Source organism: uncultured Aquimarina sp. (genome assembly GCF_947496855.1).
Classification (GTDB): Bacteria; Bacteroidota; Bacteroidia; order Flavobacteriales; family Flavobacteriaceae; genus Aquimarina.
In genome coordinates, this window is the sequence record NZ_CANMED010000005.1 from 519,045 (window position 1) to 576,715 (window position 57,671).

General features: G+C 31.3%; 54 protein-coding genes (1 of these 54 only partly in view). 4 read left to right on the plus strand and 50 right to left on the minus strand.

Annotated features, from left to right (window positions below; translation table 11 throughout):
* Positions 1-769: the 3' portion of a ferredoxin--NADP reductase gene (locus tag Q0921_RS17140; RefSeq protein WP_299259017.1), read on the plus strand. It extends 284 nt beyond the left edge of the window; the window shows 769 of its 1,053 coding nt (coding positions 285-1,053); its start codon lies off the left edge, out of view; it ends in the stop codon at positions 767-769.
* A 119-nt stretch (positions 770-888) separates the two neighbouring features.
* Here Q0921_RS17140 and Q0921_RS17145 read toward each other — a convergent pair whose 3' ends face one another.
* From Q0921_RS17145 to Q0921_RS17165, 5 genes are all read right to left on the minus strand, one after another.
* Positions 889-1,140 carry a hypothetical protein gene (locus tag Q0921_RS17145; RefSeq protein WP_299259019.1) on the minus strand — a complete coding sequence of 84 codons (252 nt, stop codon included), beginning with the start codon at positions 1,138-1,140 and terminating at the stop codon, positions 889-891.
* Positions 1,141-1,346: 206 nt separating this feature from the next.
* The gene (locus Q0921_RS17150; RefSeq protein WP_367183347.1) at positions 1,347-2,423 is read right to left on the minus strand and encodes a glycosyltransferase family 9 protein; all 1,077 of its coding nucleotides are present in this window, start codon (positions 2,421-2,423) and stop codon (positions 1,347-1,349) included.
* Between the two features lie 9 nt (positions 2,424-2,432).
* A complete protein-coding gene (locus Q0921_RS17155; protein WP_299259021.1) occupies positions 2,433-3,041 on the minus strand; it encodes a DUF4254 domain-containing protein in 609 nt (202 codons plus the stop codon).
* Between the two features lie 5 nt (positions 3,042-3,046).
* Complete coding sequence (locus Q0921_RS17160) at positions 3,047-4,042, minus strand: DNA adenine methylase (RefSeq protein ID WP_299259022.1); 996 nt, start codon at positions 4,040-4,042, stop codon at positions 3,047-3,049.
* A gap of 410 nt (positions 4,043-4,452) precedes the next feature.
* A complete protein-coding gene (locus Q0921_RS17165) occupies positions 4,453-5,373 on the minus strand; it encodes a DUF6427 family protein (RefSeq protein WP_299259024.1) in 921 nt (306 codons plus the stop codon).
* Positions 5,374-5,486: 113 nt separating this feature from the next.
* Here Q0921_RS17165 and Q0921_RS17170 point away from each other — a divergent pair, with 113 nt between their 5' ends.
* On the plus strand, positions 5,487-5,720 hold the full coding sequence (locus Q0921_RS17170) for a uracil phosphoribosyltransferase (protein WP_299259025.1): 234 nt from the start codon (positions 5,487-5,489) through the stop codon (positions 5,718-5,720).
* Positions 5,721-5,800: 80 nt separating this feature from the next.
* Here the strand turns inward: Q0921_RS17170 and purD are convergent, their stop codons facing one another.
* The 43 genes from purD to Q0921_RS17385 all read right to left on the minus strand — a co-directional run bounded on the left by purD (position 5,801) and on the right by Q0921_RS17385 (position 53,109).
* Positions 5,801-7,072 (minus strand): phosphoribosylamine--glycine ligase, encoded by a 1,272-nt coding sequence (purD, locus tag Q0921_RS17175; RefSeq protein ID WP_299259026.1) that lies wholly within the window; start codon positions 7,070-7,072, stop codon positions 5,801-5,803.
* 105 nt (positions 7,073-7,177) lie between these two features.
* The gene (locus tag Q0921_RS17180; protein WP_299259028.1) at positions 7,178-8,482 is read right to left on the minus strand and encodes an O-antigen ligase family protein; all 1,305 of its coding nucleotides are present in this window, start codon (positions 8,480-8,482) and stop codon (positions 7,178-7,180) included.
* 121 nt (positions 8,483-8,603) lie between these two features.
* Entirely contained in the window at positions 8,604-9,956 is a 1,353-nt protein-coding gene (locus Q0921_RS17185) for an exopolysaccharide biosynthesis polyprenyl glycosylphosphotransferase (protein ID WP_299259030.1), read from the minus strand.
* 6 nt (positions 9,957-9,962) lie between these two features.
* Positions 9,963-10,943 (minus strand): UDP-glucuronic acid decarboxylase family protein, encoded by a 981-nt coding sequence (locus tag Q0921_RS17190; protein ID WP_299259032.1) that lies wholly within the window; start codon positions 10,941-10,943, stop codon positions 9,963-9,965.
* 1 nt (position 10,944) lies between these two features.
* Positions 10,945-12,258, minus strand: coding sequence for a UDP-glucose/GDP-mannose dehydrogenase family protein (locus Q0921_RS17195; RefSeq protein WP_299259034.1), 1,314 nt, complete (start codon positions 12,256-12,258; stop codon positions 10,945-10,947).
* A 24-nt stretch (positions 12,259-12,282) separates the two neighbouring features.
* A complete protein-coding gene (locus Q0921_RS17200) occupies positions 12,283-13,623 on the minus strand; it encodes an undecaprenyl-phosphate glucose phosphotransferase (RefSeq protein WP_299259036.1) in 1,341 nt (446 codons plus the stop codon).
* Positions 13,620-14,795 (minus strand): glycosyltransferase family 4 protein, encoded by a 1,176-nt coding sequence (locus tag Q0921_RS17205; RefSeq protein WP_299259038.1) that lies wholly within the window; start codon positions 14,793-14,795, stop codon positions 13,620-13,622. The genes Q0921_RS17200 and Q0921_RS17205 overlap by 4 nt, the downstream gene beginning before the upstream one ends.
* A gap of 187 nt (positions 14,796-14,982) precedes the next feature.
* Entirely contained in the window at positions 14,983-16,221 is a 1,239-nt protein-coding gene (locus tag Q0921_RS17210; RefSeq protein ID WP_299259040.1) for an O-antigen ligase, read from the minus strand.
* The gene (locus tag Q0921_RS17215) at positions 16,218-17,303 is read right to left on the minus strand and encodes a glycosyltransferase family 1 protein (protein WP_299259042.1); all 1,086 of its coding nucleotides are present in this window, start codon (positions 17,301-17,303) and stop codon (positions 16,218-16,220) included. The genes Q0921_RS17210 and Q0921_RS17215 overlap by 4 nt, the downstream gene beginning before the upstream one ends.
* Positions 17,300-18,487, minus strand: a complete 1,188-nt coding sequence (locus Q0921_RS17220; protein ID WP_299259044.1) for an O-antigen ligase — start codon at positions 18,485-18,487, stop codon at positions 17,300-17,302. The genes Q0921_RS17215 and Q0921_RS17220 overlap by 4 nt, the downstream gene beginning before the upstream one ends.
* A 98-nt stretch (positions 18,488-18,585) precedes the next feature.
* Positions 18,586-19,599, minus strand: a complete 1,014-nt coding sequence (locus Q0921_RS17225) for a glycosyltransferase family 2 protein (protein ID WP_299259046.1) — start codon at positions 19,597-19,599, stop codon at positions 18,586-18,588.
* Between the two features lie 18 nt (positions 19,600-19,617).
* Positions 19,618-20,274 carry a class I SAM-dependent methyltransferase gene (locus tag Q0921_RS17230; RefSeq protein ID WP_299259048.1) on the minus strand — a complete coding sequence of 219 codons (657 nt, stop codon included), beginning with the start codon at positions 20,272-20,274 and terminating at the stop codon, positions 19,618-19,620.
* Between the two features lie 360 nt (positions 20,275-20,634).
* Positions 20,635-21,885, minus strand: a complete 1,251-nt coding sequence (locus Q0921_RS17235; protein ID WP_299259050.1) for an oligosaccharide flippase family protein — start codon at positions 21,883-21,885, stop codon at positions 20,635-20,637.
* 59 nt (positions 21,886-21,944) lie between these two features.
* A complete protein-coding gene (locus Q0921_RS17240) occupies positions 21,945-23,105 on the minus strand; it encodes a glycosyltransferase family 4 protein (protein ID WP_299259052.1) in 1,161 nt (386 codons plus the stop codon).
* 134 nt (positions 23,106-23,239) lie between these two features.
* On the minus strand, positions 23,240-23,935 hold the full coding sequence (locus tag Q0921_RS17245; RefSeq protein WP_299259054.1) for a WecB/TagA/CpsF family glycosyltransferase: 696 nt from the start codon (positions 23,933-23,935) through the stop codon (positions 23,240-23,242).
* 35 nt (positions 23,936-23,970) lie between these two features.
* Positions 23,971-25,704, minus strand: coding sequence for an O-antigen ligase (locus tag Q0921_RS17250; RefSeq protein ID WP_299259056.1), 1,734 nt, complete (start codon positions 25,702-25,704; stop codon positions 23,971-23,973).
* Positions 25,705-25,715: 11 nt separating this feature from the next.
* Positions 25,716-26,144 carry a DapH/DapD/GlmU-related protein gene (locus Q0921_RS17255; protein WP_299259058.1) on the minus strand — a complete coding sequence of 143 codons (429 nt, stop codon included), beginning with the start codon at positions 26,142-26,144 and terminating at the stop codon, positions 25,716-25,718.
* 79 nt (positions 26,145-26,223) lie between these two features.
* On the minus strand, positions 26,224-27,264 hold the full coding sequence (locus tag Q0921_RS17260; RefSeq protein ID WP_299259060.1) for a hypothetical protein: 1,041 nt from the start codon (positions 27,262-27,264) through the stop codon (positions 26,224-26,226).
* A 192-nt stretch (positions 27,265-27,456) separates the two neighbouring features.
* Entirely contained in the window at positions 27,457-28,788 is a 1,332-nt protein-coding gene (locus Q0921_RS17265; RefSeq protein ID WP_299259062.1) for a hypothetical protein, read from the minus strand.
* Between the two features lie 3 nt (positions 28,789-28,791).
* On the minus strand, positions 28,792-30,237 hold the full coding sequence (locus Q0921_RS17270; RefSeq protein ID WP_299259064.1) for an oligosaccharide flippase family protein: 1,446 nt from the start codon (positions 30,235-30,237) through the stop codon (positions 28,792-28,794).
* 12 nt (positions 30,238-30,249) lie between these two features.
* Positions 30,250-30,702: a YhcH/YjgK/YiaL family protein gene (locus Q0921_RS17275; protein WP_299259066.1), complete on the minus strand. Its 453-nt coding sequence runs from the start codon at positions 30,700-30,702 to the stop codon at positions 30,250-30,252.
* Entirely contained in the window at positions 30,699-31,532 is an 834-nt protein-coding gene (locus tag Q0921_RS17280; protein WP_299259067.1) for an NTP transferase domain-containing protein, read from the minus strand. Before Q0921_RS17280 ends, Q0921_RS17275 begins: the two co-directional genes overlap by 4 nt.
* On the minus strand, positions 31,529-32,590 hold the full coding sequence (locus Q0921_RS17285; protein ID WP_299259069.1) for an N-acetylneuraminate synthase family protein: 1,062 nt from the start codon (positions 32,588-32,590) through the stop codon (positions 31,529-31,531). Before Q0921_RS17285 ends, Q0921_RS17280 begins: the two co-directional genes overlap by 4 nt.
* Before the next feature lie 2 nt (positions 32,591-32,592).
* Positions 32,593-33,639, minus strand: coding sequence for a nucleotidyltransferase family protein (locus Q0921_RS17290; protein ID WP_299259071.1), 1,047 nt, complete (start codon positions 33,637-33,639; stop codon positions 32,593-32,595).
* A gap of 50 nt (positions 33,640-33,689) precedes the next feature.
* A complete protein-coding gene (locus Q0921_RS17295) occupies positions 33,690-34,361 on the minus strand; it encodes a PIG-L family deacetylase (RefSeq protein ID WP_299259073.1) in 672 nt (223 codons plus the stop codon).
* Entirely contained in the window at positions 34,361-35,515 is a 1,155-nt protein-coding gene (gene neuC, locus Q0921_RS17300) for a UDP-N-acetylglucosamine 2-epimerase (RefSeq protein ID WP_299259075.1), read from the minus strand. Before neuC ends, Q0921_RS17295 begins: the two co-directional genes overlap by 1 nt.
* 1 nt (position 35,516) lies before the next feature.
* Entirely contained in the window at positions 35,517-36,467 is a 951-nt protein-coding gene (locus tag Q0921_RS17305; protein WP_299259077.1) for a GNAT family N-acetyltransferase, read from the minus strand.
* Positions 36,467-37,474: an N-acetylneuraminate synthase gene (gene neuB / locus Q0921_RS17310; RefSeq protein WP_299259079.1), complete on the minus strand. Its 1,008-nt coding sequence runs from the start codon at positions 37,472-37,474 to the stop codon at positions 36,467-36,469. The genes Q0921_RS17305 and neuB overlap by 1 nt, the downstream gene beginning before the upstream one ends.
* Positions 37,474-38,115: a NeuD/PglB/VioB family sugar acetyltransferase gene (locus Q0921_RS17315; RefSeq protein WP_299259081.1), complete on the minus strand. Its 642-nt coding sequence runs from the start codon at positions 38,113-38,115 to the stop codon at positions 37,474-37,476. The genes neuB and Q0921_RS17315 overlap by 1 nt, the downstream gene beginning before the upstream one ends.
* Positions 38,112-39,251: a LegC family aminotransferase gene (locus Q0921_RS17320; RefSeq protein WP_299259083.1), complete on the minus strand. Its 1,140-nt coding sequence runs from the start codon at positions 39,249-39,251 to the stop codon at positions 38,112-38,114. The genes Q0921_RS17315 and Q0921_RS17320 overlap by 4 nt, the downstream gene beginning before the upstream one ends.
* Before the next feature lie 4 nt (positions 39,252-39,255).
* Positions 39,256-40,443: a UDP-N-acetylglucosamine 4,6-dehydratase gene (locus tag Q0921_RS17325; RefSeq protein WP_299259085.1), complete on the minus strand. Its 1,188-nt coding sequence runs from the start codon at positions 40,441-40,443 to the stop codon at positions 39,256-39,258.
* Between the two features lie 44 nt (positions 40,444-40,487).
* Complete coding sequence (locus tag Q0921_RS17330) at positions 40,488-41,054, minus strand: hypothetical protein (RefSeq protein ID WP_299259086.1); 567 nt, start codon at positions 41,052-41,054, stop codon at positions 40,488-40,490.
* Positions 41,055-41,062: 8 nt separating this feature from the next.
* On the minus strand, positions 41,063-42,280 hold the full coding sequence (gene wecC / locus Q0921_RS17335; RefSeq protein ID WP_299259088.1) for a UDP-N-acetyl-D-mannosamine dehydrogenase: 1,218 nt from the start codon (positions 42,278-42,280) through the stop codon (positions 41,063-41,065).
* A gap of 2 nt (positions 42,281-42,282) precedes the next feature.
* Positions 42,283-43,407, minus strand: a complete 1,125-nt coding sequence (gene wecB, locus Q0921_RS17340) for a non-hydrolyzing UDP-N-acetylglucosamine 2-epimerase (protein WP_299259089.1) — start codon at positions 43,405-43,407, stop codon at positions 42,283-42,285.
* Complete coding sequence (gene rfbD / locus Q0921_RS17345) at positions 43,404-44,279, minus strand: dTDP-4-dehydrorhamnose reductase (protein ID WP_299259090.1); 876 nt, start codon at positions 44,277-44,279, stop codon at positions 43,404-43,406. The genes wecB and rfbD overlap by 4 nt, the downstream gene beginning before the upstream one ends.
* Before the next feature lie 54 nt (positions 44,280-44,333).
* The gene (locus tag Q0921_RS17350) at positions 44,334-45,389 is read right to left on the minus strand and encodes a hypothetical protein (protein ID WP_299259092.1); all 1,056 of its coding nucleotides are present in this window, start codon (positions 45,387-45,389) and stop codon (positions 44,334-44,336) included.
* Between the two features lie 72 nt (positions 45,390-45,461).
* Entirely contained in the window at positions 45,462-46,007 is a 546-nt protein-coding gene (gene rfbC / locus Q0921_RS17355; RefSeq protein WP_299259094.1) for a dTDP-4-dehydrorhamnose 3,5-epimerase, read from the minus strand.
* Between the two features lie 72 nt (positions 46,008-46,079).
* Positions 46,080-46,937, minus strand: a complete 858-nt coding sequence (rfbA, locus tag Q0921_RS17360) for a glucose-1-phosphate thymidylyltransferase RfbA (protein WP_299259096.1) — start codon at positions 46,935-46,937, stop codon at positions 46,080-46,082.
* Positions 46,938-46,996: 59 nt separating this feature from the next.
* On the minus strand, positions 46,997-48,010 hold the full coding sequence (gene rfbB, locus Q0921_RS17365) for a dTDP-glucose 4,6-dehydratase (protein WP_299259098.1): 1,014 nt from the start codon (positions 48,008-48,010) through the stop codon (positions 46,997-46,999).
* An 11-nt stretch (positions 48,011-48,021) separates the two neighbouring features.
* Positions 48,022-49,011 carry a hypothetical protein gene (locus tag Q0921_RS17370; RefSeq protein WP_299259100.1) on the minus strand — a complete coding sequence of 330 codons (990 nt, stop codon included), beginning with the start codon at positions 49,009-49,011 and terminating at the stop codon, positions 48,022-48,024.
* Between the two features lie 2 nt (positions 49,012-49,013).
* Positions 49,014-50,705 (minus strand): hypothetical protein, encoded by a 1,692-nt coding sequence (locus Q0921_RS17375; RefSeq protein WP_299259102.1) that lies wholly within the window; start codon positions 50,703-50,705, stop codon positions 49,014-49,016.
* Between the two features lie 25 nt (positions 50,706-50,730).
* Positions 50,731-52,230: a GH3 auxin-responsive promoter family protein gene (locus Q0921_RS17380; RefSeq protein WP_299259104.1), complete on the minus strand. Its 1,500-nt coding sequence runs from the start codon at positions 52,228-52,230 to the stop codon at positions 50,731-50,733.
* Positions 52,231-52,239: 9 nt separating this feature from the next.
* The gene (locus tag Q0921_RS17385; protein WP_299244466.1) at positions 52,240-53,109 is read right to left on the minus strand and encodes a M23 family metallopeptidase; all 870 of its coding nucleotides are present in this window, start codon (positions 53,107-53,109) and stop codon (positions 52,240-52,242) included.
* Between the two features lie 287 nt (positions 53,110-53,396).
* Between Q0921_RS17385 and tatA the strand changes: the two genes are divergently transcribed.
* On the plus strand, positions 53,397-53,588 hold the full coding sequence (gene tatA, locus Q0921_RS17390) for a twin-arginine translocase TatA/TatE family subunit (protein WP_299259106.1): 192 nt from the start codon (positions 53,397-53,399) through the stop codon (positions 53,586-53,588).
* Positions 53,589-53,978: 390 nt separating this feature from the next.
* A complete protein-coding gene (locus Q0921_RS17395) occupies positions 53,979-54,308 on the plus strand; it encodes a hypothetical protein (RefSeq protein WP_299259107.1) in 330 nt (109 codons plus the stop codon).
* Positions 54,309-54,385: 77 nt separating this feature from the next.
* On the opposite strand, the gene Q0921_RS17400 is transcribed toward Q0921_RS17395, so the two are convergent.
* On the minus strand, positions 54,386-56,512 hold the full coding sequence (locus Q0921_RS17400) for a Tex family protein (RefSeq protein ID WP_299259109.1): 2,127 nt from the start codon (positions 56,510-56,512) through the stop codon (positions 54,386-54,388).
* A gap of 90 nt (positions 56,513-56,602) precedes the next feature.
* Positions 56,603-57,586, minus strand: coding sequence for a DUF4837 family protein (locus Q0921_RS17405; RefSeq protein ID WP_299259111.1), 984 nt, complete (start codon positions 57,584-57,586; stop codon positions 56,603-56,605).
* Positions 57,587-57,671 lie beyond the last annotated feature (85 nt).

The following is a 57,671-nucleotide window of genomic DNA, read 5'->3' on the forward strand; positions in this document are numbered from 1 at the left end:
TGTTCATACTCCAGAAGGAAGTTTTTTATTAAAATCAAATACAACTGCAAACAACACTTATGCTGCATTTGTTGCCGGAAGTGGTATTACTCCAGTAATGAGTATGATCAAAACCGTACTCGAGGAAGAACCTAATAGTAAATTTGTTTTAGTATACGGAAATCAAACTCCGACGGAAACTATCTTTTTTAAAGAGCTTCTTTCTTTACAAGCGCAACATCCGGAAAGATTGTTTATAGAGTTTTTCTATAGTAGAAGTCAAGAAGACGGAGCACGTTTTGGTAGAATAGAGAAGTCTACCATTAATTATATCACCAAAAATAAGTTTAAGGACACGACTTTTGAGGCCTTCTACCTTTGCGGACCAGAAGAAATGATTAATACGGTTACTGATGTCTTATTAGAAAATGGTATTTCAAAAGAAGAAGTACATTTCGAACTTTTTACTAGCAGTGCAGAAGCAACTGAAATCGACGCAGATTTAGAAGGAAAAACAAATATTACTATACTAGTTGATGATGAAGAAACTTCTTTTGTGATGGATCAGAAAAAAACCATTCTTGATGCTGCATTAGAGGAAGATATCGACGCTCCATATTCTTGCCAAGGCGGTGTTTGTAGTTCTTGTATTTGTAAAATCACTGAAGGTACGGCAGTAATGGAAAAAAACAGTATTCTTACCGATGGTGAACTTGCTGAAGGTCTGGTACTAGCTTGTCAAGCGCATCCCACTTCATCTAAGATAAAGGTCGATTTTGATGATGTATGATTTAGTGGTTAGTGGTTAGTGGTTAGTGGTTAGTGGTTAGTGGTTAGTGGTTAGTGGTTAGTGGTTAGTGGTTAGTGGTTAGTGAAAAAACAAAATAGTTAGCACTAAATCAATAATAATTACCTTTTTAGTGAATCAAAAAGTTTTGGGAATTCATTTTCTAATCTATTATTATCCGCTTTACCGTCATAATTATTATCTCCATACTCAAGTCCAGCATAGATTAATACTTCTAAACCTTTTAATTCATCTTCACACTGGTTAGACATTAATTCTACAAAATAATCCTCTCCTAACCTATATATGATCTGAGTAATTATATACCCTAAATCATAACAGCCTGCACCACCGCCACACCAAAAATCCTTCAAATCGATGATGGCGTTTTCATCTTTATTTAAAGATTTTATTATCAGTTTTTTAAGCTCTCTGTATTCCTTAAGGGTCTGATGAATAAACAATGTGTGCCCAATAACCACACCATTTACTGTATCTTCTTTACATCCAAATAATACAAGAGTTAAAGCAATAAATATTTAAAATAGTTTTTCATTTTTAAAGCGCTAATAGCTTTATTCTATAGATTGTAAATAGCCTCAATCACAGTTTCCGGTTTGATCGTATGCATTACCTTTTCGTACCCTTCTGGTACTTTGTTTCCGTAGATTGAAGTAGGAATCTGATCGTATTTTGCCAGATTAGGTAAAATAGCACGCTCCATAGGCTGTCCAAAAGGCATAAAACCGGCAAAAGGATGCGTAACTCCCCAAAGTGTTATTGTAGGCACTCCGTACATAGCTGCTAAATGCGCATTTCCGCTATCCATAGATAACATTGTATCAAGATTCCCGATGAGTTTTAGTTCGTCTTCAAAGGATAACTTACCTGCAACATTGATTACGTTTTTATATTTGCTATCAATATTATTGAGAATACCAATTTCTTTTTTTCCACCACCAAAAAGAAGTATCTCGTAAGTACCTTCTTTATCAAGTTGTTCAATAACCTCAACCATTAGTTCTAAAGGATACACCTTGCTCTCATATTGAGCAAAAGGTGCAATTCCTAACCATTTTTTTGTAGAGTTATTAGTTAGTTTAAGGATTTCTGGAGTTAAAGGCGTTTTTTGGGGAAAAGAATGCTTTTCTAAATCAATAGGATATCCTAAAATATCAAAAACATCTGCGTATCGCTGATGTGTCTTTTTTAATTGTTTGAACTCTTTATTTATTGATCTAGTTAATGCTTTTTTCTCTGCTCTTCCTTTGTCAATTTGTATTACTTTAATTCCTCGGAGTGTGAAAAATTTCTTAAGTATATTTGATCGCAATACATTATGCAAATCAGCAACTGCTGTTATACCGAGTCCTCTTAATTCCTTTGACAGTTTTGACAACCCAAAAAAACCTTTATGTTTTCCTTCTACATCTGCGTGGTAAATTTCTAAATTATCAATACCCGAAAATATAGGCTCGAAGAATTTTCTTGTAAGCACGGTTATTTTAACATTAGGATATTGCGCTCTAAAAGTTCGCAATATCGGTGCAGTCATGGCCACATCTCCCATTGCAGATAATCGAATGACCAAAATATGAGCATCAAAGCCCTCAGAAAGGGCTTTGTTATTTTTTACTATGTTTTTGCTCTTACTCAAAAAATATTCTTATTTCTCTCCTCTCAAAACTGGATTTAACTCATCATCGTTATACATTTTCATCTGCTTATAGACTTTCATGTATTTATCACCTTTCTCTATATCCGTTAACAAGGTATCTATTGCAGTAGAAAGATCTACTTGTTGTTCTAGTAAAACATTATATTTCTTTTGACAAGCAGCTTTATGTGTGTCTGATGCACCTTCTCTAATTGTTTCTTCCTGCATATGATACACTTTCAACGCTAATATTGATAATCTATCTACTCCCCAAGCAGGACTTTCTGTATTTATTGTTGCATCTTCTTTAGGGACAACATCCTTATATGTTTCTAAAAAGTAACTATCTATGTATTCCACCATATCTGTGCGATCCTGATTGGATGCATCAATCTGTCTTTTTAGTGTTAATGCCGCTACTGGATCAATTTGTGGATCACGAATAATGTCTTCATAATGCCATTGTACCGTGTCAATCCAACATTTACGATATAATAAATGTTCTATCTGCTGTGATTTACTATCGTATGGATTAGAAAACTCCTGATCTACGCGATCTATCACGTGATACCTGTCTATAACTTCTTTAAAAATCTTGTTTGCTTTATCTGTAAACATTGCTTTTATTTTTCTAAGATGTGTAAATATTCTGTAGTTCTTGTAGCCTTATGATTTCTGTTTTCAGTTTTATCTGCTTTAAATCTTTGATATGCAGTAGTTACCAAATCATATCTTCCATAACGCTTCATAATTCGCCTTATTTCTTTTTCTGGCATTAATCCTTCATTATTATAACTAAGAAAAATGTAGTTGAATTTTGCATTTCTGATTAACTCTTCAAAAACTAATGCTACTTCACCTTTTTTACAATAATTCGATCTTTCATAAGGTCGTAAACCTGTTTTTCCGGCAGGTACAAAGGTATCATATTTTGCAATAGTATTTAGCATATGATAATTGGCTCCATATTGCCTGGCATTATATGGTGGATCGAGATACAAAATATCTCCTTCTATATTCTTAATCAAAGTATTACTATCCTGATTGTAAACTTCATGTTGATTTTCCGTGATTTCGAAATTAGCCGAAATAATCTCTATTTTTTTTTGTGCAGTTTTCTTTAATTCTTTTAGATATGCACCATATACCGAAGCTGTATTGGCAACTTTATCGGCACTTTCTAAGAGTGATGATAGTAAAAAATAATAGACATCTTTATTAACTTCTCCAGATTCCTTCCAGTTTGCAATCTGTATTCTCGCTGCATCTATTTTACGGCCATTATCATTACTAAAATACAAACGTTCAGATGCTCCACCGTTACAGTAATTTTTATAAACGAACCCCTCTTTTCCTTTTATCGCATTTAATTCAGTAATATATTCTGAAGCTTCTATCGGTAGATAGTTACCTATATAATTTCGATTTAAGACGTAACTATAATATTCTAAATCATTAGACATCACTTTTTTTACAGAGGTTTTAAAACTTCTTCCTACAATACCAGTTCCTGCAAAAAGATCACAAAACACTTTGCTTTTAAGTGTTCCACCAACTGTTTCCTTAACAGAAGTTTTAATAAAATCAGAGAGTTTATATTTTGATCCTATATAATTCATTTCCTACACAACCAATATCATTTTATTTTATAGCCCATATTAACCCTGCCTTTGTAATTTTATAGAGTTGTAATCTAAATAATTTTGAGTCGTCAAATGTAGCAACATATGTCGAGATAATATCCTTAAGCCAAGAAATTTGTGCTTTTAACTTCCAATGTTCCCCACTACTTACATACACAACAACAAACATTTTGTTTTCTAAGCTATTTCTCTGTTGTTGGCTTTGATTATTATAAAAACAGTTAATAAGCTCTTTAGGATGATTATGAGCATACTCTAATGACTTTTTAAAACCTTTAGGAAAACACTATAACTATCCCATACGTCATTTTGAATTCTATACCATACCTATTTAGAAGACAACCTATATTAAAGTTCTGATTCTATTGTTTCTAAATAAGGAGTTTTCAAAATAGCAAAATCATAAATGGCAATAAAAGAAATACCCAAAAATTAATTTCTTGTAGAAACTTACCATGATCCATTTCTAAATAGGTTGTTCCTATAATTGCCAAAGGACATGCTATAAAAATCATTTCTGAAGTATCTTTCTCTGGAACGATCATTACCAAAGCCAATGCAACCAATAACTGTGAAATAATTAGCTTTAGAAAAGGTTTTGATTTTGTAGGTTTTCTATTAAACTTTATCAAATATATCGTGAAGAAAAACAATGTACAAATAGTTAAAACTCCAATAGAAAAAACACCTTCTTTGTAGGCATATCCTTCAAAAGAAAATGATATTGGTTCTATATATTCTGCAATTACAAAGAACGAATCATACAACAGTAAAGTAAAACAATTGGATATGATATATACAATCAATAACCCAATAATAGGAATAATCCAGTTTCTATAATTTTTTGGTTCGAAATAAAAAATCCCAAAAAACACAATGACAATGAAACCTATACTCCAAAAATATGCTAACGAAGCGACTCCAATACATAGAGATGCATCAAGAATACGGGATTTAACATACTTACCATTTCTTAAACTTAACACACTTCTCATTCCTAAAATCACAAATAGATTTGATAGTAACATAGCAGCACTGGTTAGAGAATTAGCCAGTATAGTGGTAAGAAAAACAAATAGCATTATTGTATTTGTGCTTTTCTGAGTTAGATCATTCTTCTGGGTTATTAAGTTTACAATAAGCATTGTTAAAACGTATGCTATAAATCCACCTAAAAACATAAGAAGAGTACTATAATCTAAAGTAAAACTTTTTTTATAATATGCGATTGTATAAAGCACAAACATATATAAAGCGACGATTATAAAATTAATCGGTTTTGATTTACTAAAAAAGTTAGATAACACTACTATTTTTTATATTTTTGCATCAAACAATATATCATTGTTTTTAATTATAATATAACTAATTTATAAAAAGTTAAACAAAAACTTTTTATAATGAAAATGAAGATCGTATTATGAAAGATTTTTTTGAAGCTATTGCATCTCTATTTGTAGACGTACTTTTTGCTCCTATGGACGCTCTTAGAGCTTTAGAGTTAGAAAGTTGGGGTGCTGCTAATATTGTTAACTGGTTATTTATGGGTATCGGTTTTGTAGCTTTTTTCTATTGGATGAAGGAGTTGAAAAAATTTAATGACAATAATGAAGAAAACAGAGATCCAAAAGCTCATTCGTTTTTAAAACCATAAAGAAATAGGAAATATATTTATTAAAAAAGCTCAGTGTTTAGTTACACTGAGCTTTTTTTTACTTCCTTTTATTGATATGACTATAAATCAAAACCAAGATCTTTTCGGTAGTACATTTCATCAAAATGTAACTTCTCTATATTATAATAGGACTTTTTTAATGCCTCTCTAAAATCGTCATCAAAAGAAGTCACCGCGATAACGCGTCCTCCATTAGTGACCACTTTATTTTCGTTTAATTTAGTTCCCGCATGGAAAACTATAGAATCTGATATTTGATCTATTCCTTTGATTTCTTTCCCTTTTTCGTATGCTTCAGGGTACCCTCCTGAAACGGTCATTACGGTCGCGGCACTTCTAGGGTCTATTTCAACAGCTATTTGATCCAACGTTTGATTAGACACATGTTTAAATAAAGATACTAAATCCGTTTTTACTCTTGGCAAAACAGCTTCTGTTTCTGGATCTCCCATTCGTACATTGTATTCTATCACCTTAGGATCATCTCCTACTTTAATCAATCCTATAAAAATAAATCCTCTATAATCGATTTTTTCTTTCGCAAGACCCTCTACTGTGGGTTTAATAATTTGTTCTTCAATCTTACTCATAAAAGCTTCATCCGCAAACGGAACTGGTGATATTGCACCCATCCCTCCAGTGTTTAAACCGGTATCTCCTTCTCCAATACGTTTATAGTCTTTTGCTGTTGGCAGGGTTATATAATTTTTACCATCAGTCAGTACAAAAACACTTAATTCGATTCCATCCAGAAACTCTTCAATGACTACTTTTTCGCTGGCAGCTCCGAACTTCTTATTAGTAAGCATATTCTCAAGCTCTGTTTTAGCTTCTTCGATATCCTGAAGGATAAGTACACCTTTTCCTGCAGCAAGACCATCTGCTTTTAATACATAGGGTGCATTCAATGTTTCTAGAAATTTCTTTCCTTCGGTAACAGTATTTTCTGTGAAACTTTGGTATGCCGCAGTAGGGATGTTATGTCTAATCAAAAATTCCTTAGCATATTCTTTACTACCTTCTAATCTAGCTCCTTCTTTTGATGGGCCGATAACTGATATACTTTTTAGGTCATTGTCTTCCGCAAAGAAATCGGTTATTCCTTGTACTAAAGGATCCTCTGGACCCACGACAACCATTTCTATATTTTCCTTTAATACTAGTTCTTTTATGGCAGTAAAATCTGTCACTGATAGCGCCACGTTATTAGCAATATTTGCAGTGCCTGCGTTTCCAGGTGCAACAAATAATTTTTCACATAAATTACTTTGAGCAATCTTAAACGCGAATGTGTGCTCTCTTCCTCCAGATCCTAATACTAAAATGTTCATTTTTTAATGGTTGTTTAATGGCTAATTTTTAAGCATTCAAAAATAGTTCTTTACCCCTTTTCTTACTAATAATTTTGATGCCTATTTCGTTTAATTTAATATCACTTACGGCACAGAAACATTTCGTATGACCCTACTACTTAAAATACTTCTCTTTTTAAGTAATAATGGAATAACAATAGAGAAGAATACAATTCCATTAAATCTTACCAACATGGATTCAAAGATTAGCGATACAAAAAGAATTAAGAAAACGGAAAATTCATTTTTACTTCTTTTCATATGTGTTGCCAACAAAATAAAAATAATAACTAAAACTCCAAATCCTATAACTCCTGTCTGAAGAAATGTCTGAAGAAATTGATTGTGTGCATTATACTTATTTTCATAATTGTAAGTATATCCTAATTCTTCATATTTTTCGATCAAAACATCATTTGCATCTCCAATTCCATATCCTAATAATGGTGCTTCTTTAATTAACTCAACACTGGCCTCCCATGACAAGAACCTTGCTTTTTCTGAGGTAGAATTATCATATTCAATAATATTCCCAAAATCTTTGACTTTCGAATAAAAATCAAAAACTCGAGGATTATTAAGAAAAACGATTAGTCCCAAAAGAAGCATGATCAGCATCGTATGTTTTCTGTTCTTATCCTTAATGTTAAAGGTTAGCAATATTGACATTATTACTAATATCATATAAGCTGCTATCGATGCTAATAAAAACAAATAAAGAAATAAAAGAACAACGATAAACGTCCGTAGTCCTGTATCCAATCTGTTTTTTAGGTAATAACTTAACACTAATAAAATATAAAGTGAAAGATAACTAGGGTTGATTAGTTTAGAAAACTCATCTCCAACAAAGTAATTCCATCCATGAACAAATACATCTAGAAATGCGGTAAAATCGTCCATTGAAATTTCAAATGAAAATCCCCCTTTAATAATGGATGCTGAGTTATAAATAGCTATTGAAAAATTTATGAAAAATGAGATAACTAATCCAAGAAGTAAGAAATCGAATAACTTTCTTACCGTGGACGCGTCTTCTTTAACAAAAAGAAATATTAAAGGAAATAAAAATAATGATAATGATCGCTGTAATATGTTCAATCCGTCGGGAATATTATCTGTATAGAAAAGACTAAAGGACATTATTATAAAATACAATGGAAACAGTAGCACTATTTTGTTCTCTAAATCGAACTTTTTCCTTGATTTAAAAAAATTGATCAAACCAAGAATAATGGAAATCACAAAAAATGGAGTTGGAAGATTAATCCCTAAAGGCAACAATAAAAAGGCTATATAAAGGCTATTCCAGAAAATAGTGAGCACCAAATTATCATCATGCTTATAGAACATTTCGGAAAGCTCGTTTATTTTTTTGTTTACTCTCACTTATTTCAATTTAAGAGATCTAAATTATATTATTCAATATATAAATGGATATATTCTAAAAGTTCAGGATTAATTCAAACCATAATTTTCAATATACTTTCAATTACAAGGTTAAATCTCGTTAATACGCTTTTTCTTCTCCTTTAATTAGATTAATTATCGTGTCTACTATAATTTTTGAATCTAATAATAACGACCAATTTTCAATATAAAAAATATCATATTTAATACGATTAACAATGTCTTCATCATTTTCCACTTCTCCTCTGTATCCTTTTACTTGAGCCATTCCTGTGATTCCAGGTTTTACCGAATGACGGAACACAAAATTATATTTATCAATTCTTTTTCCGTAATCTTTCGTATATGAAATCATATGTGGACGAGGTCCAACTACCGACATATCTCCAAAAAGCACATTAAAAAATTGTGGCAACTCGTCTATACTCGTTCTTCTTATAAAACGCCCAATTTTAGTAACTCTATGATCCTCTTTCTTAACTTGAACAAGATCTGAGAAATTTTCATCTCTCATTGATCTAAATTTATAACAAACAAACTCTTTATAGTTGATTCCATTTCTTCTGTGACTATAAATTAATGGTCCTTTGGATTCTATTTTTATAAGAACATATAATAAAGGGATTAACCAAGAGAGGATAAGGATGATAACTGATAAAGAAAAAACAATATCAAAACCTCTTTTAATTGCTCTATTCGTAGCACTATTTAATGATACATCTGGAATTGATAAAACAGGCAAGTATTCATAATAATCAGTTTGGAGGCGCTTCGAAAAAATACGTTGTGAATTCGGTATAAACTTAAGAATACTATAGTTCTGATCAGCATATTTTACGTATTCATTTACCACCTCATCAGAAATCTCATCTATTGAGCAATATATTTCATCAACGTCTTCCTTCTCTAAAAAATCAAAACTATCTTTTATTTTGTTTGTAAGTTCATCTGAGAAAACTTCTAATACCTTATACCCCAGGTCTTTTCTTTTCGCAAAAAAGGTTTTGAGTTGCTGTGCACTTTTATTGTTTCCAATTATAATCACCCTCCTATTATTTCCACCTAAATAAGAACGATATCTTCTAAGTGCATAATATGTAATAACCTTAATAATTCCTACAGAAGAAATAACAATCAAAATAAAATAAAAAGTGTCCTTTACTGAAAAGAAATTTATCTTAAGTAATCCAAAATAAGCAAATAGAAGAATTAGAATTAGTAACCCTTGCCGGATTAATAAAGAAACAATCGTAATTATTTTGGTAAATCGATATACTTCATAAAAATTCAATAAGTATGAAGATACTAACCAAACAATAGATAGGAATAAGTAAAGCTGATTTGAAACTAAATCATTAATAAAGTAATAAGAAGAAAATAAAAGAATAGCCAGATCAATTACAATGAGTATTGGTCTAATTAAGTATGAATATCCTCCTCTTTTATGGTGCATCCTACATCAAGAATAAGATGAAAAATCCTTGTGCTCACTTCTATATAACTCTTCCTGAGAAAGACCTTTAAAATATTCTAAAGTGCGTCTCATCCCTTCTGATCTATCAATTTCTGGTTGCCATCCTAAAATTTCTCTAGCTCTTGTAATATCAGGCTGCCTTTGCAAAGGATCATTGACGGGAAGTGGTTTATAAATTACTTTTTGATCAGTTCCTGTTAATTTTATGATCTCTTCAGCAAAGTCTTTAATCGTAATTTCGTTAGGGTTACCAACATTTACTGGATACACATAATCACTAAACAATAATCGATAAATTCCTTCTATTAAATCATCCACATAACAAAAAGAACGAGTCTGTAAACCTTCTCCAAAAACGGTAAGATCCTCTCCTCGTAATGCTTGTCCTATAAAAGCAGGCACCACTCTTCCGTCATTCAATCTCATTCTTGGACCATACGTATTAAAAATACGAACAATTCTAGTTTCTACTTTATGATATGTATGATAGGCCATCGTTATAGATTCTTGAAATCGCTTTGCTTCATCATATACTCCTCTTGGTCCAATAGTATTTACATTCCCATAGTAATCCTCTGTTTGTGGATGAACTAATGGATCTCCGTAAACCTCACTTGTAGAAGCTATCAGTATTCTTGCATTTTTTTCTTTTGCTAAACCTAAAAGATTGTGCGTTCCTAAAGATCCAACCTTTAACGTTTGAATTGGAATTTTAAGATAATCAATTGGGCTAGCTGGAGAGGCAAAATGTAATATATAATCTAAACTACCAGGGATGTGAACAAACTTTGAAACATCATGATCATAAAACTCAAAGTTTTTTAATTTAAATAAATGTTCAATATTATTTAAGTCACCAGTAATCAGGTTATCCATCCCGATAACGTGATAGCCTTCTTTAATGAACCGATCGCAAAGATGTGACCCTAAAAAACCTGCTGCTCCTGTAATTAGAACTTTCTTCATGTTATAATTTTATATCCTTTCTTCCAATAGAAAAATAGGAGATTTCTTCTTTTTCCATATCACTAAGATCATATAAGTTTCTTCCGTCAAAAATAACTGGATTTATAAGATCATTCTTTATTTTTTGAAAATCCGGTGTTCTAAAAATACTCCATTCTGTACAGATGATTAATGCATCTGAACCATCTAAAGCTTCATACATAGAACTCGAGAATGTTATTTTATCTGCATATTTCTTAGCAACATTGTCAATTGCTTCGGGATCGAAGGCTTTTATCTTAGCTCCTTTACTTAATAAACTATCAATTATATCAAGTGCAGGCGCTTCTCTAATGTCATCTGTTTCTGGTTTAAAAGCAAGTCCCCAAATTGCAAAAGTCTTTCCTGCAACGTCATTACCAAAATACTTTGTAATCTTTGGGATTAACACTACTTTTTGACAATGATTTACTTCTATTACAGATTCTAAAATTTTAAAGTCATAATTATCATCCTTCCCAGATTTATGTAATGCTTTCACATCTTTAGGGAAACAAGAACCTCCATACCCAATCCCTGGAAACAAAAAACGTTTCCCAATTCTGGAATCAGTCCCCATCCCTCTTCTAACCTTATCTACATCTGCTCCAACCTTTTCGCAATAATTCGCTATTTCATTCATAAAAGTGATTTTAGTAGCTAAAAATGAATTCGCTGCATACTTGGTTAGTTCTGCAGATTTTTCGTCCATTATAATTATCGGGTTACCAGATCTAACATATGGTTTATACAATTTTTCCATGAGTTCAGTAGCTCTGTCTGAAGAAGAACCTATCACAATTCTTTCTGGTTTCAAAAAATCATCTACCGCAAATCCCTCTCTTAAAAATTCTGGATTAGATACGACATCAAAACTACACTTGGCATTCATCGCTATAGCAGCATGAACTTTTTCTGCAGTACCTACGGGTACTGTACTTTTATCAACAATAACTTTATAATCAGAAATAATTTTACCTATTTCATCAGAAACCCCTAAAACATAAGATAGGTCTGCAGATCCATCCTCATCTTCAGGTGTTGGTAAGGCCAAAAAAATAATTTCTCCATGATCAACACCTTCTTTAAGCGAAGTTGTAAATCGCAATCTGTTTGCCTTAATATTTCTCTCAAATAGTACGTCTAAATGTGGCTCATAAATTGGCACTTCACCGTCTCGCATTTTTTGAACTTTTTGTTCATCTATATCAACACAAACAACTTCATTACCTGTTTCTGCCAAACAGGTTCCCGTAACCAAACCAACATAACCTGTACCTATTACTGATATCTTCATGTATTACTTTTCGTATTTTTCAAATTAATATGCTTTGTCTTCTCCTTTAAAAATATTGGCTATAGTTTGTACTATTATATATAAATCCAATAGTATAGACCAATTTTCTATATAGAAAATATCATATTTTGTTCTATTAACTATATCTTCATTACTTTCTATACCGCCTCTGTAACCTTTAACCTGAGCTAAACCTGTTATACCTGGCTTTACCAAATGTCTTACCATATATTTAGAGATTTTTGTCCCATATAGCTCATTTTGTTTCCATAGATGAGGTCTGGGACCTACAACAGACATATCACCAAATAATACATTCAAAAACTGAGGTAATTCATCAATACTCGTTCTTCTTATAAACTCACCTACTTTTGTAATACGCGGATCATTTCTACTAGCAGAATCCTCCGACTTAGAATTCATGTGCATAGATCTAAATTTATAACAAAAGAAGCCTTTTTCTTTTATTCCTGGTCTATTTTGACTAAAAAAAACAGGCCCTCTACTTTCTAATTTAATAATTAATCCCAAAATAGGTATTAACCAAGAAAGAATGGTTAATAACACAAATAAAGCTAACACAAAATCGAAAAATCTTTTACCCCAACTTTTAATAGGGTCATCTAAGGGAATTTCTCTTAATGATAATATCGGTGTTAAATCATAATAATTAAGGTACAAATTCTTTGAAAACAATTCTTTGTTATCTGGTATGAACTTTAAGTTTTTCATATGAATATCACAGAATTCTATAAACCTTTTTAAATCATTATCCTCTAATTCGTCTACAGAGCAATACACTTCATCTATTTCATTTTCTATAATATATTCGAAACTTTGCTCAATACTTCCAAGCTTTTTGTTATCGGATTGATCCGTAAAAAAACCTTCAAACCTATATCCATATCCAGGCATCGTGTTGAAAAAATTAACCAACCTCTTCGTTATGTCATTAGCGCCTATTACAATTACCTTACGATAGTTACTCCCGGTAATAATTCTATATTTTTTAAATACTTCATACAAGAATATTCTCCAAACGTTTAAGGCTAGAAATAACCATAAAAAATACCCTAAAATACTTGTCCAATGAATATTTGACTTAGAAATATACAAATACGCAAATATTAACAATATTAATATAATTATCTGTTTAGACAACAAAGCAATTATCTCTATAATTCTCGTAAAACGATATACTTTGTAAAAGGAGAGAGAAATGGATAAAATTATCCAAAAGAATATAAAAAACACTAAAGCAATAACATTTTTTGTCAAAAAAACAGATGACAAAAAATATATGATCAATAAATCTATAGCAAATAATAGCGGTCTTATATATTTAGAATATCTTCCGGTATTCATACTAATTGACTATTATTTTCTATTTTCCACTGAGAATATAGTTCTTCAACAGTTTCTTGAAATTCTTTCTCGAACCTTTCTTTGCTGAATGATTCAGAATGTTTTCTTATAAGTTCTTTGTCAAAACAATTTTCGTGTTTTTCAAAAAAAGAAATAGCTTCTTGAAGTGACTTGACTGTTTGCTCTTTATAAAAAACGCCTGTAGAATCCATTACCGTGCTTTCTTCTGAAACAAACATTCCTTTAATCGTTTCTAAAACTCCTCCTTTGGCAAATGCAATAACAGGTACTCCACAAGCCTGAGCTTCTACTGGTGCAATTCCGAAGTCTTCTTCTGCAGCAAAAATAAATGCTTTTGATTTTTTTAGTATTTCGTTTTTTTCTTTTGCCTCAAGGTATCCTTTTAGTTCTATATTACCGGAACATAATTTTTTTATCTTTTTATAATCCGGCCCATCTCCAATTACAATTAACTTGGCTTTAATATTAGTAAATGCTTTTACAATTAAATCTACTTTTTTATAAGGTACCATAGAAGAGCAAGTAACATAATAATCGGATGTTTCATCAGAAATTTCAAAAACACTAGTCTCTACTGGTGGATAAATTACCCGAGCATCTTTTCCATATATTTTCTTTATCCTTTTTGCAATATACTGAGAATTAGCAATGTAAAAATTCGGCCTGTTAGCGGAAATTATATCCCAAATTCGAAGTTTATGAAGAAAAAATTTCGCAATTATACCTTTTATCCCCTTTTGTAGACCACTCTCTTTTAAATATTGATGATACAAATCCCAAGCATATCTTACCGGAGAATGCATATACGTAATATGTAATTGATCCTGACGTGTTAATGCTCCTTTTGCTACACAAGAAGAAGATGAAATGATTAATTCATAATCTGAAAGATCAAATTGTTCTATGGCTAGAGGAAATAAAGGTAAATAAGTCCGGTATTTCCTTTTCCCAAAAGGAAGCTTTTCAATAAAAGATGTTTTTACATTATTACCCTTAAATATCTTCTCACAATCCTTATCATTAAGAGTATTAACCAAAGTATAATGATCAAAATCATTCCAAATATTCGTGAAGCTTTCTATACATCTTTCTCCTCCTCTATACTGTGTAGACCAATCGTGAACTAGTGCTTTTTTTATATTTTGTAACATGAACTATATTAAGGGCTTGTCTTTTTCAGATATTTATAAGATTATAAGATCTATAGATCTTACTTTATCAAATATTTTAATAGCGTAAAAATAAACCTTTTTAATAATTTATAATCAAATTTAAATACCTTCTGTATTTCGGCACTAAATCTATGCTTTTCGATTATGCTTACAATTCTTTTGAATATCAATTTTCTTTGTTTTCTGAGAAAAACAGAATCGAATTAAAAAAACTAAAAAAAATGACTCCGTCATGTCTACTCAATATATTCTCAAACACAAGACAAAGAAAAGTTAATAGTAAAAAGGGTATATAGAGTTTTATTAAAGACCATCGAATCCATAAAAAAACCGACAAGAGATATGCCAACAATCCTACTATCCCTGCTGCTAAAAAAACCTGTAGGTACTGACTGTGTGAATTAAAATGAAACCTAGTAAAAAGATCGGTATAACCAAATTCTAAGTCATAACATTGTTGTAATTCAATATTCACATTACCAATTCCATAACCAAATATTGGTTTTTGAATGATTTTTTGTGAAGCGCAATAATAAATAACACTTCTTATGTCTTCATTGGATATTAATGGGTAAGTGTTCTCATATTTTCCTGGCGGGATAGCGTTTTCATAATTTTTAACTTCCTGAATTTTCTCTAAAACTGGCTTCCAAAAAACTAATGACCCCGTAAAAAGCAATAATGAGAATATCAACAAAATATGTTTTCTTGAAACCTTTAATAATGACAGAAGCAGCCACGCAAAGGCAATAGTAGTACCAAATAAAGGCATTCTAGCTCCAAGGATATATAACCAATACAAAAAGTAAATCATCAATAAAACCTTTATTCCTATGATAATTTTACTTTTATTAGTTTTAAACAATAACCAGAGTGTACTCAAAACTGCGAAACTGATCCATAAAGATAAGTAAGTTCCATGTACATCGATAGATTCCTCTATAATACTTCTTATTTCCCAAGAAGTAATTTTAGAATAGTAAATTATTTCAAAAAAAGAGATATGCAAATATGACAGTAATAGAAAATTAACAGCTATATATAGATAAAGTACAATCTTAAGCTTTTGCTTATTCCAATATTGTATATTAAGAAGCAAGAATGAAAAAGGTAAAAGCAAAATTGGGGCAGTACGAACAATCATCTTAGCTCCAGAGTCAAAATTATCCAAATGAAATAAGCTCCCTATATAAATAACACTCAAGGAACCTAAACTTATTAACCGCAATGTTTTTTTAGTAGTCCAAAATTTTCTTCCATTTAATAAAAAATATAATAAAGCTAAGACAGTCACTATAATTATTAATGTACTATGGACACCTCTTGGAAGAATTGGAAAAAATGATAAGGCACAAATTAAAAAAAAATGCAACTTCTCATAATATGATGTAACCTCTATACTCATCCTAGTTTTTTAAGAATCGCTATATGTTTTTTTATAGAAAATTTCCAATCAAAATTTTTAATCTGCTGTAATCCCTTTTGTTTCAGTTCTAATCTTAGCTTATCATCTGATAGCAATCTGATTATTTGTTCTTTTAAGTTAAAGGGATCATTGGGATCAAAATACAGTACAGCGTCTCCTCCTACTTCTGGTAAACTTGCTTTATCAGAACTTAATACTGGTACCTCACAAGCCATTGCTTCCAATAAAGGTAGGCCAAAACCTTCGTACAAGGACGGAAATATAAATAATGTAGCATTTCTATATGCCTCTGAAACCTGATTATCTGGCACATAACCCGTAAAATGGATATTTTCAATTAAATCGTGATCCTCTATATAATTAAAAATCTCTGTATCCTGTGTTATAAAACCATCTTTTCTTCCTAAGATAACAAGCTTATATATTTCCTTTAGTTCTGTTTTGAGTTGATTATATGCTTTTAATAAAATGATAAGGTTTTTATGTGGTTTAACATTACCTACGAACAAAAAATAATTCAAAGGTAAGATCATATCAATTTTACCTGTTTTTTTATTTGCGAAACTTTGATCTACACCACCATAAATAACGTTTATTTTAGAAGAATCTATGGAAAAATGTTTTAGAATTTCTGATTTGGAAAACTCAGAAACAGTACATATTTTATTACTTCGTTTGGCTGCATTTTTATATAGTATTTTAGCCCAAAGCCTCTTTATATAAGAAAAATACCTTGGATTTGATAGGTGATTAACATCATGTATAGTTACCATTTTTTTAACACTTCTTACAGGTAATAAAGGTGCATTAAAATGAGGAACCCAAAACACATCACAAACAGGAATTCGCCTTGGATAAAGCAACTGCTCCGAAATGGAATAAACTTTAGCTCGAAATGGAATAATTTTTACATTTCGACTCCAATTGAACTGACTGATTATATCGGGATCACCTAATACAACAACGTCGTCAAAATAATCTACAATAGAAGGAATAATATTTTTAATATAGGTTCCAATTCCTGAGTTATTAATTAACCTAACATCTATAACCAGTTTCATTGTCCTAATATTTTCAATTTTGAAGAAGGATCGTCCAAAGTGTTCCCATTGGTTTCAGAGATTCCTGTTAAAGCTAACCCAAGTAATATCCAGGGATACATAAAATGGATCTGTACTCCAAATATAAAAAGCAACACAAACCCTATCAATAATACCGTTTTTCCATTCTGTACTCTAATCCTTTTAAAGATAATACCCAGAATACTAAAAAATACTAAAACCCCTAAAACACCATTATCAACTAGTATGTCCACGATACCTCCGTATCCATGGGCATCTAAATTCCTAATTTTTTTTGGTGGTAACGGAAAAATACCACGATACTCTTTATTATTACGGATTAATGGATAATTACCAATTCCTATACCAAAAATTGGATTTTCTTGAATAATTTTAGGTGCTATAAAAAATCCTGGGATTCTACCCAGTACCAGATTAGGATCATTAGGTCTTTCTTTTACAGAAACTTTAATATTATCAAAATGGTCAATGTACATATGACTTATGTTCTTAAACAAAAAGAAAAATCCTATCAAAAATACAATGACCGCTGGAAGTAAAATTGGTTTCAATTTATCTTTTACTAACCCAAAATTTTCTACACCCAACCATACAACACAACAAAGTGTTCCTGCTTTTGATTGCGCCATAAAAACGATTACAATAAATAAAAAAATTCTTCTAATAATTATTCCTTTTCTATCCTTTAATAAGCTGGATAATATAAAAATAAAACTGAGCATCAATCCGTATGGGCCACCCTCTACAAAATACCCTCTAAGTCTGATATCCCAACCATATACTAAGCGCGTATCATTTATGGAGATGATATTAAAGATTACCAAAAGATATATAAAGGCAAATAATACCGTTATTGCTATATTTAAATCAATAAATTTAGATAGATAAAACGTAAATTCTCCTTTCTTTTTTAAAGATTGAAAATATAAAAACACAATATTACATAACATCAAACAGCTAATAATTTCTATATATCTTCCTATTGTGATCCAGTAAGGCCTTTTTAGGAATGACGGTTCCAAATATGTAAAACTTAAGTGACTTGTTACCAATAAAGAAATAAGGACAGCTCCTGTAAAGAAAAATAAGAAATAGCTTACATACTTATTTAATCTACCCAGTAATACGAATGGAGTAACCCCTAAAACCAATAATTCTGTCACCTTAATCAGACCAATTTTTAGATCCGTAAACTGAATGCAAAAGGTCAAAAATAAAAGGACCAGTGTGTTGAATATAATGTTTTTCTTCTCCAAACTTATTAGGTAGTAAATATCAATTTTATAATCTTTGGAATTCGACCAAAGTTACCAGAAAATATCCTTTTCAACACCGTAACGGTTAAGATAAATAATTTTACAGTCCATAAATAGTTTTTAAAATACTTTCGTGAAAACAATATTCTATTACGTAAGGATAATAAATCGATGAATTCCGTTTTTTGCTTCTTATTTTTAGATAATGTTGATTTTCCGTGTTTATGAAATACTCCAAAAACAGGTATTATTGATGTTTTACCTCCAATTTTTTTTGCTCTTTCGACCCAATCTAATTCTTCAAAGAAGAGAAAATATTCTTCATTCATCAATCCCACTTGTCTTAAAAAAGCCATGGAAAATATCATAGAGGCACCAATAGGGTAATCAATTTTGTAATTATCGATTTTAAAATCATCGGTATATGATAAACCCTCTCCTATATGCGATGTAATACCTGATAACCTGTGATACTTTCCTCCAATTGTTTGAATTTTTATGGGTTCGTAATACTCACGTAAGGGTGTTCCAAATAAAGTGCTTTCTATTTCTTCTCTCGAAATTCTTTTTAATTGCTCCTTTATTTGATTCATTGTATCAGAAGCAACAACAGTGTCATTATTAAGTAGCCAGATATAATCATCCGAAGATCCAAATTTTTGTATATAACGAAGTGCAATATTATTTGCAACCGCAAAACCTTTGTTTTCTTTCGCTTTTACAATAAGGAGTTTCTCACCAAAAACCTGTTTTTCCAACTTTTCCTCCTGCAGTGAAATATAATCTATTGGTTTGTTTACTAAGGGTTTTACATACTGAGGGAAATTGGTATCGCTTTCAAAACTCATTTCACCATTAGCCCAAGCCCTCAAGTGATCAAAGTCGTTATCTAAATTACTATTGTCTATAACAATAGTTTGAAAATTTTGGTTTCCTAAGTGATATAAGGATTCGAGACACTCAATTGTATCTTGGTAGCCATTATAGTTAACAATCAGTATGTAGAATTTGTATTTCAATATAATAACAACAAATTATTATCCTTCCTTTTTAATTCTGAACAAAAATTGAGAAGTAAAAAACTGTGTTAGCAAGCCTAACGTAATCTTATTTATGATTGTTGCTTTAGATTTTATAATCTTATTATTTGGCACTATAGCTTTAATCTTTAAATCTTTCTGAGAATTAAATAAAGCAATCATATCGGATTTACAAAAAAATCTAAAATGTGTTCTATCAAAAATACCTTCATCTTCATATTTAAAACTACCTTTTATGAAAATTTTTACAAGAGCAGAATAGTGTCTTATATTCGGTAAACTAACCAAAAAACTTCCGTTATCTACTAAATATTCTTTTAATTTATAAACAACATCTTCTGGCATTTTTAAATGTTCTAAAACATCTGCTAAAATTATAATATCATATTTAGTAAATCCATCTGGGAGATTATTTTCAATATCTAAAATTTTAATGGAGTCGAACTTATCTTTATGTTCCGTGATGTCTACAATATCTATTAAATGGATTTCAGATGCAATTCCTTTTTCTTTAAGGTATAATAATGTATTTCCTTTGCCCCCTCCTATTTCAAGGATTTTTAAATTCTTGCGGTCTTTAATAAAATCAACAATATCCATTCTGACGTTAGAAAAATACTCACGCTCCTTTTCTAAATATACCTCTTCTAACATAAAATAATAAATTTAATAATTTTGTACAAACTACTTAATCAAAACGAATTCTGTAATATTTCACTAATCTAAACTTTACCTTTTTGTTTGGTTTTTGATCAATTTTTTAAACCTCTATTTATTTCTCCTGTAAAAGAATAATAATTGCTTAAATGACCTATTCTATTCCGAACATAATTTCTCTCGTGTTCAATATTTTTCATTGTTTGCTATGGCAAACTTCACAAGTATCTCTTTTCAAACCAAGTCATATTACTTCTATCTCCAACTGAATTGGCGACTGGTAAACAATCTAAAGCCAAAAATATACTTTTTAAACAACATACTTGGTAACGTAATAAGACAAATTGAATTGCCCTCCTACTTCGTGTTTTTAGCGATTCTATAATATAACCACTGAAGAGATATAACGTATAGTAGTTCAACAAATAATACCGTATAGAATACACCCTCTGCGCCATAAAATTTTGCCGCTAGCAAGCAGGTCAACATACCTATCAACGGAATGGATAGAAATGTCCTCATTATTGCTTTTTTCTCATCCATTGCTAACAGCAACAAATAAACAGGACAATTAAAAATTACAATAACTAGACCTAGTAAGGCTAAATGGAGTAAACGTGTTGATAATACCATATAGTCCTCTACAAAATATGCTATTATCGGTTGTTGAAAATTCCATACTAAAAAAAGCGCTATCAGCATGAACAACACCACAAAAAAATAGGTCTTTTTTATGAGCCGAACTGCCTGATGTTTAGATTTCTCTATCATCTCTGAAATCCTAGGAAGCATCAAATTAATATAAATAGAAAAAGGCGCCCGCATTACGTTATATATCTTTTCTACAGCAGCAAAAACTCCTACAATCTCATTGGTAGCAAAAAGACTGAGGATGATAGGGTACAAACTAGTGGATATATATACGCTAATGTTTGACACAAAATAGTGCGCACTTCCTTCGATTTCTATAAGCAATTCGTTAAACGAAAATCCAACCCATCTTAAATTAACCTTTCTCTTAATTAAAAAGAGAGAAATAAAACCACTGATTAGGATACCTGCACCAAAAATAAAGTTGATGTATATATAGTCTTCGGGGTTTTTAATCATAAAAAAAATTCCAAATAGATATATGGTTTTATTTAGTATCGTTACAAAACTTAACCCTTTGATTAATTGAAGTCCTTGCAGCGCCCAGTTAAGGTTTAAAATGGAAGAAAAAGGAATCAAAAGAGACAACAAAAATAATGTAGCGTGTACTCTAAGATAAGGTATCAATGTCATTAGCAATAAAAACAGTAGACTTATACTAAAAAACAAAATAGCTTTGGTATATAATGCTTTTATGATAATAGCACTTTTTTCTGAATCTGTTCTGCTTTTTGACAAGCTATTTACTCCAGAAATTGCATATCCATAATCAATAATCAATGACAAAAAAAAAGTGGTTGAAAATGCTACTACCGACAATCCATAATTACCGAGGCCAATCACTTTAATTAGGTATGGAATAATAATCACGGGGATTACTAAACCATATAAACTACTCACCCCAAGAAAAGCAGATCCCGAAAAGAAGTATTTTAGGTCTTTGGATGAGACATTCATTTATTTTCGTAATATCAGTATTAACAGCAAAAATCAGAAATTAGTATTCCTCATTAACTCTATGATTTTCCTTTATCATTCTTATCAGAGTAGTCTTTTTGTTTTAGGACACCATCTTTTATCCTATCCACTCTCCTTTTAAATAAAATTTTCCTTTTAATATTAGTAAAACTATAATCAAATCGATAAAAAAGATAAGCCATAATTATAACAAAGGTTATAAGAAAAAGAACCAAATAAAAATTATATGATGTACTACCTAAAATTATCATTAATATTACAAAAATCAGGTTAAAGCCACCGATAATAAAACTTGCTTGTCTATGTGATAATTTAAAAGTATCTAAAAGTATATGATGTGTATGGTTCCTATCTGGCGAAAATGGGCTTTTTTTGTTAGCTACTCTTATTGTAAATACCCTAGCAGTATCAAATAACGGAACAATCAGTATGCTAATGGCTATCAAAGGTATATTTTCTAAAAGAAATGGCAAGTTATTATAGGATTCTGGAGATAATGCTAAAAATTTAAGCGTTAAGGTACTTATAATAAAACCAACAATTAATGAACCTGTATCACCCATAAAAATCTTTTTACTAGAAGATAAATTATAACTTAAAAAAGCAATAAGTGATCCATTTAAGGCCAATGAAACAAGAACGTAAAAATATTCTTCTGTTAAATAAAAAATGGTAGTGTAAATTACTAAGATGACAATTCCAACAATAGATGCCAGTCCATCTATACCATCAATCAAATTGTAAGCATTTATAATAGTTAACATCATAAATCCGCCTACCAAATAATACACATAAATAGGGATTTCATATATTCCCAAAAATCCATTTAATGATGTAATTCTGAAGCTTTCGTTACTTAGAATAAAAAGAATTGCTGCCAATTGTGCAGCTAATTTGGTATAAGGAGAAAGTACTAATAAATCATCCTTTAATCCTACAATAAAAAGAATGGTCAAACCTGGTACAAAAAAAATAGCTTCATCGTATTGATCCCAATTATGAAGAAAAAACAAGGCAAATATCAAAGTGTAAAAAAAAGAAACCCCACCTAAAGTTGGTGTTTTCTTAACATGTGAGCTTCTAATATTCGGGTTGTCCATTAAGTTTTTATACTCTACAACACCAATAATTTTAGGTATTGTAAAATACGTAAGAGCATAAGCTCCAATAAAAAATAGAATAGGAAAATATAACTGCAAATTTTCTAAATTTTGTGGGTATAAAAGTAATAAATATTAAAGAAGAAATAGAATATTTCTATAATCTACATCTTTCTCACAACCAGTTAGTATAATAATGGTTAGAAATAAAGAGACTACATTATAAAGCCTTTTTATATTTTATTGAATATTATTTTAATAGCAAATGCTAGAAGGTTTACTTGCCTCCTCCATCTTGTCGGCTCTTTTAAAAGTCTGTAAAGCCATTCTAGTCCAAATTTTTGATATACTCTTGGAGCCCTATTTTTTAGACCGCAATATACATCAAAACTACCACCTAAGCCCATATATAAAGCTGGATATTCCTCCAAAAATCCAGCTAATAAATATTCCTGTTTTGGACTTCCCATGGCAACAAATATTACCTTTGGTTTTTTCTTTTTAAAATCCTGAATTAATTTCGCCTCGTCTTCCGGTTTAAAATATCCGTTTCTATATCCTACAATATTTACATCAGGAAAATCTTCTTTTAATTTTGTAATTGTCTTTTGGATAACTTCTTCCTTGGAACCTATTAAATAAAATGATTTGGAACTTGAATATCTCTCAATAATATCTAACCAAAACTCTGCACCGGCAATCTTAATACTTTTTAATCCTTTTCTTTTAAGAGCTAATACCGCTCCTACTCCATCGGGGTAGCCAATATTTCTATTAATAATATCATCCAATGGGCTTTCCTTTCTATTTAATTTTTCTGCATTTAACGCAACTAAAATCTTCTTTTTACCATCGATATAATCCAGCATTTGATCCTTGCTGGTAAAAGCAAAAATCCTTTTATTATTTAAGAATCTTATATTATCCATGATTAAATTTTATGTCATTATTTTTTGAACAGAAATCAATCTTTATTCATCTTATAGTTTAGAAATAAGCAATACCAAAAAACAAATAAATTTATCCCTGCCTGTCTTGATATGAATGATTCAAAAATAAAAAGAACCGTTATCAGCACACAATAACTCATTATAAACTTGTTATTGGCAACTTTAAAAGGATAAACCAATATAAGCAATAAAGATAATAGCCCTATGATACCCATACCTGTTAATGTTTCCAAAAACTGATTGTGTGAGTTATATTCTCTAAACTTCAAATTTTTATCCGGTCTAATGTTTTTGAACACTTCTTTTTGAACATTACTAGAACCATGCCCAAAAACGGGCTTTTCCTTAATTGATTTAATAGACGACTCCCAAATAAAACTTCTTGCCTCATTTTTTACAAGTTGCTCAACCTTACTCTTAAGGTATTCTTTTTCATAAATCGCAACAGATGAAATCAATATAAATGATGAAATGAAAACAAAAATTAACTGTTTTTTTGAAAATTTTAAATTCTTCAGGACGATTAAAAAAACACCTGAAAAAGAAAGCAACATTGCTATTCTTGCCTTTGTGAGATAAATAAATAAGACTAAAATGATATATAATGCAAGATGTTTTATGTCTAGTTTTTTTAAGCTAAAAAAATCTGTCAAGAAAATCATAAGAATTAACCCTCCGTAATAACTCGAATGCCAAAAATAATTAAATCTTAAGGTTACAAATTCTGAAAACCCAGTCAAAATTCCCTTAGAATAATAGATATCTACTGAAGTAATTAAAAAGGCAATAGTATAGATTGCAACGCTTATCTTGGTTGCATCCAGAATAAACTTTAGCATCTTTTCTGTAATGAACATAAAACAAAACGGCATTAACAAGATAACCAAAGTATCAACAACCCTTTCTCCTTCATTAGCAGAGAAATCAAGCATTAGAAACTTTATAACTTGAACTATAAAGAATACGAATAAAGGCCAATAGTACTTCTTTACCTCTAAAAAAATATCCTTTTTTGTATAAGTCTTCAGATGTATTAGAAATAGAAATACTCCTACACCTAAAAATAATGTTGAGCTAACAGGCCAAAACGGAAAAAGTAGCATCCAAATTATCAAAAGTATACCTCTTGCATTCTTATAAGAGAAAATCTCTTTGATCGTTAATTCGCTTCGATCCGAATAAAGGAAATAAATAAGTATTGAAATAAAAATAAGAACGTTACCATACCATGGCAGGATACTTCTCTTTTTTACTCTTCTTATTTTATTGATTACCTCATTATTCTTTAACATCACCCATCGATTACCATCCATTAAACTGGTAATTACCATCTCGTTATTTAATAGCTGTGCCTTGGCCCCAACACTATTATAATCTACTAGTTTATGAGGATCATCAATAATCTTAGTTTTTCGATCATTCGAAATCTTAATTTCATTAATTGTAAATGCCTGATCTTTTACTCCTATCCATGCAATTGCCGCATACTCTATATCTATATTTTCGGGAATATTTACTATAATTGATCTAGATTTGCCCGCCAACTTCTTTCTGGGAGAGAGTACTCTCTTCTCATTAAAAAATTCCTTGTAAACAATCCAATAATCGGTAGGTTCTTGGCTAGATATATCTATCTCGATACTACCTTGAACAAACTCTTTGTCATAAATAAAAAAATATGACAACATATTGATAAAAAAAACAATAACTAAGCTGGTCAAAATATGTAATCTATAAGATTCTCTCATCCCTACCAGTATTACTTTCGTTCTTTTATAAGTCTTGCCGGAACACCACCAACTATAGTATAACTATTAACATCTTTGGTCACCACAGAATTTGCTCCAACTATTGCCCCTTTTTTTATAGTAACCCCTGGTAAAATAACTACCCCTTTTCCAATCCATACATCATCTTCAATTACAACTTCTTTGGTTATTGAAGTTCCGCATGTAACCATGGGTACATTTATATCATCATAGACATGAGTGTTGCTATACACCGATACGTTGGGTGCTATCATGACATAATTTCCAATACTAACTTCTCCCTGTAGAAAGACATTCTCATTGATTCTAACATATTTTCCGAATCGCACGTTTTTTGCATTAGAGAGATATACGTTATATTCGAACTTGGAGTTTTTATCGAAGGGCATTAATCTTAAAACCTTTGAAACATACCACATTCTTATCCTATTTGAAAACTTTATCAGTCTGGAATGAGGCAACTTTGATACCAATAGATAATATATTATTAGCTTTATTTTATGCATTTTTTGTTGATCTTAACAAATTAATATTTCCACACATTGCCCCTAAAAGGCCGGCAACCATAAATCCAAACGAATTAACCAAAACCGGTGTAAAAAAGCTAATTAACAATACATAAAATACAATATATCTTTTTATATATGTGTTAAACGCATTAGGGATGTTTGGTTTACATCTATAGATTAAGTAAAAAAAACAGACAAACAATAGTATCCCAATTCCAATTTCTGTTGTAAAAGTGAATAAAAAAGCATCATAAATGGGTCCTCTCCTCCCTGTACTTTTATACCCTAACATTTCGGGACCTACATTGTACTTCCTATAAATATGATCCAGTTCCAGAGACATTTTGGATCCAAAAGTTCCCACTCCGGTACCAAATGGAAAATTATCCGACAAAATGGTATAAGAATAGTCGACAATTTTCCAACGTACATACTTCGAACTCAAGGCTACTTTATTTGCGGTACTGAAAAAAACCTGATAATAAACAAATAGCCCAAGTAGTACTGTACTAAAAGTTATTGCTCTTCTAATCCATAAATAAATTTTACTTCTACCTGGGTAGGGGAAAAATATCAAGAATAGAAACGTAAGAAAAACTTCTTTTCTCGAAAAAGACAAAATACAAATTATTACAGACATAACTAGCAATGCCTTAGCTTTTCTAGTAATCTTGTTTTCTAACCCATAGTAATAATAATGCCAGAGAAACAGGTATATCGCAGTGAAATTTGCCAGACTTGGTCCGGAACCAAAAAAAGAAACCAAATAAAATCTTCCAATCCCTCTATCAAAATGTTTAAGTGCCATAAACTCCCTGAAAAAATCAGATAAAAACAATTCTACAAAAGCTAATAGAATTACGAACACTAAAACTTTATCAGCAACTAATTTTAAATCAGTAATTATTTTTGCTTTCTCTTCCTGAAGAAAGGAAAAAAAATAAAAAAAATAAAAAAAGAACTGAGAATACATTAGTATTTGCACATAGCTCAAAAAATAATTATTCTTTACCAAGGAGAGAAATGCCATATAAAGAATAATTGTAATAGGCACAAAAAAGAAAGTAGATATCCTATTTCTTTTTACTATTCTCAATAGAAACAGCAGGAGAACAAACAAACTCAATAATTCATTATAAATATCAAATGCCATCCCAAATTTCTGGGTCATCTTATTTAAAAATGGCTGGATTATTAACAGTATAAATATTAGTCTGTGCACTTATATACTTAATTTCAGATTCTCTAAGTTTTCTAGATAATTTCTAATAAAATAACCATTATATTCTTTAGAAATTTGATGTTCTTCAATATTTAACTCATCGCTATCATTGATAACTAAAGCATTCAATTTCTTTACATCAAAATACTTTTCAGAAAGTCCATCTATATTAAAAAAAATGGTTTTTACATCAAAATACATTGCCTCAATAGCTGTGGTAGAATATATAGTAATATTATAATCACTATATTTTAAAACTTGATAAATATTATACTTTGGTAACAAAAAGATGTTTTCATCAATTATTTCCTTATAACTTTTTCCAGAATATTTAGGCCTTAGAATATATAAGTGGTTTTTATTGTTTCTTGCTTGTTTTGCCACCCAAGTCAAAAGTTCTTCCTCGTGTACACCTTGCAGCGTAACACAAAAAACTGCTTCAAACTTTTCTTTATACCCGTTTAATTCGACGTCTGAATAATTCTTATAAATCTCATCCAAATAAAAACTTCCAACTGGGATCAATTCACTCTTTTTAAATATAAAATGATCATGTAAATTATCTTTCTCTTCGTTCCCAAAAGTTAGCATAAAATCGGGGTATGACTCTTTTGGTAATTGACCATGATAATTATAAAACTGATGATTTTTTCCTATAAAACCATGTTGTGCTTCATAAACCAATACATTATTATTTTTTGCAGCAGTCACGATTGGAACTTTAGTATAGTTACAAATAATGAATATTGCTTTGGGTCTGATAAACCTGAATAAAAAATCATAAAACCTATATTCACCATAAAATCGTTTTAAATCTTTTTTATGATCAAAAGTAAGGTCATAGTCCTTTTTTATCTTTAATAGTTCCTCTTCATTTTCAAGATCAACGGTGACGAAAAATGAATAAATTATAGATAATAGTTTGAAAGATAAATCTGAAATAATATTTAAAGAATGAGATTGTTTGGAATTATAGTGTTTGTGAATTGCCCATTCTACAAAACAACTTTTTTTCTGACCTACCTTATCTGCAATACCGTCAAAAAAAACATCGTAATATTTTCCGTTTATCAAAGATCTCTTGTCTGCATTATTGAAAAAAAGAAAATCATATCTTCTTAACATAAACAATTTATAAAACCCTCTGAAGAAATTTCTAATAAGCTGAAACTTGTTCCTAACTCTTAGTTTTGCACTATAATTATACTTTTTCTTATAAATATCATAGAAAATCTTATGTCGTAAGAAAGGCCAAACTCTTAGAGAATTAAAGGTGATGTCTGAAACATCATATTCAGATTCAATAGTATTAAGTTCATTAGTTTGCGACATTCTTTATGAGACTTTTCTAAAATTTAAAAATTGTTTAATCCTTTTGTAATTAATAATAATTAAGGGTGCAACAAAAATAAACAAAACTGAAGTCTTTCCGAGTATCGAAACCCAAACATTAAAATCTTCTATTTTGGGTTGTACCAAATAGACAAGTAAGCTCAACAAGCTCCCAGCTATAAATACCAAAGATATCTTTACTATGTTGTAAGGTATAGCATAGAATCGTTGACTTACATAATACGCTAATGTACAAAACAGCAGTTTGGAGGAAAGACTTGCTAATCCAGCACCAATAAATCCATATCTCGGAATCAACATATAATTTACACCAATATTAACCAATGCGCCAAACAAGGACAATAGGGGTAATATCTTTGTTTTATCAAGAAAAAAAACGTTACTAAAACAAAAATAAAACCCATTAACTACGAAGGCCAATGCGATCAGAGGGACCACTTGCCACGATGTTGGGTACTTATTTTTAGAAATTATAAATATTACCTCGGGAGCCAACCAACTTACTACAATTGCACAAAAAACATAAAAAAAAACAATTTTCTCTGCCGTATCTGCTAAACGTTGTTTGCTCTTTTCATTCATTTTAACCTGTTCAAAGAACCATGGACTATAGGCAGAATTCACACCAAGAGTAATCATATTTACCAATTTCCCAATTTGCGATCCAATATCAAAAACAGCAACCATTTCAAGAGTTGTAAGAGCATTTAATATAATTCTATCAGCCAAATTCATTGCCCAGGAAAACAAGTTATGTGGCAATATTGGGAGAGCATATTTAAGAACTTTTCTTAAAATTGAAAAATCCAATGAATAGCTTATTTCTTTACTAAACTTTATTAAAGTAATTACCATCATCAAAAAATTAGCCGTCGCAAGTGACAATAGCACTCCTTCAGACTGCATCTTAAAAATGATGACAAAAACTAGCGTTAAGGAAATTAAAACCGAAAAATAGAGAAAGTCCAATCCAGCTGAAACGGATGCCTTTTGTTTCGCCTTTAGATACGATTGATAATAAAAATAGGCTGGCTGAAAAAATACGCTTAAAAATGCCAAAAACAGATATGGATAAAATTCAATATCCTTGAAAAAAACCTGAATAAGAAGGTCCTTTGCCAGAAATAGAAATGAGGTAAGCACCAATGCGAATATAAGTAAGAAACTAAAACTGGTTCCTAACAGTTTTCTTAAATATTGTTCTTCTTCTTTATGTTTATAATAATAAAATGACGTAGATCCCCGCAAAGAAAGTCCCGCAATAAGCACAAAAAAGGGAACTGCGGCCATCAAAATACTTAAAACACCATATTGATCTTTAGAGAGATATATCGTATATAATGGAAGTAAAAAAAAACCCAGACCACGTTGCAGCAACGTAAATAGGGTGTATATAAGTGAGTTCTTTAGTAGTTTTTCTCTAGCCATTAAACAGATATTCTAGATCATCGCTTTAACCACAATTTTTCTAACCGCACCAACTTTGTTCTTTACATGAATTGCTGGTTGATGAACATCATTGGGTCCTAAAATAATAAAATCATTTTCTCGCAATATAAACTTTCCGCCATCACCTTTAAACAACTGATAATCATCTTTTTGAACGTACTCGGTAACAGAGGTCATCTCTAAAATATTTGCTAGTGCAATTTTTTCTATTCCTTTTGCTACAAATTGAATGTCAAAATATTTTCTGTGAGCTTCCCATTTGTCCTCATATTCTTCATGAGTTTCATAATCAAAAACCAAAGCAAAAACACGTTCTCCATCTATCTCATGTCTTCCTGTTTCTAAAGTTTCAAAATTTGTACTTTTTAAAAATTGAAGTGCTTTATCAATATTTTCAGATATACCTTCATAAAAACTGGCATTGTTTATTGTATCTAGTATCATAGTTTTAAGTGTAAATGATTCTCCCCTGCATTTAAAGAAATACCGTACTTTTTGGCATAGTTTATTCCTTTTTCTTTATTATTATCAAACGTATTATTTATTTCTTCCATCAATTTAGGTTCTAAACTGCTTTGAACCATTTTGGAATTACTTATGTCCACGATTTTATCTTTAAACAATTTAGAAATTTCAAAAATGCTTGGATTATACATTTGGGGAAAATTATTAAATAGTGATATAAACAGCTGATAATCTCTCAGGTAATCACAAGTAAGTCTTACGTCTGGGTCAAAAAGGTCAGATTCTATAGTGTAATGTCCTATTTTGAAAAAGTCTGGTCTGTTCACAAATGGCCCCCAAATTTCGGTGTCAGAATATTTTTTCATTTCTGCCGCTACCTCTAATGCCTCTGTTCTCATAAAATATGGAGCTATCCCGATAGGTAAGCCTGAAGTGATAATGAAGTCCGAAGGCGTTTTCTTATACCAATCAACCATCGTGTTTGCTATATAATAAGAATGTAATGGATTATCTGCTGTTATGCTCACAAACGCATCAAAACCATAGTATTTTGCTGCCGCCAAAAGCCTTTCCATCACGTCATCTTCAGAACCTGCGTAAAACTTAATTTTATGACTAAGCGCATACTCATACAGCGGTGCATCCTGTGGATTAGTTGATGTACATAATACAACATCATCTATATTCTGAACTAACTTACATCGTTCGATTACGTGATCCAGCACATTACGCCCATTTAATGGTAGTACGATCTTTTGCTTTAATCTACTACTTTTTAATCTTGCTGTTATAAAATAACCTATTTTCATTTATTCGCTTTAAATTGATCACTGTTTTCTTTCCTAAATTCATACTCTACATTTGAAAAATCTATAAAATCATCCATTTCAATATCCTTATTAACGGTTAATCCAATCAATCTAGGAAAGAAACTTTGAAGCATATATGTACTTTCATTAGTTCTTTTAAAGCTCACATTTTCGAGAGAAATCACCTCTCCTTTTTTAATTTTCGTTTTTGCAACGATCGCCTTTTTCATGGGTCCAGTATTACCATAACTTAATTCGGCATCTGACATTGCCAATGTTCCATCCCCAAGTGAAATATTTGCCACATCCATCATTTCTCTAATATTGGCTAATTGTTCTAAGGTTACTGCTGCTTGTGCATCAATTCTTTTTTCACCAAAAGCATGTGTAAAATGTTTTTCACACACGTTAATGCCCAATGGCATCCCCAATGTGGACACATACTCATTTAAAGGGTTTGAGGGATCCGTATGATCCGCATATCCTACAGGGAGATCAAATAAATCCTTTAATTTCAGCATCTTATTAAGGTTGATTTCTTCATATCTAGTCGGATAATTCTGAAAACCATACATTAAGAAAATATCTTCTTGTCCTAAATTATTCAGTGTAGTTATTGCGTAATAAATCTCATCGATAGAAGATCCTCCAACTCCCAAAATTACAGTTCCTTTAAACTTAGATGCCTTCTCCAGTAAAAAATAATCATTGAGCCCCGTAGCATGCAACTCTATTGCAATTATGTTTTTATCAGAATTTTCAATCGCAAAATCAACAGAATCAGGGTCATTACATAACAAAATGGTATCTAATCCTTTTTGGTTGGTATACGAAAGAACGTCTAGCCATTGTTCCTTTGTTAAAAGCCAATTTTTCAAAATATCATAGGCCTCGTGTTTTTTAACAAAGTACTCATCTAAATCCAATAAAAGATGAAATTTTATAGCATCAATTTTGGTGTTTTTACCGTGATCTACTAATGTCTTTAAAAAAGGAATATCCCCTTCATGATGAAAAGCCGTTTCACCAATAAGATAAGGCTGATTTTTTTCTATCATTTTTAAAACTTTATTTTATTAATATCTCTTTGTGCTCTTTCAAAATCTTCATGTTTACCAACATCCAACCAATATCCTGCCAATGGATATGATACTACTTTCAATCCTTCACTAATTAATTTTTCCATTAAATCAGTTGCATTAAAAAAAGAATTCTGTGGTAAAAAACGTAATGCGGAGCGTTTCATTAAATAAATTCCGCCATTAGAATAATATGTATAGGTGGGTTTTTCTTTAAAACTCGTTATTTGCCCATTACTTGTTTCTAATACCGCATAAGGTACATTGACTTGATAAGGTATCGTGACTACAGAGAAATCTGCGCCCTGCTCAATAAAATCTAAAAAAAAGTTTTCATAGTCCAGGTTCGTCAATACATCAGAGTTTGTAATTAGCACATAATCATGTTCAAAATTTGTGATCTTTGAAACGGCACCTATAGTTCCTAATGGTTCATCTTCCCAGACATAATCGATTTTTGTGTTTTTACCACTACCGTCTCCAAAATAACTTTCAATTTGTTCTCCTAAATATTTTACTGACACCCAAAAATCATCTATTCCATATAATGCTAATCTATCAAGATTATGCTCCATGATTGGTTTGTCACCTACTTTTAATAGTGGTTTTGGTGTAGAATCAGTCAACGGCTTTAATCTTGTTCCCATTCCTCCAGCCATAATAACGGCATCTATTGGCAAATATGATCGTGCAATTCTAAAATTAATTACATTAACAACTTTGTCATCTTTGTCAATAACTGGAAGTATTTTAAAATTGCTTTCTCTATATTCTACAATTTTTTGAATGTTTTCTTCTCCCTTTTTTATAAATCGAGGGTTATCTTGTATAATATCATTTACCCTGCTATCGATTGTAATACCTTTTATAAGTCCTCTTCTAACATCTCCATCTGTTAAAGAACCTATAAGTTTATCGTCCTTATCAACCATAAATAAAATGGCATCTCCTGCTAGTTCATCTAATTTCAAAAGAGCTTGCTTAATTGTACTTTCTGTTTGCAGTAGATGTTCTTTATAATTTCTCATTAAATTGTTTAGTTATTATTAATAATAAAAACACAAACCTGTATCAACATTTATTTATCTATCCATTTTAAAACCTGAAAAGCCTCTGCATACTCAACTCCTGCAACTGCTCCTCTATAAACCGCCAAAGCTTCTATATTTCTAATACTTCTTGGAAAAGGGTGTTCTCCTAATTCTGATTTATATATTTTCATAATTTTGTTCTTCTCCAATTGATATTTACTAATATCTACGAAATAAGTAGGGATGAAAATATTTTCTGGTAATGCTGGAGCAAATTCGGTCTCGGATATACACTCATACATTAATACCTTTTTAATAAATGGGTATCTGAACGATTTTGTACATGCCATTGTTGCCTTAAATGAGATCAAATGATCCGAATGAGCATCTGATCTGTTCAAAACATAAATAATCTCGGGCTTTGATTCGTTAAACACTTCACTTATCATCGGAATCATTTTTATTAATGAATCATCCGTTAAGGTCATCGTAGGAAAGTCAAGTTTATATACTTGATTGATTCCTAAATTATTTTTTACTTGTTCTATTTCATCTTGTCTTGATGACACTCTTTCTTCACTAAAACCTTGATCTGTAAATATGTTTGTTGTTATCAACCAATCAATTTTATCTCCATCATCTTTGTGTTTCAGTAGGGTTCCTCCACAGCCTAAAATTTCATCATCTGGATGAGCCGATATAACAATTACATTTTTCATTAATACGTAATATTTTTGTAGATCAAATTATTGTCCAATTTTATTTTTTTTAAAATCTCCTTTACTTTTTCTGTTGTATCTCCATTTCCATATGGAGAATCTGAGTTTTCTACACGTTTTAAAAATTCTTTATCGGTTCTCACCTTATTTATAGCCTCTTTTATTTCTAATTTATTGTGATCTATAAACAGTACATTATTTCCGTGTATTCTACCTCGTTGTCTACTTCCAATATTTATTGCTGGCAACCCAAAAGAGGGCGCTTCTAGTAAACCTGAACTTGAGTTACCTATCAAAGAAGTGGCATTTCTAAGTAGATTTACATAATTTAATCTATCAAGGTTCTTAAAAACAAAAAGAGATTCGTTCTTTGAAGTATATTCATCGATAACCTCAATTATTTCTCTATTTCCAGCATCAGAATTTGGATAATTAACCAAGCATTTAATATTTGATTCTAATATTGCATCTAATATAACTTCCATCTGCCTTCTTTGATCTTCAATCTCTGTAATTATTGGATGTTTAATTAAAACAAGGTAGTCATAACTTTCAATATCAAAACCAATATTATCTGATACTTGTTTTCTGCTTAGTTTTGGGGTTGAGACAATATTATCTATTGCTGGATTTCCTACTACAAATATTCTATCTTCTTCCTCTCCTAGTTTTATAAGCGTCTTTTTATGTTCTTCTAGCGTCACAAAATGAAGATGAGCATATTTACTTGCCGCGTATCTTGTTGAATTATCGATATTACCATCTTTGGCAATATCTCCTCCAAAAAAATGCGCAACAGGTATATCCAGATATGCTGCAGTCATTGATACCGATATAGCTTCTTCGCGATCACCTGCTACTAATACCAAATCTGGTTTTTCTCTCTGAAAAGTCTGAGCAAACGCGGGTATTTGATTTCCAAGCGAAATAATTCTACCTATTTTCTCGCTAGTATCCACCAAGTTATAAATCCTATCGGCAATTGGATATTTTTTATCCTCTATATTTTTTATAGTTTTTCCAAATGTGTCGGATAAGTGTGCCCCTGTTACTATAATTTTGAACTCAAAAAAATCATCCTCATGTAGTTTGTCATAAAGGCTGCTTAATAAATCAAATTCTGAGCGAGCTCCTGTGATTGCAAGTATTTTCATCTTAAAATATATCTGAATCTAAAAATCTATAATGCCAATTTTTGTAACGTAAAATTGCTTCATTTTCTATCAAAGGAATGACTCCAAAGTAAGTGTTGAATCCTGTTTCTTTAAAACCCAACTTTTCTAAACCAATGTGCTCTTCGGTGTGAAGGTTACTCCATAAGTTAATCTTAGCATTATACTTCTCCATAAGTTCAGAAACACTTAAACTAACCATGTTATTTGTGTTATTCATATTGTAGAAAAACTCCATGATATCTATTTCACCGTTATATTCTTTGAAAAACATAATAGACACAATACCTCCATTCTTTCTCCCTACCAAAGCCTTGTAATCATTATCGGGGTTATCCAACAACCTCCACAACATATTATCTACATCCCTCTTTATCAAAACTTGATTAGACTCTGCAGCTTGTAGTTTCGAAATATTTTTAATTAGTTCTGGCGATACTTTTTCGATTTGAAAACTTATAGAATTATCCTTATTCTTTATAGGTCTATAATCTTGAGGAATAACACTAAAAATATTCAGAGCTGATAGATCTTGCCAATTCAAATATTTTCGAAAGCCATAATGCGAATTGTGATTTGCAAAACCATACACGGCAATAAATCCTTCTTCCTTTAAATTATCAAAAAGAGAACCTGCAAGTAATTTAAAATACCCTTTACCTCTATGATCTGGGTGAGTCATTGTCATGTTGGATAAAGCAACTTTATATTCACTACCTCCATGAGATAATATCATTGGAGATACTGCATAATAGGCAGCCAAAACACCATCTTCAATAATGTAAGAAATAAAAACCTTTTCATTATTGGGGTTTTTCAAAAATCGCCAATTCCAGTATTCTTTATCAAAATCAACATTAAAGGAAGCCTCAAAAGTTTCTTTAATTAACTCAAGGGAAACAGACTTATGGTGAAAAATTTCAACTTTATTCATTATTTAATTATTAGTTCGTCTTCGTCAAATTCTTTTATGGCTTTAGCGCCTATCACTTCGTCCCATAGCATAGGGGAAATTCCAGTACCGGGTCTTTTAACAGTAATATTTTGAATAGTAAAGACCTCTCCTTTTTTGATTTTTTTGGTGGCAACAATACTTTTTCTGGCAACACTTTTGTTCTGTGCTTCACTATCACTAGGCTCTTTTCGTCCGTGACCAAAGGCGACTTCTATATTTCTAATTCCCTGTACCATGGCCTTTAGTTCTTCTGGCTCTAAAGATGCTCTATGATCTGGACCTTCCATTGTTTTGTCAAGCGTAAAATGTTTTTCGATAACGGTCGCTCCTAAAGCAACAGCTGCAATCGGAATTTCAATTCCAAGTGTATGGTCCGAATATCCTATAGGTACGTCAAATTCTTTTTTTATGGTATTCATTGCCAGCATATTAACATCCTTCATTGGTGTAGGGTATTGAGTATTACAATGTAATATTGAAATCTGACTTTTATGAGCCCCCGCATCAATTAATACATTCATGGCATCTCTTATTTCTTCTATAGTAGCCATTCCTGTTGATATTATAATCGGCTTGCCTAACCCTCCTATTTTTCTCAAATAAGGTAAATTAGTAATTTCTCCTGAAGGAATCTTAAATAAATCTATATTTAATTTATTTAAAAAGTCAATACTATCTAAATCAAAAGCGGTAGATAAGAATGTAATACTTTTTGTATTACAATAATCAATTAACTCCAAGTGCATCTCTTTGCTTAGTTCAAGCTTTTGAAGCATCTCCAATTGTGATTCAGAAGTGTTATTAGTAGTTTCCTTTTGATAGGATGCCTTCTCAGCATTCTTGCTTACTAATTTTTTTGAATCGAAGGTTTGAAATTTAACATAATCAACACCTGCAGAAGCGGCAGCATCTATTAGTTTTTTAGCAAGATCAATACTTCCATTATGGTTTACTCCTGCTTCAGCAATAATTAAGGTTTTTTTCATTACTTTTTGTTTTTTGCCGGTACTCCAATCATACAAGTTTCATCTGATACGTCTTTTGTGACTACTGCTCCGGCGCCTATTTTGTTTTTAGACCCAATTTTTAAATATTGCAGTATTGAAGCATTGGTACCTATCAGGTTTTCATCTTCGATCATTACCCCACCAGAAATAACGGCACAAGGATTTAAAACATTATATGAGCCTATTATACAATCATGCCCAATATGAACACCTCTATTAATATAGTTGAAGGATTTAATTGCTATATCCACGGTAAAAACACATTTAGTCGTAATTATGTTGCCTATTCCTAATTTTACACTTTCGTCCAGATGTACATCTGGGTGAATCACATTTGGGAATTCAAAACTTGGATTGTTTTGATAGATTTGTACAATCTTTTTTAATCTATTAGTATCTCCTATACCAAATACTATCGAAACATTTTCTTTTTGATTATTTATAAAAGTAGATTCTTTTATTATTGACAATTTTCTGCTACCTATCTGCAATGATTCGTTATTATCCACATCCACGAACCCTTTGAAATCATATGTTCTATGGAGCGCATTAATTTCTTCTATTAGTAAATAAATCTCTTTTGCAGCTCCTCCTGCCCCAATGATATATATCGGCTTCATATTATAACACTACTAGGAATATTTATAACACGTTCTTCAAACCATTGCGAATTTTCTAAATTACTGGTTTGCGCATTTTTAAACATCACTAAACTATTCATCAATTTCCATATTGGTCTGGTCATTATACCATTATCATTTGTTTCTTTAAGAAAATTATCTCTTTCTTCAAGATTTTCTAAAATAATTGCATTCAACCAATAATTAGCGGTTGTTTTATCGGGTTCGGTAATAAATGTAAACGATGTATTTTCAAAAAATGTCTGATATTTTTTTGCCAGATTTCTCTTTTTCTCTAAAAACAAAGGAAGTTTTTCCATTTGTGCACATCCTAGAGCAGCATTTATATTAGGTAATCTATAGTTATATGCAATCATATCATGCTCAAAGTCCCAGCGATGTGGAATTTTTGCCGTTGTTGTGATATGCTTTGCTTTTTTTGCCAACTTTTCGTCATTGGTAACAATCATACCACCACCACCTGTAGTTATCGTTTTATTTCCATTAAAACTAAAAGTACCTAAAAGGCCAAAAGTACCCGTATGCCTATCATTACAATAACTCCCAAGAGATTCTGCTGCATCCTCAACAACATCTAGATTGTACTTATCGCAAACAGTTACGAGTTCTTTAATCCTCAAGGGCAAACCAAAAGTATGCATAGGGACAACAGCTTTTATTCTTCTTTTTGAAGTTTTATTGATACATTGCCCGTTTATTATTTCTGTATTTTTTGATAAAAAATCTTCTAATTTTTCTGGAGACAAGCCCAAAGTATCTCTATCCACATCTACAAAAACTGGGTGTGCCCCAATATAACTCAGTGCGTTTGCAGTAGCAATAAAAGTTAATGGTTGAGTTATCACCTCATCATTTTGTTCTACTCCTGTCATTAACAAAGCAATATGTAATGCTGCTGTTCCATTCACTGTAGCTATAGCATATTTCGCCCCAGTAAATCGCTTCATTTCTTCTTCAAATTGATCTACAAATTTTCCAACGCTAGAAACAAAAGTGCTATCTATACAATCGTTAAGATACTTTTTTTCATTTCCAATGAAAACAGGTGCATGTAATGGGATAAAATCATCCGTATTGTATGTTTCTTTTACAAAGGATATAAATTCTTTGTGCATATATTTACATTTTACTGTCCAAATATTTACCTGTTTCCTTATGTCCAAAATCAGGAATCATTTCAAAAAACAATTCCACTATTTCTTCCTTATTCCAGTTTTTATTTTTTTTCATATCCTGAATTTTTCTGGTAAAAAGTTCAATCTTCTCGTTGTCAAAATTCAAATCATTTTTAATAATTCCAAGGTTATGAAACCTATTCATATCTAGTGTCTCTTTTTCTGTAAAGAACTCTTCAAAATCTTTTTCTCCTGTTGTGTCACTTTTAGAAAATAAACAAGGCCATTTGCCTTGTTCGGGTAATGTCTTTATTAATTCTCTTGCTTCATTTTCATCACTGCATAAATATGGTTCATACCCCAATGCGTCCAGGTATTTTACCGCTATATCCGCAAAAGAAATAAGGTGTAAACTTTCACTTAATTTAGGAAAAAATATATCTCTATTCTCACCAAAAATGCATGACATTAAACACAATTCTCCTGATTCTTTCGGTATTACGAAATATCTTTTTATATCATTAGGAGCTACTATAGGTTGTCTCTTTTTAATTCTTTGATCAAATCCATATAATAGAGAACCATCAGAAAACGCCACATTGGCAAACCTGGCAGTGGATATCTTAATATCCTTGCTTCGTTTCATCAGGTACATTTCCATTATACGTTTTGATGCTCCCATCATATTAACAGGGTTTGCCGCCTTATCAGTGGACACACAAAAGTATTTTTTGGTTCCTTTTTTTATCGATTGAAGTAGTGTTTTTTCAGTATTAAAAATATTGACATAAATCATTCGCATCAACGTAAAAGGGTCTTTTTCGCTCCTTACGTGCTTTAGAGCTGATAGATTCAACACATAATCATATTGACCATCATTAGCAATAAATGCATCATATTCTTCTGAACCTATATCTAAAGCAAATGTTTGAAAATCTCCCTCAATATACCCAAAAGAACTTCTTACGTCTCGCACAAGTTCCACCATATTGTTCTCACTTATGTCAACAACATGTAATTTTTTTGGATTTCTTTTGAAGATTTCTTTTGTGACCGCCTGACCTATTGAACCTGCTCCACCAATAACCAAAAAAGATGATGATGATACAATTTTCGCTAATTCACCTTCATTATTAGCAATATCTTCTGAAAATAGTTCATTAGTTCTACCTATCAAATTCAATACATTCATAAACTATCTAGTTATGGAATTAATATAAAATATTGTAAAGATTCTTAGTTCGATATATATGAGTCCTGAAATTCTTCTTTCAGTAAATTCTGTTTAGCACTCATGTTCCTCACTCCAATTATGGTTTTTTCAAAGGCTTCAATATTGGTACTAAAAGACCTAAAAACAACGTATTCATCTTTATATTCCTTCGCTGTTTTAAGATTTAACCAATAACTTTCAATTCCAGTTTTCTTAAAGTTTTCTGCAAGAAATTCTAGATCGTCCTTATACGGATAATTTTGTATGAAAACAGCGTAATTGCCGCTTTTCAATAATTCAATATCTTCTGTTTTAAAAAAGATTTTATAAATATACTTGTTTTCGCTTAGATGGTTAACCTGAAACTTAGTTACAATAATACCATCACCTTTAAACTCTTTATCATTTAACTGTACAATATTACTTGGTAATTTGACTTTCTTTTCTTCTACTTCCTTTTTGTCAGTTTTATCGTTGATAGATTCTTCTGTATTTACATCCTCTTTATTTTCTTTTCTTTTGTCGTTATTACAAGAAAACAAAAAGGTTACTACAGTAAGAATAACTAATAATAGCTTTCTATAATTCATTATTTTGTTTATTTATTCAAGATACCACAAAAATCCAATATTACCGTATCCTTAGAAACGCTCAATGTTTTAAATTCTTTATGCGCAACTAAAAAAACAACGATATCAGCTTTTTTAGCTGCTTCTTGATAATTTGTCAATTTAAACACGCTATGTGTTTCTATATTTGGTTCTACGATATAATATTCTTCGTTATTCGCATTTTGAAGTACTTTTTGTGCGATATATTTTGCTGGTGATTCTCTTAGATCATCAATGTCCGGTTTGAATGCTAGACCCATTATTGCAATACTAGGTTTTCTTCCATGTTTTAACTGAAATTCTAGCTTTGCATTTTTGACTTTCTCCGCACACCAAAAAGATTTATAATTGTTTATTTCTCGTGCTTTTCCAATAATTTGAGATTCCATTGGATAATCAGCAACTATGAAATACGGATCAACTGCTATACAATGTCCTCCTACACCACATCCAGGTTGCAAAATATTAACTCTCGGGTGCTTATTAGCTAAATCTATTAACTCCCAAACATTAATATCTGCTTTGTCACAGATTAATGATAGTTCATTAGCAAATGCAATTTGAACATCTCTAGAAGAATTTTCAACTAATTTACACATCTCTGCTGTGCGGGCATTTGTTTTATGTAGTTCTCCTTTTATAAACTGTTGATAAAAAGCCACAGCTTTCTCTGTAGATGCTGAATCTATTCCACCAATCACTCGATCGTTATGCACTAACTCATACATAACGTTACCTGGCAACACTCTCTCTGGACAGTATGCAATATTAAGGTTCCCTTTTAACTCAGGTCTTTCAGAATAAATCAACTCCATCATTTTCTCCGTAGTTCCAACAGGAGAAGTAGACTCAATAATATAAAGATCACCTTTCTTTAATAATGGTAGGACAGCTCTTGTTGCCGCCTCAACAAAAGAAATATCGGGTTCATTTTTATCTTTAAAAGGTGTAGGGACAACTATCAAATAGTTATCTCCTTCAACAGGTTCAGTTGCTGCTCTTAAATATCCATTGTTAACTGCTTCGGAAACAGCCTCATCTAATTCTGGTTCTATAATGTGTATTTCTCCAGCATTAATCGTATCCACTACTTTTGGATTCACATCAACACCATGCACATATATTCTATTCTGAGCAATTAAAGCAGCTGTTGGGAGCCCTATATATCCCAAACCAACCATTACAACACTTGGCTTCTTATTCATTTTTACAATTTTGATATATATTCTACTATTCTCTGACAAGCTTTTCCATCTCCATATGGGTTATGTAATTTACTCATACTTTCATAAGATTCTTTGTCATTCAATAGTTGTTGTGCTTCTTTTATTATTCTTTCTTTATTGGTACCTACCAAAATTACTGTTCCTGCATCTACAGCCTCAGGTCTTTCTGTTGTATCCCTCATCACTAATACTGGTTTACCTAAACTTGGTGCTTCTTCTTGAACACCTCCGCTATCAGTAATTATTAAATATGATTGATTCATTAACCATACAAATGCAGGATATGAAAGTGGCGCTATTAAATGTATATTATCAACTTTATCTAACAACTCATATACCGGTTTTTGGACATTAGGGTTTAAATGTACTGGATATATAATCTGGACATCTGAATTTTTTATTGCAAGCTGTTTTAAAGCCTCACAAATATTTATAAATCCCTGACCATGATTTTCCCTTCTATGTCCTGTAACTAGGATTAATCTTTTGCTAGCATCTACAACCTTCTTAAGGTTGTCTATTTCATCATCATTAAAGCCATCATTATTAACCTTATTTACACTAAATTGTAATGCATCAATGACAGTGTTTCCTGTAATTAATATAGAATCTTCAGATTTACTTTCCTTTACTAAGTTTTGTTTCGAGGTATCTGTAGGAGAAAAGTGAATATCAGAAATAACGCCTGTCACACATCTATTCATTTCCTCTGGAAATGGAGATTTCATATCAAAAGTCCTTAAACCAGCCTCTACATGACATACTTTTGCTCCCGAATAAAATGCTGTTATACTTGAGGCCATTGTTGTTGTTGTATCTCCATGTACGTAAACAAAATCCGGATTAAATTCTTCCAATACAGGCTTTAACTCTGTTATAATATCAGAAGTTAATCCATGTAGGTTTTGATTGGGTTTCATCAAGTCTAAGTCATAATCTGGTACAATCTCAAAAAAAGATAATACTTGATCTAACATTTCCCGATGTTGGGCAGTGATACAAACTTTTGTTTCAAAAACATCTGAGTGCTTTTGAAATTCTTTTACTAAAGGAGCCATTTTTATAGCTTCTGGTCTTGTTCCAAAAACGATTAGGTTTTTTTTCATCTAGTATTTGATTGTAATTTTTTCAATGAATCCTTCCAATTCAAAATATTTAAACTAAAAGATTCCATACTTTTCTTTTTATTTAAAACACTATAGTCCGGCCGTTTTGCAAAAGTAGGGTAATTATCTATTTTTTCTAGTTTAATAGTGTCAACTTTGCCTAAGTTATAAATTATTTCTTTTGCAAAGTCATACCAAGTTGCTTCACCTTCATTGCTAAAATGATAAATACCGTATTTATCAACTTTGCTCCTAATAATTTCTAGTACAAACTCTGCTAAATCATTAGCGTTTGTAGGTGACCCTGTTTCGGAAGTTATTATTGATAGTTTTTTTTCTGTCCTTGATTTCTTTATAATCGTTTTGAAAAAATTATTCCCAAATTCTGAATATAACCATGAGGTTCTTATAATGAAGTACTTTTTAAGTATTTCCTGAATGTATTGTTCTCCTTTTAATTTAGATTTTCCGTATTCATTAATAGGGTTGGGTATATCATTTTCTATATAGGGAGTATTTTTATTTCCGTCAAAAACATAATCTGTCGATATATGGATCAATCGAACATCATTTACTTTACAAGCTTCTGCTATATTCTTTGTTCCTTCAGCGTTAATTAAAAAAGCTTTTTGAGATTCTTTTTCAGCTTTTTCTACATTGGTATAGGCGGCACAATTAATAACATAATCAAAATGATTTTCTTTAAGAAAACTACTAATTGATTCGTTATTCGTAATGTCAAATTCTTTAGAATTTGTAAAAACTAATTCCAAATTAATAAAATTTGCACTTGCCAGTTTAATACACTGACCTAATTGTCCTTTACTTCCAGTAACCAATACTCTAATATTACTTCTGTCTTGGCTATTCATTATTATTTGACGGCTTTATTTTGGAATAGATCAGTCATTAAACAGTAATAATTATTAATGTTGTGAATTATTATACTTTTTTAAATAGTTGTTTAAAGACAATAAACTAAGTATTATAAAACTAAGTAGTATTAAAAACAAAGGAAGTAATACTTTTTTCTTTGTTAAGAAATCATTTACTCGTCCTCCTTTATCTGGAAAATCAGAGATTACATTGACAATATTTTCCGTATTTGCCTTTTTATTATTAAGATTTTGAATTTCGTAATTAAGCGTTTTTGAACGATCTAATAGAGTAATTTCTGAGCGATCTAACTGATTACTGTCAGAAGATAAATTTATACTTGTTCCCGAAGTTCCTTCCGGCTTTTTAAGTTCCAAGATTTTTAGTTCTTGGTAAAACATTTTTAAAGAATCTACTTGTTTTAATTGTTCTTCAATAGTTTTTTCGCTTAATTCAATGTTTAGATCATTCGTTGTTTTCTGTGTTTTGAAATATTTATTGTTTTCGATAGATCTAACGATTGCATTTTGACATTTTTTTGCTACTTCAGGATCAGTAGCATTTAATTCTATTTTATGGAATCTTGCATTAATGTTGTTAAAATTTTCTAAATACTCTTGATAACTAAAACTTATTCTAGAAACAGAATCCAGCGTAGAAATAAAATCACTAAACTGTCTTAATTTTTGATTTTCATCCGTAAATGCTTCAATTTCAATTTTGGTAATAGTTGCTGCCTCTTTATCAGATATTTTCAAAGACGCTGCTAAAGTTTTAAACACCTCTTCTTTTGCTAGTTCATTATAAAACTCTACATTATTATATAATTGTTGCGTACTACTAAAATTCGGCTCTACAATCATTGAAGATCTGTAAATAGGTTTTGAAACCGAATCCCAATACCAACCTATAGCTAAACCAACTACACCTACTATCACAAATTTTATAAAATGTAATCTAATGAACTGAAGAAAAAGTATGACTAGATGAAATAATCCTTTAAAAATATTTCTAATAAATCGAAATAGTTTGTTAAACGCATCTCCTATCAATTTAAATAACTGTCCTAAATCTATTTCCTCAGAGGTGTTTTCTTTATTGTTCATAATCAGTTACTGTTGATCCTTTAAAAGTGCCGCAAAGGTACTGTGTTTTCTAAAAATAAAAAGAACTTTGTGTTATTTATTTAATTCATTAAAATTAGGTAAAATATTATCTTTCCCTGATAATAAAATTTCTGATAATTTTAATTGCCAATCAATTCCTAAAATTGGATCATCATATCTAATGCCGGATTCGGCCTCTTTATTATAATAATTGTCGCATTTATAGTTAAAAACAGCTTCATCACTTAACACAATAAATCCGTGAGCAAAGCCTCTTGGAACAAATAATTGGTAATTATTTTGATTATTTAATTCTATTGTAAAATGTTTTCCAAAAGTAGGTGAATCCTGTCTTAGGTCTACAGCTACATCTAAAACGCTACCCCTTGATACTCTTACTAGCTTTGCTTGAGCATATTCGCCTTTTTGGAAATGCAGCCCTCTTAAAACTCCTCTTGTAGAAATTGACTGGTTGTCCTGAACAAAGTCTATATCCAACCCTGTTACTTCTTTAAATTTATTCTTATTAAAGCTCTCAAAAAAAGAACCTCTTTCATCCTTAAATACTCTTGGCTTTAATATAAAACAACCTTTTATAAATGTTTTTTCTATTTGCATATGTATTCTGTTATACCTTATATCTATTAAAGCTGGATTCCAGCCTACGCTGGAATGACAAAAAAAAGAATATTAATCCAATTGCAATAAATATTTACCGTAACCACTTTTAACTAAAGGTTTTGCCAACTCCTGAAGCTGTTCTTTAGTTATAAAGCCTTGTTTATAGGCTATTTCTTCGATTGAGCCAATCTTCAATCCTTGTCTTTCTTCAATTACCTGAACAAATTGTGAGGCTTGCATAAGCGAATTAAAAGTTCCAGTATCTAACCAAGCAGTACCCTTATCTAATATGCTTACTTTTAATTTTGCTTGTTTAAGATATTCATTGTTTATATCAGTGATCTCTAATTCTCCTCTTTCACTTGGCTTGATATTTTTAGCGATTCTAACAACCTCATTATCATAAAAATAAATTCCCGGAACAGCATAATTAGACTTGGGGAATTTTGGTTTTTCTTCTATTGATATTGCATTTCCTTTGCTATCAAAATCCACTACACCGTATCTTTCAGGGTCCTGCACGTGATATGCGTAGATGATTCCTCCACTCGGATCATTATTACTTTCTAAAAGTTCTTCCAAACCAGAACCGTAAAAAATATTGTCTCCTAAAACCAACGCAACCTTATCTTTTCCAATAAATTTTTCGCCAATAATAAATGCTTCTGCTAATCCATTCGGTTCTTTCTGAACTGCATATTCAAACACACATCCATATTTTTTACCATCTCCTAATAATTTTTCGAATAAAGGTACATCCTGTGGAGTAGAAATAATTAAAATTTCTCGAATTCCCGCAGATATTAAAGTAGAAAGCGGATAATAAATCATCGGTTTATCATATACTGGCATTAATTGCTTACTTATTGCTAAGGTAAGCGGATGCAAACGTGTTCCTGACCCTCCTGCTAATATGATTCCTTTCATTTTTAAATGTTATTGTGAAGGATAACATCCCCCTAGCCCCCTTCAAAGGGGTAATATCGTTAGCTTTTATATTTTTCTAAATACCAATTAATGGTTTTTTCTATTCCTGATTCGAAATTTTCTTCAGCAGTCCAACCTAATTCATTTTCTATTTTAGATGCATCTATAGCATATCTAAAATCATGACCAGGTCTATCGGTTACAAAAGTAATTAAATCAAGATACGATTTTTGATCTTTTAAGGGTTTGACGCTGTCCAGAATTTCACATATTGTTTTGGCTATGTATATATTCTCTCTTTCATTTTTGCCTCCAATATTATAAGTCTCTCCTAATCTTCCTTTTTCTAAAACCAAATCAATTCCTTTACAATGATCTAACACATACAACCAATCTCTTATGTTTTTACCATCTCCATAAATAGGAATGTTCTCTCCAGAAACTGCTTTTCTTATAATGGTAGGGATTAGTTTTTCATCATGTTGTCTTGGTCCATAATTATTAGAACAATTGGTAGTGACCACAGGCAAACCATATGTATGAAAGTAACTTCTCACCAACATGTCAGAAGATGCCTTGGAAGCACTATATGGGCTGTTAGGCGCATAAGATGTTTGCTCCGTAAAAAGACCTGTCTCTCCAAGAGTTCCATATACCTCATCTGTAGAAACATGAAGAAATCTACAATTCTCTTTTCCTTCTTTAAAAGTATTTGGGGCATCCATCCAACTTTGATACGCAGCCTGCAACAAATTAAAAGTACCAACAATATTGGTGTTTATAAAAGCGCCTGGATTACTTATCGAATTATCTACATGAGACTCTGCCGCAAAATGCACAACCGTATCAATTTTGTGTTCTGAAAAAACTTTTTGAACTAAACTAACATCACAAATATCTCCTTTTATAAAGGTGTAATCACAAGCATCATTTATATTGATGTTGTCAAGATTTGCTGCATATGTTAAACTATCAAGATTGATTAATTCTGCTTCTCTTGACTTTGATTTATAATTCAAATAATTTGACCCTATAAATCCAGCTCCTCCTGTTACTAAAATATTTTGTTTCATCAATTTTATAGTTATAAATTTTCTTTAGTGAAGCTTCCCATCTGTCTAAAAATAAATAATACAAAATATCCAATACTTGCTATAAAGCACAAAAGTATCGGAAGAAAAATAATTATTCTCTTCTGAAGGGCTTTTTTTGTTATAACTACATCAGAATTGCTAACAACTGAAAAGACTTTATTCAATATATTAACTGATTTTTCATCCGACTTTATGGCATTCATAATCTTAGATTTTTGCTCCAATAAAGATGCTAGTTTGCTAGTTTGGGTTTCGTCAGAAACAATAACCAATTCCTTATTATTATGTTCTAAATTAGATTTTTCTACAACCTTGGCCAAATAGTCATCTATAAATTCTAGAGAGGCTTTATTATTTTTTACAGATTCCTTAGCTTGTCTGATATTAAGTTCTATCTCTTCCTTAAAATGCTCATTATTATAAATTGACTTTAATAAAGTCTCTGTAATTAATTTATTATAACTTTTTTCCTCATTAAAAAAGACTTTTATTACATGATATTGATAAAAATAAGTAAACTTATCACTAGTCATTTCCTTTTGAGAAAAATCCTGCATCGTATATTGAAAATTCTTATCTTGATATTCTCTGTGCAAATAATCAAAGATATCCTCTATAGCTAATATAGGCTCGATTTTTACGGTTTTAATATTTTCTATCCATTCTTTCTGTAACCCTAGTGATTCTAAATATTTTTCATCATTTTTTCTTTGTGGAATGGCGTCAATAATATTATAGATGTACCTAATCGAATTTATTTTTGGCTCAATAATAACTTCTTGCTTAATAATCTCTGTACCTAATTTGCCATCTAAAAAATATCCTCCAATGATTCCAACAATAATCAGAATCAAGAAAAGCCAAGCCTTTTTAATATAGAACCTAATAGATTGATATATTAATCTAATCAAATATCTGAAAAAGTCACCTGCCGGACTCAAAATTTGCTTTAAATAAACTTCATCATTTTGATATTCCATATTTAATTTTCTTTAAATATCTGTTCTAAAATCTTCTCAGTAATTAAATACGTTGGTTTTACTCCTGTTGTTCCTAGTCCTCCTGATGCTAATGTACTGCCTGTTTCTAATGGATTATCAGATGCGTAGTACGCATAATTTACTTTTACGTCAGCACTAATACTTCCGCGTAACTTTGAGGCAGATTGAATTGCTTTTTGATAATGAGCACCTTCCATTTCTAATCCGATTACATTCCAGGTAGAATCATGAAAGAACTTTAATATATCCCTGTTTTGTAAAGAAGTCCCTAACACAGTGATCATTGAACCATCATAAATATCAATTCCATGTCCTTCTAAGTCTTCTTTTTTCAGTCCATTATCAAAAGGGTAATTATCAGCTGTTCCTTCAAAAACATGAGCAGAAGGTATCATGATATCTCCTTTTCCTCCCTCGAGAATACCCGCTTTTCCCATCAGAGAGACTGATTTAACATTGAGATGTTTTCTTTCTTCTGGTTTTACATATGGTTTTAGCAGTTCATCCATAGTCTCGTATGCTTGTTCTCCAAACGCATAATCCATTACAATAATTACTGGTTTATCTTCCTTTTTAACATCCGATATAAATGACGCATATGCCCCTTCTGCATGTTTTGACGTATCAAATATCTGAACATTAATATTTGTTCCGCTTTGATCCTCTAAATAGGTCATTCCTTTCTGTAGGGCTAGTTTTTCTACTCTAGCTCTAAGTTTATCATTCTTGCTTTCACTAAGCAATTCATAAATATCAAAAGTAGTCTTATTCTTTAGTTCTGTTTTTAAAGCAATTGGGGCGTACAAAGTATTCATCACACTATGCATATTCGCGCTTATGATATGTATGGGTCTTTCTAATAAATTGAGTTGTTCCAATTTATTTTTTATGCTATTTGCCCATCGCTCTCCATGAATATGATGTCCTAGACGTTCTCTTAAAACTGGACTAAAAGTAACAATTCTCTTATTTCCATTAACAGATTCATCAATTGCTAACTTACCTAACCAATAAATTATATGAAGAAACCGCTCTTTATTCTCGGGACAAGAAAAGCTACCGTAGATAGAGGTTACTTCTTGAAAAGTTCTCCCTAATATGTTAGCAGTATGCGTTAGCGCAACTTCTCGTTCTGCCTTTGTAAGTTCTTTTTTAGAGGTTACTGCGTTTTCTAATTTATCCCAATCTCTCGTTACATTTCCTTCCTCGTTGATCACCACTCGATTCATAATTTTATGAGATTCGATAAACAAAAAAGTAAGGTGTGTAAGAATATCATAAATCTCTGATCTTCCGCGAGTAATCTCGATATTCATCTGTTCATTATCAATTCTATAACAATTTCTTCTTCTTTTTGGAGGAACAATTGCTTTAAAATGTGAGTTTTTATATCCTTCTTCACTAGTAAGATTTATATAGCGACATTCTTCAATTCCGATTGGCAAACGATCGATTACATATAATAACCCATCTAACTCTACTTTTTCTTCTGCTACCGAACCATAAATTTCCGGACGAAGTGTTAGTAATCCTTCTCTTAATGTATCTCCAGAAACTCCCATAGGTTTATAAAAACCTCTATTGAATAGATGCCTCATGGTAATATACATGCGTTCTATGGCACTTGAGCTTTCTTGAGATCTTGTTCTTCCTTGTAATTTCAAATTTGGCATAAATTTTTCCAAACAAATATATAACTTATTTAACTATGCTGATTGTTAAGGAATCGGCAATTTTTCTATCATTAGATAGCCTTGGTAGTTTATTTTGCCCTCCTAATTTTCCTATAGATTTCATATAAGTGTTAAAACCATCTTTAGGAACTGTTCTAACTTTGAGCGTTGTCAGCAAATTTCCTACTATCAAATCATCATAATATGTGTTTTGTTTTCGTAAAGAATTATCAATATGTATAGCAAATTCTTTTATATCTGCTGAATTTTCCTGAAACTCTACAAACCATTCGTGATAGGGTAACTCGGAATCATCAGGATTAATTTGAGGTGCTACCGTAAATTCTTTGATCATTATTCCTGTTGCCTCAGCCGCTTCCTGTATAGCTTGTTCTACTTCCTTACCAATTACGTGTTCTCCAAATGCAGAGATAAAATGCTTAATTCTACCAGAAACTACCAATCTATATGGTGACGTACTTGTAAACATCACTGTATCGCCAATATTGTATGACCACAATCCAGCGTTAGAAGAAATAAGCATGACATAATTAACCCCAATCTCAACCTCTTTAATTGTTAATCTCCTAGGGTTTCCTTCAAAAAATTCGTCTGCTTTTACAAATTCATAAAACATTCCAGAATCCAATTGCAAAAGCATTCCCTTTTCATTTTGTTTATCCTGAAAAGCAAAAAACCCTTCAGAGGCAGGATATAATTCTATACTGGCAACTTTTCTTCCTATTAAGTTTTCGAAAGTAGCTTTATAAGGTTCATAGTTCACACCGCCATAGATAAACAATTCGAAATTCTTAAAAAGCTCTCCAATCGGTTTTCCTGTTTTCTGTTTAAGTTTTTCAAAATACATTTGTACCCATGGTGGGATTCCGCTGATAATTGTCATGTTTTCATCTACGGTCTCTTCGACTATGGCATCTACTTTTGTTTCCCAATCATCAATACAATTCGTTTCCCAGCTTGGTAATCTATTTTTTTGCAGATATTTTGGCACGTAATGCGCTACAATCCCCGAAAGCCTTCCTAGATTTATTCCATTCTTTTCTACAAGTTCCGGGCTTCCTTGAAGAAATATCATTTTGCCATCTACAAAAGCCGCTTTTCCACTTTCTGCAACATAACACAAAATTGCATTTCGCGCGGCCTGAATATGTGTTGGCATAGAATCTGAAGTTAGTGGAATATATTTTACTCCACTCGTAGTACCGGATGTTTTAGCAAAATAAACCGGTTTTCCGGGCCATAATACATCACTTTCTCCTTTTACAACGCGATCTACATACGGACGTAGCTCTTCATAATCACGAATAGGTACTTTTTTAACAAAATCCTCATGTGTTTTTATAGTATGGAAATCATGGTCTTTACCAAAAGCTGTATTTCTAGCATTCAGTATTAATTTGTTAAAAACCTTTTCTTGAGTTTTTATAGGGTTATTCGCCCACTGGTTTATCTTTTTACGGATATGCTTTGCAAAAATCTTTGCCCCGAATGATTTAATAGACATTATATGTTATTATTCAAAATCAATAAATTTTGATGGATCTGTAGGATATCCATCTCTCCACAATTCAAAATGTAAATGCGGCCCCGTCGAAAGTTCTCCTGTCGATCCAGCTGTCGCAATTACTTCTCCAGCCTTCACTAACTCTCCTTGTTGTTTTGTCAACGAGGCGTTATGTTTGTATACTGTCAGTAAACTATTTCCGTGTTCTAATATGATCACATGGCCCGTTTCTGATGTCCATTCTGCAAAAATTACCGTTCCGGCAGCAGCAGCTTTGATTGGAGTATCTTTAGGTACTGCAACATCAATTGCATAATGCTTTTCATTAACGTTATACTTAGATGTAATGCTACCTTTTACTGGTGGAAATAACGAAAAATCAGTACTTGATTTTTCACTTTCGAACAAACTGTATTTATCTTCTCTAGAAACTTCTTCTCTAAGTTTCATGTCCTGTTCTGATGGATTTAGATCTACTTCTTCTGGATTTAATTTTTGTGATTGTAAAGCAGAGTCAATATCAAACTCTACCGTCTTAACATCTCCTATCAAGACTTTCTTGATCGATTTATAATACTCCTGATTAACGGTTAAAACAGTTTCCAAAGAATCCGCAGTAGAAACTAATCTAGTTGCTTTTTGATTCAGAGATGTTGAAGAATATCCTGGAATGTATTCCCTTAATGGTGTAAAGGCAATTAGAATAGTTGTACAAGAAACTAAAACGATGGAAGTAATCATAACTAACACAAAAACATTAAGCCTTGTTAGTTTAAATGATATTCGTTCCTCGAAGGTATCTTCGTTAAGAATTACCAATCGATACTTGTTTAGTAGTTTTTTGGTAATTCTTTTTTGTTCTTTTTTCTTTTTAGCCATAGATTAATCAACTATCAGGGCAATTGTGTTTGTTACGCAAATATACATATTCTGTTTAGGGATAAAAATGCTAAATTCCACAATAATACCATTTACACTTTGAATTTACTGTAATAAATACTCTTTTTCTTTTACAGTAAATTCAAAGTGTAAATGGTTTAAAACGTTATTTAAGCGTGAATAGTCTTATTTATAGGTGTGAATATTATCACAAAAGGAGTTTTTAGCACTTCAAAAATGTCTTTTTTACCTAAATCTTGTTAACTTTGTATTCTAATTTTAAGATCATGATGTCATTAAGTATATTTTTAGGAATGTTAGGGCCTTGGCAAATCGCATTGATTGTCGCTGTGGTTTTGCTTTTATTCGGAGGTAAAAAAATTCCGGAATTGATGAGAGGTTTAGGAAGTGGAATCAAAGAGTTTAAAGACGCATCTAAGGAAGAGGAAGATCCTAATAAGATAGAAGAGAAAAAATAACCTATAGTTAAATAGTAGTAAAAATGCCCAGCTTGTATAAGCTGGGCATTTTTTATTGAATAAATCGTTGACTACTCAAAAGAACCCATATTAAAGTAATCAAAAAACCACAGTTGTTAACGATTTGTGAAAACACAAACTACTATTTAGGAATGCCTCGTATATTACTCATTTACAGAGAATAAATAAAGAATTGTTTCCGAAAAAAATCAATAAAACCTTTATTTTGACATATTAAACGTTTTATTTTTACGGTAAAACCATAAAATTTGTGTATTTCATCGAAATAAAAAATCACTTCATCTAAAAGTTATTCATATGTTTTATTACACCATTATTTCGTGTTAATTTTGAATCAAATAAGTAAGTAACTTCATAAAGCCCCAAACTATGAAAACTATATTTTTTACCATCGTAATTTTATTTTCTTTCTCAAGTATTAGTGCACAAGAGATTACTAATGAGAATACAACTACTGTTAAGGCATCAAAAGCAGATTTTTATAATGCTCTTATAAAGGCAAATAACTTTGATATTACGATCAAGGAGAACAAAAAAGAAGTTACTAATACTACTAAAAAGGATTTTTATAACCTTTTATTAGAAAAAAACAGTTTCAAAACTGATACTAAAAAAACAACAAGATTAACAAATCTTGTAAACAAAGAAGAAAATACAAAAATCACTCAAAAAAATGCTACTGCAAGTTTACTACCTTAATTAGCTGGGGCATAAAAAATATAGTAAATACTCCTTTTAGATAAAAAGGAGTATTTTTTTGGCTTTATTTAAAAACTTTAATCTACCAAAGAAAGCTGAATTCTCTTCCTCGGTAAATCTATACTCGTTACAGTAACCATCAGGTGCTGGTTTAACTGAACTACGGCATTTACATCACTAATATACTCATTCGCTAATTTTGAGATATGTATCAATCCACTTTCTTTAATACCAATATCTACAAAACATCCAAAATTAGTTATGTTATTTACTATTCCTGGTAATTTCATTCCGGCTTTTAGATCATTAATTGTTTTTACATTGGGATCGAATTCAAAAACAGTTGCTTTCTTTCTTGGATCGACACCTGGCTTTTCTAATTCCTTTACGATATCTGTTAACGTAGGTAATCCCACCTCCTCAGAAATATAATCTTGCAATTTAATTTTAGTGATTACCGTCTTATTTCCTATTAGTTCTTTTAAAGAAACTCCCGCATCTTTTGCCATCCTAGAGACTAACTTATATCGTTCTGGATGTACCGTTGAGTTATCTAATGGGTTTTCTGGTTCTGTAATTCTTAAAAAAGCCGCAGCTTGCTCATATGCTTTTCCTCCAAGTCTAGGCACTTTTTTTAATTGCTCTCTGGATGCTAATGCTCCATTTTCTGATCGGTAGCTTACTATATTTTCTGCTAGCTTATCTCCTATCCCAGATACATAACTTAATAAAGGTGCGCTAGCGGTATTTACATTGATTCCTACACTATTTACGCAACTCATCACCACTGTATCCAGTTCGTTTTTTAGTTTGGTTTGATCTACATCATGTTGATATTGGCCAACTCCAATTGCTTTAGGGTCTATTTTTACTAATTCTGCCAAAGGATCAGCCAATCGTCTACCAATAGATACCGCTCCACGAACTGTTACATCATAATTAGGAAATTCTGCTCTTGCAATTTTAGACGCAGAATATACGGATGCACCACTTTCATTAACCATAAATACTTGAATAGGGCCTTCGAACTGAATTTTTTTAATAAACGCTTCGGTTTCCCTTGCTGCAGTTCCGTTACCTATGGCAATGGCTTCGATTTTATATGCATTTACTAAGGATTTGATTTTTTTTATCCCATTCATAATTTCACGTTGTGGTGGATGCGGATATATATTTTCATTATGTAATAAATCACCTTGTTTATCCAAGCAAACCAATTTACAACCAGATTTAAAACCAGGATCTAATGCCAGAACACGTTTCTGCCCTAAAGGAGAAGCTAATAGCAATTGCTTTAAGTTTTGAGCAAAAACCGTGATTGCATTATCATCTGCTTTTTCCTTAGCCTGATTTAATACTTCTGTTGAAATTGCAGGGGTTAACAATCTTTTATACGTGTCAGCAATTGCTAAAAACATTTGATCCGTACATGCTTCGATATTTGATTTAATCATGATATCATCAATAATGTCTAATGCATCATTTTCTGGAACAGTAATTTTTACTCTTACTATCTTTTCGTTTTCAGCTCTAAGAATAGCCAATAATCTATGTGACGGGCATTTTTGTAGTGGTTCTTCCCATTCAAAATATTGCTGATACTTCTGTGCCTCTTCTTGGTCTTTTTTTGTTTTCACTACTGCAGAAGATATAACCGCTTTGCGTTGATATAATCTACGAAGTCTATTTCTTACCTTTTCATCTTCGTTAATCCATTCTGCAATAATATCTCTTGCCCCTTGTAAAGCTAACTCTTCATTGAGAATTATATCGTTTAGATATTTAGAGGCTACAAATAGAATTTCTTCTTCACGTTGCTGCATTATTATCTTAGCCAGAGGTTCTAACCCTTGTTCTTTTGCAACGGAGGCCTTAGTCTTACGCTTTTTCTTATAAGGTAGATATAGATCTTCTACTTCAGATAAGGTCTGTGCCACTTCTATACGTTTACGTAGTTCTGGTGTTAATAGTTCTTGCTCTTTGATATTTACGAGAACACTTTCCTTCCTTTTTTGCAAGGCTTCAAAAGCAGTTTTATACTTTACAATATCACCAATCTCTACCTCATCGAGATTACCTGTCATTTCTTTACGATATCTAGAAATAAATGGGATCGTGGCCCCATCATCCAGTAATTCGATGGTTTTAGTGATTTGCTTTTCCGAAACAGGAACCTGTTTCGCAATAAAAGAAACAATATTCATTGGTTACATTTTTTGAACCGCTAAATATATTATAAACCTTGTCTAATATCAAAACTTATCGACATTCACTTTACAATTTTAAAACTAAGGTTAATCGAATTTAATGGTTTTAATAATTGCTTCTAACTCGAAGATATAATTTCTTTTTCTTACCGATGGTGCCAGCACAAAACCTTCTATTACAAACTGCCTGTTGTTAGATACATCATCAATCACATAATTCACAAAAGGGCCTGCCATATATCTGTCTTTAATTTCCCAAGTCCCTTTGGTTTCCAGTGTAAATTTGTCATCTAAAGAAGTTTCATACAAATATGGTGCATACGCTTCTTCAGTAATAAACTTTCCGGAATTGGTAGGAATTTTTAATTGACCTATGGAGTCTCTCACTTTAATGATCTTGGCAATGGTATTAGAGTCTTTTGGTATTGATCCTAAAGGAAGTTCATAAATCATAAGGTTCATGTCTCCGTTCTTGATGTCCTTACGCAACCAAAAGAACTTATCTTCTTCTTTAGCAATTCGATATGCAGAAGGTATTTTTAGGGTGATTCCCATCTTCTCTTGTAACTGAGGAATATATTCTACTGATTTTTTTATCCGATACTGTTTTTCTTTGGTTTCTACATTCTTGTATTTATCAATCATCCCTAAAGACCTTTCCTGAATCAAACGGATAATTTCATCGTCACTAGTGCCAGTAATCACATACCCCAACTGAGGCGTAGCATATTTGTTTTTTGCTACATAAACTTTGGATTCCTCTCCTTTTTCTATTTTAAGAAACATTCTCCTTCTTCTGGCAATACCTGTAAAACCTTCTGTAGGTAATTGTCTCATAGAAAAAAGTGGTTCTTCTTGTGGTAAACCAGGAACTTCTGCTCCAAAATATTTGCGTATAGTATCACCTAAACTACCTGTCCATAACTCATTATCTATTACCACAGATAATTCGTTTATTTTTCCAACGGATTGCGCTAAGGAACCGTTTATTTTTTCTGAAGTTTCTTTTTTAGTTTCTGTACAGCTTACTATACATAATACACTGATGATGGCAAGAGCTAGTTTTTTCATAATACAAATATACTTGGGATGCGCTAATATCAAAAATAATAATATCCATATAACAGATATAATACTGCTTTTGACATCATAAACC

Bases quoted from the DNA above. Each gene is read 5' to 3' on its own strand.
- neuC (WP_299259075.1), bottom strand. From the start codon at position 35,515: ATGAAAATACTTGCAATCACAGGAGCTCGCTCAGAATTTGATTTATTA.
- rfbB (WP_299259098.1), bottom strand. From the start codon at position 48,010: ATGAAACAAAATATTTTAGTAACAGGAGGAGCTGGATTTATAGGGTCA.
- Q0921_RS17170 (WP_299259025.1), top strand. From the start codon at position 5,487: ATGAAAGATTTTTTTGAAGCTATTGCATCTCTATTTGTAGACGTACTT.
- rfbC (WP_299259094.1), bottom strand. From the start codon at position 46,007: ATGCAAATAGAAAAAACATTTATAAAAGGTTGTTTTATATTAAAGCCA.
- Q0921_RS17380 (WP_299259104.1), bottom strand. From the start codon at position 52,230: ATGTCTATTAAATCATTCGGGGCAAAGATTTTTGCAAAGCATATCCGT.
- Q0921_RS17250 (WP_299259056.1), bottom strand. From the start codon at position 25,704: ATGAGAGAATCTTATAGATTACATATTTTGACCAGCTTAGTTATTGTT.
- Q0921_RS17215 (WP_299259042.1), bottom strand. From the start codon at position 17,303: ATGAAACTGGTTATAGATGTTAGGTTAATTAATAACTCAGGAATTGGA.
- Q0921_RS17155 (WP_299259021.1), bottom strand. From the start codon at position 3,041: ATGTTTACAGATAAAGCAAACAAGATTTTTAAAGAAGTTATAGACAGG.
- Q0921_RS17200 (WP_299259036.1), bottom strand. From the start codon at position 13,623: ATGAATACCGGAAGATATTCTAAATATATAAGACCGCTATTATTTGCT.
- Q0921_RS17295 (WP_299259073.1), bottom strand. From the start codon at position 34,361: ATGAAAAATGTAATTGTTATATCGGCTCATCCAGATGATGAAATTTTA.
- Q0921_RS17260 (WP_299259060.1), bottom strand. From the start codon at position 27,264: ATGGCATTTCTCTCCTTGGTAAAGAATAATTATTTTTTGAGCTATGTG.
- Q0921_RS17350 (WP_299259092.1), bottom strand. From the start codon at position 45,389: ATGAACAATAAAGAAAACACCTCTGAGGAAATAGATTTAGGACAGTTA.
- neuB (WP_299259079.1), bottom strand. From the start codon at position 37,474: ATGAAAAAAACCTTAATTATTGCTGAAGCAGGAGTAAACCATAATGGA.
- Q0921_RS17280 (WP_299259067.1), bottom strand. From the start codon at position 31,532: ATGAAAATAGGTTATTTTATAACAGCAAGATTAAAAAGTAGTAGATTA.
- tatA (WP_299259106.1), top strand. From the start codon at position 53,397: ATGATGTCATTAAGTATATTTTTAGGAATGTTAGGGCCTTGGCAAATC.
- Q0921_RS17400 (WP_299259109.1), bottom strand. From the start codon at position 56,512: ATGAATATTGTTTCTTTTATTGCGAAACAGGTTCCTGTTTCGGAAAAG.
- Q0921_RS17285 (WP_299259069.1), bottom strand. From the start codon at position 32,590: ATGATAGAAAAAAATCAGCCTTATCTTATTGGTGAAACGGCTTTTCAT.
- Q0921_RS17230 (WP_299259048.1), bottom strand. From the start codon at position 20,274: ATGTTAGAAGAGGTATATTTAGAAAAGGAGCGTGAGTATTTTTCTAAC.
- Q0921_RS17190 (WP_299259032.1), bottom strand. From the start codon at position 10,943: ATGAAGAAAGTTCTAATTACAGGAGCAGCAGGTTTTTTAGGGTCACAT.
- Q0921_RS17245 (WP_299259054.1), bottom strand. From the start codon at position 23,935: ATGGATAATATAAGATTCTTAAATAATAAAAGGATTTTTGCTTTTACC.
- rfbD (WP_299259090.1), bottom strand. From the start codon at position 44,279: ATGAATAGCCAAGACAGAAGTAATATTAGAGTATTGGTTACTGGAAGT.
- Q0921_RS17370 (WP_299259100.1), bottom strand. From the start codon at position 49,011: ATGGAATATCAAAATGATGAAGTTTATTTAAAGCAAATTTTGAGTCCG.
- purD (WP_299259026.1), bottom strand. From the start codon at position 7,072: ATGAACATTTTAGTATTAGGATCTGGAGGAAGAGAGCACACATTCGCG.
- Q0921_RS17325 (WP_299259085.1), bottom strand. From the start codon at position 40,443: ATGAATGTATTGAATTTGATAGGTAGAACTAATGAACTATTTTCAGAA.
- Q0921_RS17290 (WP_299259071.1), bottom strand. From the start codon at position 33,639: ATGAGAAATTATAAAGAACATCTACTGCAAACAGAAAGTACAATTAAG.
- Q0921_RS17235 (WP_299259050.1), bottom strand. From the start codon at position 21,885: ATGAATGTCTCATCCAAAGACCTAAAATACTTCTTTTCGGGATCTGCT.
- Q0921_RS17265 (WP_299259062.1), bottom strand. From the start codon at position 28,788: ATGTCGCAAACTAATGAACTTAATACTATTGAATCTGAATATGATGTT.
- Q0921_RS17210 (WP_299259040.1), bottom strand. From the start codon at position 16,221: ATGAGTATAGAGGTTACATCATATTATGAGAAGTTGCATTTTTTTTTA.
- Q0921_RS17395 (WP_299259107.1), top strand. From the start codon at position 53,979: ATGAAAACTATATTTTTTACCATCGTAATTTTATTTTCTTTCTCAAGT.
- Q0921_RS17270 (WP_299259064.1), bottom strand. From the start codon at position 30,237: ATGGCTAGAGAAAAACTACTAAAGAACTCACTTATATACACCCTATTT.
- wecC (WP_299259088.1), bottom strand. From the start codon at position 42,280: ATGAATAAGAAGCCAAGTGTTGTAATGGTTGGTTTGGGATATATAGGG.
- Q0921_RS17375 (WP_299259102.1), bottom strand. From the start codon at position 50,705: ATGCCAAATTTGAAATTACAAGGAAGAACAAGATCTCAAGAAAGCTCA.
- Q0921_RS17405 (WP_299259111.1), bottom strand. From the start codon at position 57,586: ATGAAAAAACTAGCTCTTGCCATCATCAGTGTATTATGTATAGTAAGC.
- Q0921_RS17195 (WP_299259034.1), bottom strand. From the start codon at position 12,258: ATGAAGATATCAGTAATAGGTACAGGTTATGTTGGTTTGGTTACGGGA.
- Q0921_RS17185 (WP_299259030.1), bottom strand. From the start codon at position 9,956: ATGCACCATAAAAGAGGAGGATATTCATACTTAATTAGACCAATACTC.
- Q0921_RS17330 (WP_299259086.1), bottom strand. From the start codon at position 41,054: ATGAATTATAGAAAGCTATTATTAGTTATTCTTACTGTAGTAACCTTT.
- Q0921_RS17320 (WP_299259083.1), bottom strand. From the start codon at position 39,251: ATGCACAAAGAATTTATATCCTTTGTAAAAGAAACATACAATACGGAT.
- wecB (WP_299259089.1), bottom strand. From the start codon at position 43,407: ATGAAAAAAAACCTAATCGTTTTTGGAACAAGACCAGAAGCTATAAAA.
- Q0921_RS17385 (WP_299244466.1), bottom strand. From the start codon at position 53,109: ATGGCTAAAAAGAAAAAAGAACAAAAAAGAATTACCAAAAAACTACTA.
- Q0921_RS17160 (WP_299259022.1), bottom strand. From the start codon at position 4,042: ATGAATTATATAGGATCAAAATATAAACTCTCTGATTTTATTAAAACT.
- Q0921_RS17275 (WP_299259066.1), bottom strand. From the start codon at position 30,702: ATGATACTAGATACAATAAACAATGCCAGTTTTTATGAAGGTATATCT.
- Q0921_RS17255 (WP_299259058.1), bottom strand. From the start codon at position 26,144: ATGTGGTATGTTTCAAAGGTTTTAAGATTAATGCCCTTCGATAAAAAC.
- Q0921_RS17315 (WP_299259081.1), bottom strand. From the start codon at position 38,115: ATGAAGCCGATATATATCATTGGGGCAGGAGGAGCTGCAAAAGAGATT.
- rfbA (WP_299259096.1), bottom strand. From the start codon at position 46,937: ATGAAAGGAATCATATTAGCAGGAGGGTCAGGAACACGTTTGCATCCG.
- Q0921_RS17305 (WP_299259077.1), bottom strand. From the start codon at position 36,467: ATGAATAAAGTTGAAATTTTTCACCATAAGTCTGTTTCCCTTGAGTTA.
- Q0921_RS17205 (WP_299259038.1), bottom strand. From the start codon at position 14,795: ATGTTACAAAATATAAAAAAAGCACTAGTTCACGATTGGTCTACACAG.